The sequence below is a fragment of the Intrasporangium zincisolvens genome (assembly GCF_034724055.1).
In the GTDB taxonomy this organism is placed as follows: Bacteria; Actinomycetota; Actinomycetes; order Actinomycetales; family Dermatophilaceae; genus Monashia; species Monashia zincisolvens.
The window spans coordinates 87,505-145,175 of record NZ_JAWIIL010000009.1 but is presented as its reverse complement, the minus strand read 5'-3'; the positions used below and the strand labels follow the sequence as shown (position 1 = coordinate 145,175).

43 protein-coding genes and 1 tRNA gene (1 of these 44 running past the window's edge) are annotated in these 57,671 nt (G+C 72.2%); 35 read left to right on the top strand and 9 right to left on the bottom strand.

Going from position 1 to position 57,671, the window contains the following annotated elements:
* On the bottom strand, window positions 1–414 hold the 5' portion of the coding sequence (locus RY076_RS19450) for a CGNR zinc finger domain-containing protein (protein ID WP_323100937.1). The gene continues 141 nt to the left of window position 1, outside the view; the window shows 414 of its 555 coding nt (coding positions 1–414); the start codon lies at window positions 412–414; its stop codon lies off the left edge, out of view.
* A gap of 121 nt (window positions 415–535) precedes the next feature.
* Here RY076_RS19450 and RY076_RS19445 point away from each other — a divergent pair, with 121 nt between their 5' ends.
* Window positions 536–1,597 (top strand): EamA family transporter, encoded by a 1,062-nt coding sequence (locus tag RY076_RS19445; protein WP_323100935.1) that lies wholly within the window; start codon window positions 536–538, stop codon window positions 1,595–1,597.
* A 33-nt stretch (window positions 1,598–1,630) separates the two neighbouring features.
* On the opposite strand, the gene RY076_RS19440 is transcribed toward RY076_RS19445, so the two are convergent.
* Window positions 1,631–3,544 carry a DUF4082 domain-containing protein gene (locus RY076_RS19440; protein WP_323100988.1) on the bottom strand — a complete coding sequence of 638 codons (1,914 nt, stop codon included), beginning with the start codon at window positions 3,542–3,544 and terminating at the stop codon, window positions 1,631–1,633.
* 54 nt (window positions 3,545–3,598) lie between these two features.
* Window positions 3,599–7,084, bottom strand: a complete 3,486-nt coding sequence (locus RY076_RS19435; RefSeq protein WP_323100933.1) for a N,N-dimethylformamidase beta subunit family domain-containing protein — start codon at window positions 7,082–7,084, stop codon at window positions 3,599–3,601.
* 509 nt (window positions 7,085–7,593) lie between these two features.
* Between RY076_RS19435 and RY076_RS19430 the strand changes: the two genes are divergently transcribed.
* The 11 genes from RY076_RS19430 (at window position 7,594) to RY076_RS19380 (ending at window position 18,357) form a co-directional block, all read left to right on the top strand.
* Entirely contained in the window at window positions 7,594–8,283 is a 690-nt protein-coding gene (locus tag RY076_RS19430) for a 50S ribosomal protein L25/general stress protein Ctc (RefSeq protein WP_323100932.1), read from the top strand.
* A 136-nt stretch (window positions 8,284–8,419) separates the two neighbouring features.
* On the top strand, window positions 8,420–9,013 hold the full coding sequence (pth, locus tag RY076_RS19425; protein ID WP_323100931.1) for an aminoacyl-tRNA hydrolase: 594 nt from the start codon (window positions 8,420–8,422) through the stop codon (window positions 9,011–9,013).
* Window positions 9,014–9,163: 150 nt separating this feature from the next.
* Window positions 9,164–10,354 (top strand): DegT/DnrJ/EryC1/StrS family aminotransferase, encoded by a 1,191-nt coding sequence (locus RY076_RS19420; protein WP_323100929.1) that lies wholly within the window; start codon window positions 9,164–9,166, stop codon window positions 10,352–10,354.
* Window positions 10,355–10,359: 5 nt separating this feature from the next.
* Entirely contained in the window at window positions 10,360–11,088 is a 729-nt protein-coding gene (locus tag RY076_RS19415; protein WP_323100927.1) for an acyl-ACP--UDP-N- acetylglucosamine O-acyltransferase, read from the top strand.
* Window positions 11,085–11,828 (top strand): NeuD/PglB/VioB family sugar acetyltransferase, encoded by a 744-nt coding sequence (locus RY076_RS19410; RefSeq protein WP_323100925.1) that lies wholly within the window; start codon window positions 11,085–11,087, stop codon window positions 11,826–11,828. Before RY076_RS19415 ends, RY076_RS19410 begins: the two co-directional genes overlap by 4 nt.
* A complete protein-coding gene (locus tag RY076_RS19405; RefSeq protein WP_323100923.1) occupies window positions 11,825–12,892 on the top strand; it encodes a glycosyltransferase family 2 protein in 1,068 nt (355 codons plus the stop codon). Before RY076_RS19410 ends, RY076_RS19405 begins: the two co-directional genes overlap by 4 nt.
* Before the next feature lie 85 nt (window positions 12,893–12,977).
* Entirely contained in the window at window positions 12,978–13,967 is a 990-nt protein-coding gene (locus RY076_RS19400) for a GHMP family kinase ATP-binding protein (RefSeq protein ID WP_323100921.1), read from the top strand.
* A gap of 56 nt (window positions 13,968–14,023) precedes the next feature.
* The gene (locus RY076_RS19395; protein WP_323100919.1) at window positions 14,024–15,070 is read left to right on the top strand and encodes a Gfo/Idh/MocA family protein; all 1,047 of its coding nucleotides are present in this window, start codon (window positions 14,024–14,026) and stop codon (window positions 15,068–15,070) included.
* A complete protein-coding gene (locus RY076_RS19390) occupies window positions 15,067–16,029 on the top strand; it encodes an SDR family NAD(P)-dependent oxidoreductase (protein WP_323100918.1) in 963 nt (320 codons plus the stop codon). Before RY076_RS19395 ends, RY076_RS19390 begins: the two co-directional genes overlap by 4 nt.
* Window positions 16,030–16,037: 8 nt before the next feature.
* Window positions 16,038–17,165 carry a DegT/DnrJ/EryC1/StrS family aminotransferase gene (locus RY076_RS19385; protein WP_323100917.1) on the top strand — a complete coding sequence of 376 codons (1,128 nt, stop codon included), beginning with the start codon at window positions 16,038–16,040 and terminating at the stop codon, window positions 17,163–17,165.
* A gap of 73 nt (window positions 17,166–17,238) precedes the next feature.
* Entirely contained in the window at window positions 17,239–18,357 is a 1,119-nt protein-coding gene (locus tag RY076_RS19380) for a DegT/DnrJ/EryC1/StrS family aminotransferase (protein WP_323100915.1), read from the top strand.
* Window positions 18,358–18,360: 3 nt separating this feature from the next.
* Here the strand turns inward: RY076_RS19380 and RY076_RS19375 are convergent, their stop codons facing one another.
* On the bottom strand, window positions 18,361–19,878 hold the full coding sequence (locus RY076_RS19375; protein ID WP_323100913.1) for a lipopolysaccharide biosynthesis protein: 1,518 nt from the start codon (window positions 19,876–19,878) through the stop codon (window positions 18,361–18,363).
* 357 nt (window positions 19,879–20,235) lie between these two features.
* Between RY076_RS19375 and RY076_RS19370 the strand changes: the two genes are divergently transcribed.
* The 14 genes from RY076_RS19370 to RY076_RS19305 all read left to right on the top strand — a co-directional run bounded on the left by RY076_RS19370 (window position 20,236) and on the right by RY076_RS19305 (window position 41,041).
* The gene (locus tag RY076_RS19370; RefSeq protein ID WP_323100911.1) at window positions 20,236–21,444 is read left to right on the top strand and encodes a glycosyltransferase family 4 protein; all 1,209 of its coding nucleotides are present in this window, start codon (window positions 20,236–20,238) and stop codon (window positions 21,442–21,444) included.
* Window positions 21,445–21,680: 236 nt separating this feature from the next.
* Window positions 21,681–23,003: a nucleotide sugar dehydrogenase gene (locus tag RY076_RS19365; RefSeq protein WP_323100909.1), complete on the top strand. Its 1,323-nt coding sequence runs from the start codon at window positions 21,681–21,683 to the stop codon at window positions 23,001–23,003.
* Window positions 23,000–24,289: a glycosyltransferase family 4 protein gene (locus RY076_RS19360; protein WP_323100907.1), complete on the top strand. Its 1,290-nt coding sequence runs from the start codon at window positions 23,000–23,002 to the stop codon at window positions 24,287–24,289. Before RY076_RS19365 ends, RY076_RS19360 begins: the two co-directional genes overlap by 4 nt.
* 1 nt (window position 24,290) lies before the next feature.
* Window positions 24,291–26,204 (top strand): asparagine synthase (glutamine-hydrolyzing), encoded by a 1,914-nt coding sequence (gene asnB / locus RY076_RS19355; RefSeq protein ID WP_323100906.1) that lies wholly within the window; start codon window positions 24,291–24,293, stop codon window positions 26,202–26,204.
* Window positions 26,205–26,237: 33 nt separating this feature from the next.
* Window positions 26,238–28,520, top strand: coding sequence for a bi-domain-containing oxidoreductase (locus RY076_RS19350; RefSeq protein ID WP_323100905.1), 2,283 nt, complete (start codon window positions 26,238–26,240; stop codon window positions 28,518–28,520).
* Between the two features lie 38 nt (window positions 28,521–28,558).
* Window positions 28,559–30,667, top strand: a complete 2,109-nt coding sequence (locus RY076_RS19345) for an alginate lyase family protein (protein ID WP_323100904.1) — start codon at window positions 28,559–28,561, stop codon at window positions 30,665–30,667.
* Window positions 30,664–32,250: a Wzz/FepE/Etk N-terminal domain-containing protein gene (locus RY076_RS19340; RefSeq protein ID WP_323100903.1), complete on the top strand. Its 1,587-nt coding sequence runs from the start codon at window positions 30,664–30,666 to the stop codon at window positions 32,248–32,250. Before RY076_RS19345 ends, RY076_RS19340 begins: the two co-directional genes overlap by 4 nt.
* Window positions 32,247–34,013, top strand: a complete 1,767-nt coding sequence (locus RY076_RS19335) for a YveK family protein (protein WP_323100901.1) — start codon at window positions 32,247–32,249, stop codon at window positions 34,011–34,013. Before RY076_RS19340 ends, RY076_RS19335 begins: the two co-directional genes overlap by 4 nt.
* Before the next feature lie 266 nt (window positions 34,014–34,279).
* Window positions 34,280–35,377 carry a hypothetical protein gene (locus RY076_RS19330; RefSeq protein ID WP_323100899.1) on the top strand — a complete coding sequence of 366 codons (1,098 nt, stop codon included), beginning with the start codon at window positions 34,280–34,282 and terminating at the stop codon, window positions 35,375–35,377.
* Window positions 35,378–35,554: 177 nt separating this feature from the next.
* Window positions 35,555–36,754: an HAD-IIIA family hydrolase gene (locus RY076_RS19325; RefSeq protein ID WP_323100897.1), complete on the top strand. Its 1,200-nt coding sequence runs from the start codon at window positions 35,555–35,557 to the stop codon at window positions 36,752–36,754.
* Window positions 36,755–36,758: 4 nt separating this feature from the next.
* Entirely contained in the window at window positions 36,759–37,904 is a 1,146-nt protein-coding gene (locus RY076_RS19320; RefSeq protein ID WP_323100895.1) for a glycosyltransferase family 4 protein, read from the top strand.
* Window positions 37,901–39,025: an NAD-dependent epimerase/dehydratase family protein gene (locus RY076_RS19315; protein ID WP_323100893.1), complete on the top strand. Its 1,125-nt coding sequence runs from the start codon at window positions 37,901–37,903 to the stop codon at window positions 39,023–39,025. Before RY076_RS19320 ends, RY076_RS19315 begins: the two co-directional genes overlap by 4 nt.
* The gene (locus RY076_RS19310; protein WP_323100891.1) at window positions 39,022–39,759 is read left to right on the top strand and encodes a nucleotidyltransferase family protein; all 738 of its coding nucleotides are present in this window, start codon (window positions 39,022–39,024) and stop codon (window positions 39,757–39,759) included. The genes RY076_RS19315 and RY076_RS19310 overlap by 4 nt, the downstream gene beginning before the upstream one ends.
* A 7-nt stretch (window positions 39,760–39,766) precedes the next feature.
* Window positions 39,767–41,041 (top strand): glycosyltransferase family 4 protein, encoded by a 1,275-nt coding sequence (locus RY076_RS19305; protein WP_323100890.1) that lies wholly within the window; start codon window positions 39,767–39,769, stop codon window positions 41,039–41,041.
* Here RY076_RS19305 and RY076_RS19300 read toward each other — a convergent pair.
* Entirely contained in the window at window positions 41,028–41,741 is a 714-nt protein-coding gene (locus tag RY076_RS19300) for a phosphatase PAP2 family protein (protein WP_323100888.1), read from the bottom strand. The genes RY076_RS19305 and RY076_RS19300 overlap by 14 nt on opposite strands.
* Window positions 41,742–41,884: 143 nt before the next feature.
* Between RY076_RS19300 and mfd the strand changes: the two genes are divergently transcribed.
* The 3 genes from mfd (at window position 41,885) to RY076_RS19285 (ending at window position 47,158) form a co-directional block, all read left to right on the top strand.
* The gene (mfd, locus tag RY076_RS19295) at window positions 41,885–45,532 is read left to right on the top strand and encodes a transcription-repair coupling factor (RefSeq protein WP_323100886.1); all 3,648 of its coding nucleotides are present in this window, start codon (window positions 41,885–41,887) and stop codon (window positions 45,530–45,532) included.
* 34 nt (window positions 45,533–45,566) lie between these two features.
* The gene (locus RY076_RS19290) at window positions 45,567–46,154 is read left to right on the top strand and encodes a hypothetical protein (protein ID WP_323100884.1); all 588 of its coding nucleotides are present in this window, start codon (window positions 45,567–45,569) and stop codon (window positions 46,152–46,154) included.
* Between the two features lie 92 nt (window positions 46,155–46,246).
* Complete coding sequence (locus RY076_RS19285) at window positions 46,247–47,158, top strand: nucleoside triphosphate pyrophosphohydrolase (protein ID WP_323100882.1); 912 nt, start codon at window positions 46,247–46,249, stop codon at window positions 47,156–47,158.
* A gap of 186 nt (window positions 47,159–47,344) precedes the next feature.
* Here the strand turns inward: RY076_RS19285 and RY076_RS19280 are convergent, their stop codons facing one another.
* Entirely contained in the window at window positions 47,345–48,748 is a 1,404-nt protein-coding gene (locus RY076_RS19280; protein ID WP_323100881.1) for a sugar transferase, read from the bottom strand.
* 416 nt (window positions 48,749–49,164) lie between these two features.
* Between RY076_RS19280 and eno the strand changes: the two genes are divergently transcribed.
* The 4 genes from eno to RY076_RS19260 are packed head-to-tail and all read left to right on the top strand — an operon-like array spanning window position 49,165 to window position 52,831.
* Complete coding sequence (gene eno, locus RY076_RS19275) at window positions 49,165–50,466, top strand: phosphopyruvate hydratase (RefSeq protein ID WP_323100879.1); 1,302 nt, start codon at window positions 49,165–49,167, stop codon at window positions 50,464–50,466.
* 5 nt (window positions 50,467–50,471) lie between these two features.
* The gene (locus tag RY076_RS19270) at window positions 50,472–51,200 is read left to right on the top strand and encodes an FtsB family cell division protein (protein WP_323100878.1); all 729 of its coding nucleotides are present in this window, start codon (window positions 50,472–50,474) and stop codon (window positions 51,198–51,200) included.
* 55 nt (window positions 51,201–51,255) lie between these two features.
* Window positions 51,256–51,864 (top strand): DUF501 domain-containing protein, encoded by a 609-nt coding sequence (locus RY076_RS19265; protein WP_323100877.1) that lies wholly within the window; start codon window positions 51,256–51,258, stop codon window positions 51,862–51,864.
* Window positions 51,857–52,831: a Ppx/GppA phosphatase family protein gene (locus tag RY076_RS19260; RefSeq protein ID WP_323100875.1), complete on the top strand. Its 975-nt coding sequence runs from the start codon at window positions 51,857–51,859 to the stop codon at window positions 52,829–52,831. The genes RY076_RS19265 and RY076_RS19260 overlap by 8 nt, the downstream gene beginning before the upstream one ends.
* 21 nt (window positions 52,832–52,852) lie before the next feature.
* On the opposite strand, the gene mptB is transcribed toward RY076_RS19260, so the two are convergent.
* Window positions 52,853–54,463, bottom strand: coding sequence for a polyprenol phosphomannose-dependent alpha 1,6 mannosyltransferase MptB (mptB, locus tag RY076_RS19255; RefSeq protein ID WP_323100874.1), 1,611 nt, complete (start codon window positions 54,461–54,463; stop codon window positions 52,853–52,855).
* A gap of 181 nt (window positions 54,464–54,644) precedes the next feature.
* A tRNA-Leu gene (locus RY076_RS19250) sits at window positions 54,645–54,719 on the bottom strand.
* A gap of 157 nt (window positions 54,720–54,876) precedes the next feature.
* Here RY076_RS19250 and RY076_RS19245 point away from each other — a divergent pair.
* Together RY076_RS19245 and RY076_RS19240 are read left to right on the top strand one after the other, a co-directional pair.
* The gene (locus RY076_RS19245; RefSeq protein WP_323100873.1) at window positions 54,877–55,779 is read left to right on the top strand and encodes a Bax inhibitor-1/YccA family protein; all 903 of its coding nucleotides are present in this window, start codon (window positions 54,877–54,879) and stop codon (window positions 55,777–55,779) included.
* A gap of 20 nt (window positions 55,780–55,799) precedes the next feature.
* Window positions 55,800–56,090 carry a hypothetical protein gene (locus tag RY076_RS19240; RefSeq protein ID WP_323100872.1) on the top strand — a complete coding sequence of 97 codons (291 nt, stop codon included), beginning with the start codon at window positions 55,800–55,802 and terminating at the stop codon, window positions 56,088–56,090.
* A gap of 110 nt (window positions 56,091–56,200) precedes the next feature.
* Here RY076_RS19240 and RY076_RS19235 read toward each other — a convergent pair whose 3' ends face one another.
* A complete protein-coding gene (locus RY076_RS19235; protein ID WP_323100870.1) occupies window positions 56,201–57,424 on the bottom strand; it encodes an acetyl-CoA C-acetyltransferase in 1,224 nt (407 codons plus the stop codon).
* Window positions 57,425–57,671: the final 247 nt, after the last annotated feature.

The following is a 57,671-nucleotide window of genomic DNA, read 5'->3' as shown; positions in this document are numbered from 1 at the left end:
GTCGAGCTCGCCGGCCCGGACGACGTCGACGACGGCGAGGGCGGCCTCGACGGCCATCCGCCGGGCGAGGGGGGCGTCGGACGGGGTGGCGTGCACGTGCCAGCCCGAGTCGTCGTGCTCGACGAGCTGGGGGAGGGCCGCGCCCTCGGCGAGCAGCTCGTTGACGAGCCGGACGACGCCGGCCTCGTCGCGCTCCCAGAGCCCCCGCAGCCGCGGCCGCAGGGCACGCACCGCGTCGAGCTCGGCGGCGTCGCGGTCGAACCGGCCGGTCCAGCGCTGCTCGGCGTAGAGGGCAGTCAGATCCTCGATGGTGAGCAGGACGTCCTCGGCCGAGTCCCCGGGCAGGGTGCCGGGCATCGTGTTGACGAGGGCGGCCGCGGCGTGGAGCGCCGCCTCGGTGTCATGGGTGAACACGCTCTTGACTCCTGACGTCACGGATCGCTACCGTCAGGAGTCTAATCGCAGACGGTCCTAACAGGGTGACTCACCGCCGGGGCCGGACGCGTCACCCGAACCGCACCGCCCGGAGGTCACCGTGTCCGCGGAGCCCACCACCCCGACGCCCGGCCTCGCGCCGCCGTCGACCGCGCCCGGCCCGACCGACCCTCCCGTCCTCGAGTGGGGCCCGGAGGATGCCGTCGGGGCCGCCGGCCGCCACCCGCTGCTCGGGCTCGGCGTCGCCCTCGCGTCGGCCGCCGCCTTCGCGACCTCCGGTGCCTTCGCCAAGCCGCTGCTCCTCGCCGGCTGGGCCCCCGGTGCCGTCGTCACCCTGCGGATCACGCTGGCCGCGCTCGTCCTGCTCGTGCCGACCTTCGTTGCGCTTCGCGGCCGCTGGGGCGTGCTGCGGCGCAACGGCCGCGCCGTCGTCGGGTACGGGCTCACCGGTGTCGCGGGCTGCCAGCTGGCCTACTTCAACGCCGTGACCCACCTGTCGGTCGGCGTCGCGCTCCTGCTCGAGTACCTGGCGCCCGTCCTCATAGTCGGCTGGCTCTGGGCCCGGCACCGACGCGCCCCGCGCCGCCTCACCCTGGCCGGCATCGGACTCGCGGTCGTCGGGCTCCTCCTCGTCCTCGACGTCACCGGGGGAGCGCGGCTCGACCTCGCCGGGGTCCTCTGGGGCCTCGGGGCGGCCGTCTGCCTCGTCCTCTACTTCCTCCTCGCCGACCACGTCGACGCCGACCTGCCCCCGATGGCGCTCGCCGGCGCCGGGCTCGTCGTCGGGGCCGTCGTGCTCTGGGCCGCCGGGCTCATCGGCGTCATGGACATGACCCGTGGCGCCGACATCGTGACGCTCGGCGGCGCGGACGTGCCGTGGTGGGTGCCGGTCCTCGTCATCGCGCTCGTCGCCGCGGCGTTCGCCTACGTCACCGGGATCGCCGCCGTGCGGATGCTCGGGGCGAAGGTCGCCTCCTTCGTGGCCCTGACCGAGGTGCTCTTCGCCGTGCTCTTCGCCTGGATCGTGCTCGGCGAGCTGCCGACGGCGCTCCAGCTCGCCGGTGGCCTGCTCATCGTCGGCGGCGTCGTCGCGGTGCGCGCGGACGAGGCCCGGGCGCCCGACGCCGTTCCGGCGGCTGCGAAGCCGTCGTCGACGGACTAGCCGCCCCGCCCGAGGCGGGGCGGCCGAGAACGCTCACGGCGTGGCGCTGAAGACGACGTCGACCCAGTAGTTGCTGGACTGCCAGGTGTTGTTGGGGAAGGCGCTGGAGCCGTTGTAGACGTAGACGCCGTTGCCTCCGCTCGTGCCGTCCTGCAGGGCGTGCAGGGGCGGGTTGTCGACGCCGGTGGTGGCGAAGAAGCTGTTGTCGCCGGCGTAGTGGCCGACCGGGGCGAAGTACGAGGCGACGTAGACCGTGCCTGCGGTGATCGACACGGGCGCGGCGAAGGTGACCTGCTGCCAGCCTGTGGCGGTCTTGTTGGTGAAGGTCGCTGTGGCCATCCTTGTGCCGCTGGTCGTCCAGAGGCTGCCGGTGTGGGTGCCGGTGTTGCCGGTGCCCTTGTAGAACCGGATGCCGGTGACCTGGCCGTTGACGTCCGAGGTGAACTTCGTGCCGAGCTCGACCGCGGAGCTGTCGTTGATGCTCGGGCTGGTCGGTGTGGCGGTGCTGGCCCAGATGGTGCAGGCGGTGCACCCCGTCACCACCGCGGGCGTGACGCTGTTGGAGGCGGTGGAGTCGGGTCCGGTGCCGATGGCGTTGGTGGCCGAGACCTTGAAGGTGTAGGCGGTGCCGTTGGTCAGGCCGGTGACGGTCGTGGTGGTGGCCGGCGGGGTGCCGGTGACGGTGGTCGGGGTGCCGGCGGTGGTGCCGGCGTAGGGGGTGACGGTGTAGCCGGTGATGGCGCTGCCGCCGTTGGCGGGCGCGGTCCAGGACACGGTGGCCTGCTTGTCGCCGGCGGTCGCGGTGACGCCGGTGGGCGCGGCGGGTGCGGTGGGTCCGGTCGGGGTGACCGCGGCGGAGGCGGTGGAGTCGGGTCCGGTGCCGATGGCGTTGGTGGCCGAGACCTTGAAGGTGTAGGCGGTGCCGTTGGTCAGGCCGGTGACGGTCGTGGTGGTGGCCGGCGGGGTGCCGGTGACGGTGGTCGGGGTGCCGGCGGTGGTGCCGGCGTAGGGGGTGACGGTGTAGCTGGTGATGGCGCTGCCGTTGTTGGCGGGCGCGGTCCAGGACACGGTGGCCTGCTTGTCGCCGGCGGTCGCGGTGACGCCGGTGGGCGCCGCAGGTGCGGTCGCCGCTCCGCCGGTGGTGGAGAAGACGACGTCGACCCAGTAGTTGGCTCCCTGGAAGGTGTTGTTGGGGAAGGCGCTGGAGCCGTTGTAGACGTAGACGCCGTTGCCTCCGCTCGTGCCGTCCTGCAGGGCGTGCAGGGGCGGGTTGTCGACGCCGGTGGTGGAGAAGAAGCCGGTGTCGCCGGCGTAGTGGCCCACGGGGGCGAAGTACGAGGCGACGTAGACCGTGCCTGCGGTGATCGACACGGGCGTGGCGAAGGTGACCTGCTGCCAGCCTGTGGCGGTCTCGTTGGTGAAGGTCGCGGTGGCCAGCCTGGTGCAGCTGGTCGTCCAGAGGCTGCCGGTGTGGGTGCCGGTGTGGCCGGTGCCCTTGTAGAACCGGATGCCGGTGACCTGGCCGTTGACGTCCGACCTGAACTTCACCCCGAGCTCGACCGCGGAGCTGTCGTTGTGGTTGGGGTTGGCCGGGGTGGCGGTGCTGGCCCAGATGGTGCAGGCAGCGCAGCCGGTGGGTCCGGTCGGGGTGATCGCGGCCGAGGCGGCGGAGTCGGGTCCGGTGCCGATGGCGTTGGTGGCCGAGACCTTGAAGGGGTAGGCGGTGCCGTTGGTCAGGCCCGTGACCGTCGTGGTGGTCGCGGGCGGGGTGCCGGTGACGGTGGTCGGGGTCCCGGCGGGGGTGCCGGCGAAGGGGGTGACGGTGAAGAAGGTGATGGCGATGCCGTGGTTGGCGGGCGCGGTCAAGGACACGGTGGCCAGCTTGTCGCCGGCGGTGGCGGTGACGCCGGTGGGCGCGGCGGGTGTGGTGGGTCCGGTCGGGGTGATCGCGGCGGAGGCGGTGGAGTCGTGTCCGGAGCCGATGGCGGTCGTGGCCGAGACCTAGCACGTGTAGGCGGTGCCGTAGGTCAGGCCGGAGACGGTCGTGGTGGTCGCCGGCGGCGTGCAGCTGACGCGGGTCGGGGTGCCGGCGGTGGTGCCGGCGTAGGGGGCGCCGGTGTAGCTGGTGATGGCGCTGCCGGTGGTGGCGGGCGCGGTCCAGGACACGGTGGCCAGCTTGTCGCCGGCGGTGGCGGTGACGCCGGTGGGTGCCGCCGGTGCGGTCGGCGCCCCGCTCGTCGTGGAGAAGACGACGTCGACGTAGTAGCCCTCCGACTGGAACGTCAGGTTCGGGAAGCCGCTCGAGGTGCCGTACCGGTAGAGACCGTTGCCGCCGCCCACGCCGTCCTTGAGGGCGTGCAGGGGTGGGCTGTCGACGCCGGTGCTGAAGTAGAACGAGTCGGCGGCGTAGTGGCCGTTGGGCGCGAAGAACGAGGCGACGTAGCCGGTCCCCGCCGTGACGGACACGGGCGTGGCGAAGTTCACCTGCTGCCAGCCGGTGGCGGTCTCGTTGGTGAAGGTCGCCGAGGCGAGCTTGGTGCCCGTCGAGGTCCACAGGCTGCCGACGTGGGTGCCGGTGTTCAGTGCACCCTTGTAGAACCGGATGCCGGTGACCTGCCCGTTGACGTCCGAGGTGAACCTCGTGCCGAGCTCGGTGGAGCTGGTGTCACCCTGGTCCGGGGTGCTCGGCACCGTCGAGGCCGGCCAGATCGTGCACGGGGTGCACGAGACCGCCTGTGGGGTCACGGGGCTCGAGGCCGCGGAGTCAGGGCCGGTGCCGACCGTGTTGGTGGCCGACACCTTGAAGGTGTACGCCGTGCCGTTGGTCAGGCCGGTGATCGAGGCGGACGAGTCCGGCGGGTTGCCGGTGACCCTGACGGCGGTCTGCGCCGTCGTGCCGACGTACGGGGTGACGGTGTAGCTGGTGATCGGGCTGCCGCCGTCAGGTGGCACGCCCCAGCTCACCTGCGCCGAGCCGTTGCCCGGTGTCGCCGTGACGCTCGTGGGAGCGGCCGGAGCGGTGGCGGGGCCGGTGTTCGTGTTGAAGAGCACGTCCACCCAGTAGTTCGTCGCCTCGTCGGTCTGTGTCGGGAACGCGCTGCTCGCGGTGTTGAGGAAGATCCCGTTGGTCGTCCCGTTGGTGTTGCGCAGGGCGTGCAGGGGTGGACTGTCGACCCAGCCGCTCGCGTAGGGCCCCGGGGAGGGCGGCGGGTAGAGGTAGGACTGGTCCGCCGCCGTGTGACCTCGCGGTGCGAAGTACGACGCGACGTAGGTGACGTTGGCGTTGATCGCCACCGGGCTCGCGAAGGTGACCTGCTGCCAGCCCGACGCGGTCTCGTTGGTGAAGGTCGCACTCGCCAGCTTGGTGCCGGTCGAGCTCCACAGGTTGCCGACGTGGGTCCCGGTGTTGGCCGTGGACTTGTAGAAGCGGATGCCGGAGACGAACCCCGACGCGTCGGACCGGAACTTGATGCCGACCTCGGTCGCCGTCGCGCTGCCGGAGTCGCCCACGCCGGGCGTGGCCCCGGTGCCCCAGACCGAGCACGTGCAGCCCACGTTGACCGGCACACCCGCAGCGGGAGCCTCGAGGTTGCCGCTGTCGTCGACAGCCCGGGTCTTGATCGTCGTGCTCGGGTTGCCGTGCGCCACCCAGCTGTAGCTCCAGCTGGTCGTCCCCGTCGCGGGGTGCCACGTGACTCCCTTGTCGGTCGAGACCTCGACCCCGGCGACGATCCCGCCGGTGTCGGCGGCCGTGCCGGAGATCGTGATCCGGCCGCCGTCGCCCAGGTTGGCGCCGCTCGTCGGGGTCGTGATCGTCGACGTCGGGGCGGTCGTGTCGGTGGAGGCCGTTGCCGTGGACAAGCCGCTGATGACGGCATACGGCTGGGCACCCATGTCCGCGAAGAGGTTCACGGTCGCCTGCTGCATGTTGACGTCAGGTGTCGAGCCGGGGTCGGAGAGGCCCCACGACCACTGCACGGTGCCGGCGCCGAAGACCAGGGCGCCGCTCGCGGCGCGGTACATCGTGAGGTTGTGGGTCGCGGTCTGGCTCGACTGCGTCGTGCCCCCGTAGTCGGTGAAGACCTCGGCCGTGGTCGATGTCGTGGACGACAGGCGGAACAGGCCGGCCGGCCGGAATCCGTTGTCGGGGTCCATGTCCCACTCGTAGCCCAGCGTCCCGACGCCGGCGCCGAGGGTCGCGGTCTGGCCGTTGCCGAGTCTCGCCACCGCGGTGTTGCGCCAGAGCCGCAGCTTCGAGTACTGCGACGGCACCTTGATGTCGGTGGTCCCGGAGTTGACGAGGAACTGCTGACCCGTCAACGCGTTCTGGGGGTTGCCGCCGTCGGCGGGAGGGCTGAACCGGGGGTCCTGCCACGTACCGGTCCACGTCGGCGGGTCCTGCGGGTCCGTGGGTGCGTTGTAGTGGGTCTCCTTGTAGCAGACCAGGGTTCGGTTGGCCGTGTTCGTCCCGTCGATGCTGTTCTGGAAGCGCGTCTTCCAGAACACCTCGTTGCCGCTGAAGAAGGCGAGGTTGACTCCGGCGTCGCGGGCCGCCTCGACGTTGGTGCGCTGGTTGCCCGACCAGTACTCGTCGTGCCCCGAGGACATGAACACCTTGTGGTTGCGCAGCAGGGCCCCACCCGCGGCGGTCCCCGTGTCGACGCCGCTGCTGTAGGCCACGTCGTACCCGTTGGCCTCGAGGAAGCGGATCATCGGGTACTCGGAGTACATGAGCCAGCTGCGGCCGCCGTCGTCCAGCGCCGTGTGCCACGGCCGGTTGTAGGACACCATCGACGCGCCCTTGTAGGCGTCCGGGTTGCCGGGCGGGCAGCTGGTGGTGCACGTGTAGAGGCTGTTGCCCCCGTAGGTGTTGTAGGCCTGCCACGTCTGGTCGGAGGTCTGGACCAGCAGGTCCGAGTGGCTGGCGTCGTTGCGCACGACGAAGGGGATGAGGCTCGCACCGTTCGTGTCGGTGCGCACGAGCCTGGCGAGGTAGACGCCGGACACGGCCGTCGCCGGCACCGTCCACGACGCCGACACCGCCCAGTTGCCGCAGTCGACGAGGCCGGTGGTGTTCTGGACGATGCACGCAGGCTGCGTCTGGGGCAGGGTCGCGGAGGGCTGCACGTTGGGTGCGACCAGGCGCGCTCCGTTGCCCTGGTAGTAGCCCATCCGGTAGATGTCGATGCGGTAGGCCCGGGCCGGCGTGCTGACCTTGAACGTGACGGTCTCGCCGACGTTGACGCTCATCGACGTCGCGAAGCCCTGGATCGTCGAGTCGCCGGCGCCGCTGACCTGCCAGCTGCTCGGCGCGGTGCCCGGCTGGGTGTTCTCGCAGGCGATGACGTTCACGACGGGCGGTCCGCACGGGCCGGCTCCTGCGGCCGGCCCGGCCGGGATGCTGACGATCGCGGCGAGCGCCCCGATGAGGCAGGCCACCACGAGCGCGGCGGTGCGGCGCAGACGGCGTCGGGCGTGCCGCCCCACCTGCGCTGCCCCTACGAACAGACGAGACCGGCTGATACGACCCGATGAGAGCATTGCTACCGCCTTTACCCCCCGGCGCAGCGTGCACCGGCCCACCCTTGTCGGCGCATCGCGCGCGGCCCGGGTCCCCACCTCGTCAGCCGGCTGCGCCTGCTTGAGCGTAGAACGGCTCGAGGCGGCGGTGGCCGGGAATCCGTTATGTCTGCCGTGTGCCGTCCGTCGACCGGGCGGCCGCACCGACAGGACAGATTTCGTGCGGACGCGACTGTCCACTACGATCGAGCAGTTGCCTCGGCGAGGGACGGTGCACGGCTGCGAGAGCAGGACGTGCCGAGGTCCGTGATCGACGCGGTGGCCTGACGTGGAGCTCTCCACGGTCGGGTTCGCCTCTGCGTGCGCACCTCACCGCCCACCTGCTCCGTCACCGCCGACCCACCGCGCGTCGTCCCGCGCCGAGGCCGACCACATCATCGCTCGTCCCACGACCCCCCCGAGAACCAGGAGTCCCCGTGTCCTCCGACATCACCAAGCTCGTCGCCATCAAGCGCACGGAGTTCGGCAAGGGCGCTGCCCGCAAGATCCGCCGCTCCGGCAACATCCCCGCCGTCATCTACGGCCACGGCACCGAGCCGGTCCACATCTCGCTGCCGGGCCACGACACCATGCTCGCGCTCAAGCACGTCAACGCCCTGCTGACGATCGTCGTCGAGGGCGACGAGCAGCTCGCGCTCGCCAAGGACGTCCAGCGCGACCCGATCAAGCCCGTCATCGAGCACGTCGACCTCGTCGTCGTGCGTCGCGGCGAGAAGGTCACCGTCGACGTCCCGGTCCACCTCGAGGGCGAGGCCGCCGCGGAGACCGTCGTCACGCTCGACCACTCCACGCTGCAGCTGCTCGTGGCCGCCACCGACATCCCCGAGAACGTCGTCGTCTCGGTCGAGGGCCTCGAGGCCGGCACCCAGGTGCTCGCCGGCGCCGTCGAGCTGCCCTCGGGCGCCGAGCTCGTCACCGACGCCGAGGCGCTCGTCGTCAACGTCACGCAGGCAGTGTCCGCCGAGGCCCTCGAGGCCGAGCTCGCCGAGGCCGAGGCCGAGGCCGGCATCGAGCGCGAGGAGCACGAGGAGACCGCCGAGGGCGAGACCGCCGAGGCAGCCGAGGGCGAGTCCGCCGAGGCGAAGGCCGAGGGCGACGAGGCCTGAGCCTCTCTCCACCCGCGTCCACGGGCCTCGTCCGAGCCATCGCTCGGCGGGGCCCGTGTGCGCGTCCGGGGCAACCCAACCCGTGGGACCCTGCACGCACCCACCCGCAGCACAGACCGACAGGATCGAAGACCGCATGGACACCTGGCTCGTCGTCGGGCTCGGAAACCCTGGACCCGCCTACGCCGGCAACCGGCACAACGTCGGAGCCATGGCGCTCGACGAGCTCGCCCTCCGGGCGGTCGGCGGACGCGCGGTCCTCAAGTCGCACAAGGCTGGTCGCGCCGCCGTCGCGGAGGCGCGGTTGCGCGTCGGTGGCCCCAAGGTCGTGCTCGCCGTGCCGACGACCTACATGAACGAGTCGGGCTCCCCCGTCGCCGGTCTGTCCAAGTACTACGACGTGCCGCCCGAGCGGCTCGTCGTCCTGCACGACGAGCTCGACATCGAGGCCGGTCTGGTGCGGCTCAAGCTCGGTGGGGGAGAGGGCGGCCACAACGGCCTGCGCTCGATCTCCCGCTCGCTCGGCACCCGCGACTACCTCCGCGTCCGGCTCGGCATCGGCCGGCCCCCGGGCCGCCAGGACCCCGCCGACTTCGTCCTCAAGGACTTCTCGAAGGTGGAGCGAACCGAGGTCCTGCCCTTCCTCGTCGACGAGGGCGCCGATGCCGCCGAGGCGCTGATCGAGGTCGGCCTGCTCGACGCCCAGCAGCGCTTCCACTCACCACGCTGAGACCTCCTCCCCTCCCGGATTCGGGAATCCCCCCGCTGCCGTCGACTGCTCGTGTCAGTCTGTTGGGCGTCAGGCCGCCTTTCGGGCGGTGACGGCGCGTCGGCCAGAGGGAGGGCCGGTGCCCCTGGGGGTGGGACCGGAGGGGTGTGCATGACCACGACAGGATCAGTTCGTCGTCCGGTGTGGGAGGGGCGCGAGATCGCCATGGCCAGGCCGTGGTTCGACGAGCGCGAGGTCGTTGCGGCGGCTGCGGCGGTGCAGTCCGGCTTGGTGGATCACGGTGCCCGGGTCGCGGAGTTCGAGGAGACGGTCGCAGCCCTGGTCCAGGCGCCCTATGCCGTCGCCGTGTCGAGCTGCTCGGCAGCCCTGCACCTCGGCCTCGTCGCACGCGGTGTCGGGCCGGGTGACGACGTCGTCGTCCCGTCCCTGGCGTCCGTCGCGACGGCGCACGCGGTACGGCACGTCGGAGCGAGGCCGGTCTTCGCCGACGTCGACCCTCGCCACCACAACGTCACGGCCGGGACGGTCGAGGCCGCACTGACCCCGGCGACGACAGCCGTGATCGTGGTCGACCACTACGGCACCCCGGCAGAGCTGGAGCCGATCCGCTCACTCGTCAGCGGACGCGGGATCGCCCTGGTGGAGGACGCCGCGTGCGCCCTCGGGAGCGTCCGCGGCGGACGACCGGTGGGCGCGGGGAGCGACTTCGCCGCCTTCTCCTTCCACCGGGACTCGATCCTCGTGACCGGTGAGGGCGGGATGATCGCCACCACCGACCCCGCGCTCGCCGAGCGGCTGCGACGTCTGCGGCGGCACGGCCTGAGCGGTGCCGCGCGCGAGCACCACCCCGGGCGCCGTCGCGCGGCCGAGCACTGCGTCGAGACCGGTTACAACTACGGCCTCACCGGCATCCAGGCCGCGATCGGGATCGTGCAGGCATCCAAGCTCCAGTCCATGGTCGAGCGACGCCGGGAGCTCGCGCGGCTCTACCAGGAGCTGCTCGCGGACGTCCCGGGACTCGTCATGGCGACCGATCCGGACTGGGGACGGGCGAACCACCAGGCGTTCTGGGTGGTGCTGCCGGACGACTTCCCCGTCTCGAGGGATGACCTGCTCACGGTCCTCGAGCGCCACGGGATCAGCGCCTCGCGCGGAATCCCTTGTGCTCACGAGGAACCCGCGTTCGATGACCTCGAACCGGTGAGCCTGCCGGTTTCGGAGCGGGTCGCGCGGCAGTCGGTCCGGCTACCGATGTTCCACGCGCTGACCGAGGACGACGTGCGACGGGTCGCGGAGGTGGTCCGTGACGTGTGGTCCGACCCCCGCGGGCTCCTGGACTGACGTCCATGTCCACCGACGCGTCGACCCGAGTGTCGACGTCCGCGTTCGTCGGACCGGGCGTCGAGCTCGGCGTCGGCGTATCGGTCGGACCGTTCGCGGTGCTCGTCGGGCCGACACGCATCGGCGACCACGTTCGCATCGGGCCAGGCGCCCACGTGGGAGGCGCTCCCGAGATCGCGTCCGTGCGTCAGAACGACGCCTGGGACGGGGATCTGGACCACCACGAGGTGAGCATCGGCAGCCACACCGTCCTGCGCGACCACGTCGTCGTGCACCACGGGAGCGTCCGGCCCACGACGATCGGCGCCGGATGCCTGATCTTCAGCCGCGTGTACGTGGCCCACGACGTCCACGTCGGTGACGGCGTCACCCTCTCGGCGGGCGTCAGTCTGGGGGGCCACGTGACGGTCCGTGCGCGGGCGAACCTTGGGCTCAACGTCAGCGTCCACCAACGCCGGGTCGTCGGCGGTCTTGCGATGGTCGGCATGGGAACACCTATCGTCCGCGACGTCCCGCCCTTCGCGACGGTCTTCGGGGTACCGGCCAGGGTCCAGGGCTGCAACCGCTTCGGCATGGAACGGGCCGGTATGGCGGACAAGGAGATCGAGGCTGTCGCCGAGTTCCTCGCCACCGGAAGCCCGCCCGCCCCTGCGGCGTTGTCGGACCCCGTGCGGGAGGAGCTCACCTGGTGGCACGGTCTCGCGGAGCGGGTGGAGATGGAGCGGGCGACATGAACAGGGACGTGCCGGACGGGCAGCAGCCCCTGGTCCTCGTGGCTGCCGGCGGTCTCGCCCGTGAGGCGGCGGCCGCGGCGCGAGCCACGGGTCGGGTGGTCCGGGGCTGCCTCGACGACGACCCGGCGACCTGGGGCCGCGACGTCGGCCCGGGCCTCACGGTGCTGGGCGGGCTCGATGACGCCCGGCAGCACACCGAGGCAGCCTTCCTCGTCTGCGCCGGAAAGGGCGCCGTCCGCGAGCAGCTCGTGCGCCGGCTGGGAGCGCTCGGGATCGGTGCGAACCGCTTCGCGACGGTGGTGCACCCCGACGCCTGTCTCGCCGACGACACCGTGGTCGGTGCCGGCGCCGTGGTGCTCGCCGGTGTGGTGGCCACCTCGGACGTCGTCATCGGCGACCACGTCGTGTGCATGCCCAACGCCGTGCTGACCCACGACGACCGCCTGGCCGACTTCGTCACGATCTGCGCCGGTGTCGTGCTGGGCGGCGGCGTGTCAGTCGGCCGCGGCGCCTACCTCGGGATGGCCGCCTCCGTCAGGGAGGGCACCAGCGTGGGCGCGGGTGCGCTCGTCGGCATGGGTGCAGTCGTGCTGCACGACGTCGGCGAGGGCGAGACGTGGGTCGGGGTGCCGGCCGCCCCGCTGCACGGACGCTCCGCCGGCACGGGAGCGGGCCATGACGGTGGGTCCGAACGTGCGCCGACGTGGGCGGCCCCGCGGGGGACCGGTGGTGGCCGATGAGCTCGGTCAGCGTCGTCATCCCCTGCTACCGCTACGGCCACTTCCTCGAGGCCGCGGTCCGGAGCGTGACCGACGACCAGCCCGGGGTCGACGTGCGGGTTCTCATCGTCGACGACGCGTCGCCCGACGACAGCGCGGAGGTCGCCAGGCGCATCGCCTCCCGGCGTCCCGAGGTCGAGGTGGTCGTCCACGACACGAACCGCGGCAACATCGCCACCTTCAACGAGGGCCTGCTGGAGTGGGCGGACGGCGACTACACCCTGCTCATGTCGGCGGACGACCGTGCGACGCCGGGCGCGCTCGCCCGGGCCAGGGACCTGCTGGACGCCCACCCCGGCGTCGGCTTCGTCTACGGTCGTGCGCTGTACGTCAGGGACGGGGAGCCGCTTCCGGCAGCCAGGACGCGCGTGCGCGGCTGGTCGATCTGGTCGGGTCAGGAGTGGCTCCTGCAACGCTTCCGGCAGGCCGAGAACCCGATCACCTCGCCGGAGATCATCGTGCGGACCTCCCTGCAGCACCGGGCCGGAGGCTACGACCCCGGTCTTCCCAAGGCGGCCGACATGGAGATGTTCATGCGGCTGGCGGCCCACGCCGACGTCGGCTTCATCAGGGGCGTCGACCAGGCGTACTACCGCCTCCACGGCGAGAACATGCACACGACGGTCACCTCGCTCATGGACCTCTTGCAGCGGCGGTCGGTGTTCGAGGTGGTCCTCGAGCGGTACGGCGACGCCGTCGAGGACCCGGAGCGGCTGTCGGTGCTCGTGCACCGGCAGCTGGCCCGCGAGGCGCTCTGGGCGGCTGGGCGCGTCCACGACCTCGGCAGGTTCCGCCGGACCGAGCTGGGCCGGCGGCTGCTGGGCGGTGGTTCGCAGGGGACGGGCGAGGACGTCGGCCCGCTGCTGGAGTTCGCGCAGGACTGCTGGCCCGACATCAGGCGCGAGGCGCTGTACCGGACCCTGGCCACGCGCAGCCGACTCGGTCCGCGCGACCTGCAGTTCATGGTCAACCAGAAGGGCCAGTGGTGGCTGCGCCGCCGGTCCTGGAAGTACCGCGGGGTGTGACTCCGGTGTCTCCGTCGCGGATGCGAAGAGGTGCACGGGATCGGGGACCGCACCCGACGACGACAAGGAAGGGCCGGTCGAGGTCATGATCATCACCCAGACGCCACTACGGGTAGGGCTCGTCGGCGGCGGCACCGACCTGCCGGACTACTACCGGGAGCACGGCGGTCGCGTGCTCAACGCCGCCATCGACAAGTACGTGTACGTCGTGGTGAAGCAGCGGTTCGACGACGACATCTACGTCAACTACTCGACGAAGGAGATCGTGTCGCGGGTCGAGGACCTCCAGCACGAGCTGGTGCGAGAAGCCTTGCACATGACCGGAGTTCGCGGCGGCGTGGAGATCACCACACTGGCCGACATCCCCTCGGCCGGCTCGGGGCTGGGGTCCTCGTCGGCGGTCACGGTCGGGCTGCTCCACGCACTCTTCACCTACCAGGGGCGCCAGCTCACGGCGGACGAGCTGGCCGACCGCGCGTGCGGGATCGAGATCGACCGCTGCCGCAAGCCCATCGGCAAGCAGGACCAGTACGCGGCGGCGTTCGGCGGCATCTGCGACCTGGAGTTCGGGCCCGGCGACCGTGTGGCCGTCAACCAGCTCGCGCTCTCCGCGGACCGGCGTCGGCGCGTCCAGGACGAGCTGCTGCTCTTCTACACGGGCACGACCCGCCAGGCGAACGACATCCTCGGGGAGCAGCGGGCCAACATCGCGAACAAGCTCCCTCAGCTCGCGCAGCTGCGTGACCTCGCCGGCCAGGCCGCGGACGGGCTGCGCGAGGGAGACGTCGAGGCGCTGGGGATCGCGCTGAACAAGAGCTGGGCCGCCAAACGCGAGCTCGCGAGCGGGGTCTCGACGAGCGAGATCGAGCAGGCCGTCGACGCGGCCGTCGGGGCCGGCGCCACGGGTGCCAAGGTGACCGGCGCGGGCGGAGGTGGCTTCCTGCTCGTCGTCTGTCCGCTGGAGCGGCAGCGTTCCGTCCGCGAGGCCCTCGCCCACATGCGGGAGCTGCCCATCAAGATCGACCCCCACGGGTCGCGCGTCATCTTCAACGTGCACCACGACATCTGGAGCTGAAGGGCGTTTTCGCGAACTCGCCTGACGGCGAAGGATCCGGAGCTAGCCTGCTTGACATGACCACAGCCATGGGGATGGCGGTCGTGGGGGCAGGGTACTGGGGGCCGAACCTGGTTCGGAATGCGATGGCTACGCCTTCGCTGCATCTGCGCTGGCTCTGCGACCTCGACGAGGATCGGGCGCGACGCGTCCTGGGGCCCTACTCGACCGTCAGGACGACGAGCTCCTACGACGCTGTCCTCAGCGACCCGGACGTCCACGCGGTGGCCATCGCCACCCCGGCCGCGACCCACTTCCCGCTCGCGATGGCGGCTCTCGACGCCGGCAAGCACGTCCTGGTCGAGAAGCCGCTCACGTCGGCGCTCGCCGACGCGGAGAAGCTCGTGCAGGCTGCCGCGGACCGCGGCCTCGTGTTGATGTGCGACCACACGTACTGCTACACGCCCGCCGTGCAGGAGCTGCAGCGGCTCGTGCACAGCGGTGAGGTGGGCGACGTGCAGTTCGTCGACTCGGTGCGGATCAACCTCGGCCTCGTGCAACCCGACGTGAACGTCCTGTGGGACCTGGCGCCGCACGACATCTCCATCCTGGACTACCTTCTGCCGCCGGGTGTTTCGGTCGTTGAGGTGGCCGCCCTGGGCTCCGATCCCATCGGGCACGGCCTCGCCTGCGTCGCCTACCTGACGCTCAGGCTCTCGACCGGCGCCATGGCGCACGTGCACGTCAACTGGCTCAGCCCGGTGAAGATCCGCACGATGGTCATCGGGGGCTCGCACCGGACCGTCGTCTGGGACGACCTCAACCCGAGCCAACGGCTGTGCGTGTACGACCGGGGCGTCGAGAGGACGGCGTTCGAGGATCTCGGAGCCGACGACAGGCGACAGGTCCGTATCTCGTACCGGACCGGCGACATGGTCGCCCCGGCCCTGAGCGAGCACGAGGCGCTGCGGTCGATGGTCGCCGAGTTCGTCGCCGCCGTCACCGAGGGTCGGAGCCCGGCGACCGACGGATCGGCCGGGCTCCGGGTCATGCGCATCCTGGAGGCCGCCGAGCGCAGCTTCCGGCTGGACGGGGCGTTCGTCGACGTGGGAGGGGTCGAATGATCAGGGGAAGCGTCTGCCTGGTGACCGGCGGGGCGGGCACGATCGGCTCGACGATCGTCGACCAGCTCGTCGCCGCCGGAGCCGCGGAGGTCCGCGTGCTCGACAACTTCGTCCGGGGCCGCAAGGACAACCTCGCGCAGGCCCTGGCCTCGGGACGGGTCGAGGTCGTCGAGGGCGACATCCGTGACATGGCGACGGTGCGCGACGTGTCCGAGGGCGTCGACGTCCTGTTCCACCAGGCGGCGATCCGCATCACCCAGTGCGCGCAGGAACCGCGACTGGCGCTGGAGGTGCTCGCCGACGGGACGTTCAACGTGCTCGAGGCCGCGGTCGAGGCCAAGGTGCGCAAGGTCGTGGCCGCGTCGTCGGCCTCGGTGTACGGACTCGCGTCGGAGTTCCCCACCACAGAGGCGGCGGCTCCGTGGGACAACGACACCTTCTACGGGGCGGCCAAGGTCTTCAACGAGGGGATGCTCCGCAGCTTCCACGCGATGTACGGGCTCGACTACGTGGCACTGCGCTACTTCAACGTCTACGGCCCGCGCATGGACATCCACGGGCTCTACACCGAGGTGCTGATCCGCTGGATGGAGCGGATCGAGGCCGGTGAGCCGCCGGTCATCCTCGGGGACGGTCGGCAGACGATGGACTTCGTCTTCACCACCGACATCGCCAGGGCCAACCTGCTGGCCGCCGAGTCCGGCGTCACGGATGTGGTCCTCAACGTCGGCACCGGCGTCGAGACGAGCCTGTCGGGCCTGGCCGAGGCGCTGCTCGACGCCATGGAGGCCAGCCTCCACCTCGAGTTCGGTCCCGAGCGTGCCGTCAACGGCGTCACCCGCCGGCTCGCCTCCATCGACGCCGCGGAGCGGCAGATCGGCTGGCGGCCGAGCGTCGGGCTCGAGGAGGGTCTTCGGACGCTCGTCGACTGGTGGCGCGCGGAGCGCGGGCGCGCATGATCCCGGTGATGAGGCCCTGGCTCGGGGAGCAGGAGGCTCGCGCGGCCGCCGACGCGGTCAGCTCCGGCTGGGTCGCGCAGGGGCCGCGCGTGGCCGAGTTCGAGACACGCTTCGCAGCCCACGTGGGTGCCGCGCACGGCGTCGCCGTGTCGTCGTGCACCACGGCGCTGCACCTGGCGCTGCACCTGCTCGGCGTCGGAGCCGGCGACGAGGTCGTCGTGCCGTCCTTCTCGTTCGTCGCGACCGCCAACTGCGCCCAGTACGTCGGGGCGCGCCCGGTGTTCGCCGACGTCGAGCAGGACGACGGCAACCTCAGCGTTCGCACCGTCGAGCCGGTGCTGACCGACCGGACGAGGGCCGTCATCGTCGTGCACCAGGGCGGCGTCCCGGCCGACGTGGAGCCGCTGCGCCGGCTGTGCGACAGCCGTGGCATCGCGCTGGTCGAGGACGCCGCCTGCGCAGCGGGCTCGCGCTACCACGGCGCGCCGGTCGGTGCCGGGTCGCACCTGGCGGCCTGGTCGTTCCACCCGCGCAAGCTCCTCACGACGGGCGAGGGAGGCATGCTCACGACCACCGACGCCTCGGTCGCCGAGCGCGCCCGACGCCTTCGCGAGCACGGCATGAACATGAGCGCCGCTGCGCGCCATGCCAGCAGCCAGCCCGTCATCGAGAGCTACCTCGAGGTCGGCTTCAACTACCGCATGACCGACATCCAGGCCGCCGTGGGGCTGGTGCAGCTGGGCAAGCTGGACGCCATGGTGGACCGGCGGCGGGAGCTCGCCGCGCGCTACACCGCGATGCTCGCCGACGTCCCGGGTGTTCGCCCCGTGCGCGACCCTGCGTGGGGCGAGACGAACTTCCAGTCCTTCTGGGTCGAGCTCGACGACGACTACCCGCTGACGCGCAACGAGCTGCTCGCCGCCCTGGCCGCCGCCGGTGTCTCGGCACGGGCGGGCATCATGGCCGCGCACCGGCAGCCCGCCTACGCCGGCCACCCGCACGTCGCCCTCCCTGCGACCGAGCGCCTGACGGACAGCACCCTGATCCTGCCGCTCTTCCACACGATGCAGGAGCGCGAGCAAGAGGTCGTGGTCGGGGCCGTCCGGCGGGCCGCGGGACTGGCGCAGAGCGCATGACTGCGAGCGACCGCCGACCGGAGCGCCTGACCGTCCCGACCGCCGTCACGGTGTCCCGCTGAGGAGGTACCCGATGCAGACCATCCCGCTCGTCGACCTGTCGCTGCAGCACGCACGCATCGCCGAGGAGGTGACTGCCGGGTTCGAGGAGGTCCTCGACACCGGGGACTACGTCGGCGGCAAGGCGGTGGCCGCCTTCGAGCAGGAGTACGCCGACTTCGTCGGCGCCCGCGCCTGCATCGGCGTCGCCAACGGCACCGACGCGCTGGAGATGGCGCTGCGCGCCGTCGGCGTCTCGGTGGACGACGAGGTCCTCGTGCCGGCCAACTCCTTCATCGCGACGGCCGAGGCCGTCGTTCGGCTCGGGGCGCGGCCCGTCTTCGTCGACGTGGACGACGACGCCCTGCTGATGGACCCCGCGGCCGTCGAGAAGGCGCTCACGGATCGGACGCGGGCGATCGTCCCGGTGGACCTCTTCGGACAGGTCGCGCCGTTCGAGCAGCTCCCGTCGTGCCTGGCCGACCGGCACGTCTCCGTGGTCGAGGACGCCGCGCAGGCGCAGGGCGCGACGCGTCACGGGAAGCGCGCGGGCACGTTCGGCTCGGCTGCCGGCACGAGCTTCTATCCCGGGAAGAACCTCGGTGCCTACGGTGACGCCGGGGCCGTCACCACCGACGACGACGAGCTGGCCGGGCAGGTGCGGCTCATGGGTGCCCACGGCAGCGCGGTGAAGTACGAGCACACGCACCTGGGCTTCAACTCCCGGCTCGACACGCTGCAGGCCGTGGTGCTCCGGGCCAAGCTCCGACGGCTGCACGAGTGGAACGCCGAGCGCCGGCAGGCGGCCGCCGTGTATGACGGCCTCCTGGCCGACGTCCCCGGCCTGCGGCTGCCGAGCACCCTCGGGGGCAACGAGCACGTCTGGCACCTGTACGTCGTCCGGGTCCCGGAACGGGACGTCGTGCTGCAGCACCTGCGGGACCGCGGCGTGGGTGCCGGCGTGCACTACCCGGTGCCGCTGCACCTGACCCCGGCCATGGCGCCCTTCGGACAGGGGCCCGGAAGCCTGCCGGTCAGCGAGGCTGCCGCCGGGCGAATCCTGTCGCTGCCGCTCTTCCCGGGCATCACGGGGGAGCAGCAGGAGCGTGTCGCCGCGACGCTTCGCGAGGCGTTGGACGGCCTCGCGGGCTGACGGTCAGCGGGTGCTCGCGGGAGCGAGCCGCAGCAGCCTCTCCACCCTCTCGGCGTACCTCGCCGGCACGGGCATGACTCCCAGCGCGTCACCGATGACCGTGGCCGCCACCACGCGCAGGAGCACCAGGTACGTGACGACGGTGGCCGTGCCGGCGATCGCCAGGGCGGGCAGCGGCGCGGCCAGACCCGATACGGCCCTGAGCACGAGCACGCCGAGCAGCATGGTCACTGTCGCAGGGAGCGCGAGGACGAGGAAGGGGCGCGCCACGGCCCGCGGGGACAGGTCGAGCTGCCTGGCCACGAGGAGCCAGCGGCCGACCGTGGCGAGCGTGGCGACGACGACGAAACCGACCGCGACGCCCGTCGGGCCCCAGCGCACCGCGACGGCCGTGGTTCCCACGGTCGCACCGTCGACCAGGAGGGCGTAGCCGAGCCAGGTGCCCGGCCGGCCGAGCCCGTAGAACAGGCCCTGGTCGAGCATCGCCCCCAAGGTGATGATGCCGGCGACCGCCAGCGCCTGCGTGGGCTGGACGCTCGCGGTCCACTGCTCCCCGAAGAGCAGGGGCACCGACAGCGGGGCGGTGACGACGATGAGGATCATCAGGGGTGACACCACGGCATAGGCGACGCCCAGCGCCTTGAGGTACTTCACCCGCAGGGCGCCGGCGGACTCGCGCAACCGGGCGAAGACCACGGTCGAGACGGGGATCAGGGGCGCCGCGCTGAGGTCGAGGGCGACGCCCACGAGACGCTGGCCGACGTTGAGCAGGCCCAGGGCCGTGGGTCCCAGGGTCACGGTGATGATCCAGCTCTCGGCCCACATCCGCCCTGTGGCCGCGAGGTCGACGCTCGACACGCGGAGGCCGAACACCGACATCTCGCGGAAAAGGCTGGGGGACAGCGTCATCGAGGGAACCCAGCGGGTGCTTCGCCACGACATCAGGGCTATCACCCACTGCGTGACGACCACCTGGGCCACCAGCGCCCAGACGCCGGCGCCCAGGAGTGCCATGGCGATGGCGACGACCTGGGCCAGCATCGCCGCGACCGCGGCCTGGATCGCGACGACGCGGAACGCCATGGCCCGCTTGAGCAGCGCCAGCGGAACCGCGCCGAGCACGGTGGGCACGATGGCGAGCACCAGCATCCGCAGGACCGGGGTGAGCTCGGGGGTCCGGAACATCATGGCGACGAGGGGTGCCCCCGCCAGCAGCCCGAAGCAGAGCACCGCCCCGGCCGCCACCGACGACCAGAACGCGGTGCTCAGGCTGCGCGGGTCGATCTCGTCCGCCTGCAGCAGGTAGGTCGAGAAGCCCATGTCCGCGAGCAGGTAGACCATGGGGATGACGGCCATGGCGGCGGCGACGACCCCGAAGCCCTGGGGTGAGACGGCGCGCGTCAGCACCACCAGGGTGACGAAACCGGTGAGCCGGGCCACCCACTTCTGGGCGGCCATCCACAGGACGCCCGACGCCACTCCGCCACCCAGTGCGGCGTCATCCCGTTGGCTGTCGCTCATGACCTCGGACTCTCCGGCTCTCGTCGCACTCTCGAATTGCGGGCCTGCTCGGAATGGCCGTGTCGCGCCTGTTCGAGGCCCGAACAGGGCCACGCCCGAAATCGACGCTGCGGCGACTCCAACGTTAGGTCATCGGCGGTTCGCGGTGGTGTTGTTCGAGATAAGCAGAGAATGTCCCCAATGGTCCCCGGGGCGTGGCCTTCCTTTTGCCTCCCGCACGTTTCGCCGGCCGCTACGCTGGCCCCATCGTGGGGTGGGTCGGCCTTGACCGAGGCCGCGTCGGGGCCGCCCCGTGCGTGGCAAGGCGCGCGTTCCGGCGCCCTCGTCACGGTCGGACCTGTGGCCAGGGGGCGCTCCATGAGAATCCTTCTGTCGTCGTACCAGTGCCTCCCCGACCAGGGGAGCGAGCTCGGCAACGGCTGGCACTGGGCTCGGGCGCTCGCAGACTGCGGGCACGAGGTGACGGTTCTCACCCAGCCGAGCCACATCATCGAGGCGGCGGCTCATCCGGACATCGAGTTCCTCCACGTGGGTGCCCCGATGCCCGTCGTGCACCGGCTGTCCTCGACGCTGGGGAACACCCAGCACTACCTGCGCTGGCAGGACGCCGCCCTCCGCTACCTCGAGACCAGGCCACTGCGGTACGACGTGGCCCACCACGTCTCCTGGGGGTCGCTCCATCTCGGCAGCAGGCTGTGGCAGCTGCCGACCCCGCTCGTCTACGGCCCCATCGGTGGCGGACAGACCGCGCCCAGCGCGTACCGCGGCTACTTCGCCGGTGGCTGGTCCTCGGAGCTGCTGAGGACCGCCCTGACGGGTCCCCTCCTCGCGGCGAACGGGCGGAGCCGCACCACGGTTCGCAACGCGGCGCTCACGCTCGTCACCAACTCCGCCACCGCAGACGCCTGCCTTCGCCTCGGGGCGGGGGACGTCCGGTACATGCTGGCCGAAGGGCTGCCCGGCGACTGGCTCGGGGTGCCGCGGTCCCGACCGAACGGCACGCCCACCGTCCTGTGGGTCGGCAGGATGATGCCGCGCAAGGCACCGCTGCTCGCCCTCCAGGCCTTCGCGGCGTTGCGCCGGTCCGTTCCCGCGCGACTGGTCATGGCCGGCGACGGCCCGCTGCTCGACCGGCTGAGGGCCTGCGTGGAGGAGTGGGGACTGGGCGAGGAGGTCAGTCTGCCCGGGCGCGTGCCCTGGGCCGACATCAAGGGTCTCTACGACTCGGCCAGCGTGTTCCTGTTCACCTCGCTGCGCGACTCCTCGGGTTCGCAGTTCCTCGAGTCGCTGGGCCGGGGGCTGCCCGCGGTCGCGCTGGACCACCACGGGATCGGAGACCTCGACGTCGGCTCGGCGGCGGTCAAGGTGGCCCTGCCCCCCGTGCCGCACGAGCTGCCCGGGCAGCTGGCCGACGCCCTGCGGACGGTCCTGACCGGCCCGGACTGGGACGAGCGCAGCGTCGCCGGGGTGCGCTGGGCGGCCGGTCACGTGTGGCCGGCGAAAGCCGCAGCGGCCAGCCGGCTCTACGAGCACGTCCTGCGCACCGCACCGCGCCAGCGAGCGTGAACCGGGCATTCGTCGCGACTCGCGCAAAGGTCGCGGAACAGCCGTATGAATAAATTGGGGATACCTATTCATATTCGATGACAATTGCGTGCGAAGTATTTTCACCCCGTCGGCATCACGGCGATTTCCACGACACGTACCTCGGCCATTTCCGCACCTTCGACGCCATTCCCGACTAACACTAGGACCACGATCCGGGGGGATCGCTTTTCAAGCCGGATGGAGGGCTGGCGCCAATGCGAATCATTGTGCTCGGACTCGGCTACGTCGGGACCATCACTGCCGCTGGACTTGCCTCGAAGGGGCACGACGTCGTCGGGATCGACGTGGACGAGTCGAAGGTCGAAGGCATCCGCCGCGGCCTGAGCCCGGTGGTCGAACCCGGCATCGGCGACCTCGTCGCCGCCGGCGTGGCGAGCGGTCGGCTGCAGGCGGCCACCGAGATCGCAGCGGTGCTGGACGGAGCCGACGTCACGCTCGTCTGCGTCGGCACCCCGTCCACGACGCGGGGAGGCACCGACCTGACCTTCCTGACGCGTGCCCTGGCCGACCTGCGCGAGGCGATGACGACGGCCCGCCCACCTGCGTCCGGGCACCACAGCGTCGTGATCCGCTCGACGGTGCCGCCCGGGACCGGCCACTCGGTGGTGGCCCCGCTGTTCGCCCCGGAGCAGCTGCCCGCCGGCTGGTCGGTCGGGACGGCGATGTGCCCGGAGTTCCTCCGGGAGGGCTCGGGGGTCGCCGACTTCTACGACCCGCCGTTCGTCGTCGTGGGCACCGAGGACGCCCGCACGCGAGACGAGCTCACGGACCTCTTCGCCTTCCTGGACCGGCAGATCCACCAGGTCGACGTACCCACCGCCGAGGCCCTCAAGTACGCGTGCAACGCCTTCCACGCGGTGAAGATCACCTTCGCCAACGAGGTCGGCCGGCTCTTCTGCGAGTTCGGGGTCGACTCCCGCCAGGTCATGCAGATCTTCTGCGAGGACGAGAAGCTCAACCTGTCGGCCGCCTACCTGCGCCCCGGCTTCGCGTTCGGGGGCTCCTGCCTGCCCAAGGACCTGCGCGCCCTGCAGGACCTTGCTCGCGTGGCGGCCGTCGACATCCCGATGATCAGCGCGACCACCGCGAGCAACGAGCTGGTGATCCGGCACGTCGTGGACCGGGTGCTCGCGACGGGCCTCCGGCACGTCTGTCTGCTCGGGCTCAGCTTCAAGTCCGACACCGACGACGTCCGCGAGAGTCCCAGCCTCGAGCTCGCAGAACGCTTCGTGGGCAAGGGACTCGAGGTGCGGATCTTCGACCCGATCGTCAATCCCGACCTGCTCGTGGGAGCGAACCTGCGACACCTGCAGAGCCGGCTCACGCACGTCAACCGGTTGCTCGCGGCCTCGCCCGACGACGCGCTCAGCACGGCCGAGATCGCCATCGTGACCTCGACCGACCCCGGCACGCTGACGGCCCTGCTGGCGCACCCGCCGCAGGTCGTCCTCGACATGAGCGGCCGGCTCGGCGACCAGGTCGAGCATCTGCCGGGGTACGAGGGAGTCAGCTGGTGAGGAGCCGTCCGTCGGAGGCGCGACGCCGTCCTCGCGTCCTCGTCATCGTGCAGAACCTCCCGGTGCCGTTCGACCGGCGGGTGTGGCTGGAGTGCCGGACGCTCACCAGGGCGGGCTACGACGTCACCGTCGTGTGTCCGACGGGCGAGGGCACGGTGGCCGAGCAGGTGGTGGACGGCGTGCGGATCGTCGCCTACCCGGCCTACGCCCCCGGCGGGTCATCCCTCAGCTACCTCCTCGAGTACGGCCACTCCTTCCAGGCGACGGCGCGCCTGGCGCTCCGGGAGCGGCGGAACGGCCGCTTCGACGTCGTGCAGGCGTGCAACCCGCCGGACATCTTCTGGCCCCTGGCCCGGTGGCTCAGGCTGCGCGACGGCACCCGGTTCGTCTTCGACCACCACGACCTGTGCCCGGAGCTGTTCCGGTCGCGGTTCCCCGACGGGCCGGGCCTGCTCCACCGTGGGCTGCTCTTCCTCGAGCGGCAGACGTTCCGGGCCGCCGACCGTGTCACCTCGACGAACTCCTCGTACGCGGAGGTCGCGCTCACCCGCGGAGGCAAGTCCCCGGACGAGGTCACCGTCGTGCGCACCGGGCCGGACCCCGAGCGGCTCAAGCGCCGGGAGCCGCGCCCCGAGCTGCGCCGAGGTCGTCGACACCTCGTGGCCTACCTCGGCGTCATGGGGCCGCAGGACGGCGTCGACATCGCCCTGCGGGCAGCCGACGTCGTCGTGAACGGCCTGGGTCGACGCGATGTCACCTTCTGCCTCATGGGCTCGGGCGACATGCGCCCCAGCCTCCTGGCCGAACGCGACCGGCTCGGTCTCGGCGAGTACGTCGACATGCCCGGTCGCGTCTCCGACGAGGTCATGGCCGAGGTCCTGTCCACGGCCGACCTCGGCCTGTGCCCCGACCCGCTCAACCCGTTGAACGACGTCAGCACGATGAACAAGACGATGGAGTACATGGCCTTCGAGCTCCCGGTCGTGGCCTTCGACCTCCGCGAGACGAAGGTGTCGGCGGGAGAGGCGGCGCGCTACGCGACGCCCAACTCGGTGGAGGACTTCGCCCGCACGGTCGTCGAGCTGCTCGACGACCCCGAAGCGCGGGCGCGGATGGGGCAGCTGGGCCGCCGCCGCGTCGAGGAGCACCTCGCCTGGTCGCACCAGCAGGTCGGCTACCGGGCCGTCTTCGACGCGCTGGTCGGGCGGACGCGCGTGGAGCCCGCCGTCGTGGACCGCACTGTGCAGCCGGACGCCGTCGCGCGTCCATCGGCCACGGGAGCCTGACGTGTGTGGCATCGCCGGCGCCTTCCAGCAGTCCGACGGCAAGGCCGTCGTCACGACGATGGTCGAGCGTCTGGGCCACCGGGGCCCGGATGCGGGTGGCGTGCTGGAGCTCGTCACCCCGGACACGGCAGTCGTACTGGGACACCGGCGGCTCTCGATCATCGACCTCTCCGAGGCCGCGGACCAGCCGTTCACCAAGGACGGGCTGACGCTGGCCTACAACGGCGAGATCTACAACCACGAGGACCTGCGTCGCGAGCTGCAGGGCCGCGGCGTCCGCTTCGTCACTCGGTCCGACACCGAGGTCGTCCTCGAGGCGTGGCGGGCCTGGGGCCCTGCCTCCCTGCCGCGGCTCCGAGGCATGTTCGCCTTCGCGATCCACGACGAGCGCGTGGGGTCCCTTGCGCTGGCGCGTGATCCGCTCGGGATCAAACCGCTCTACGTCATGCGCAGGGGCGAAGGCGTTCTCTTCGCCTCCGAGCTCAAGGCGATCATGACGGCGGTCGGCGCAGAGCTGTCGGTCAACCCCGCCGCGATGGTCGCCTCCGCCCTCTACTACTGGCTGCCGCAGGAGTACGACGCGCTGCGGGAGGTGCGCAAGCTGCCGCCCGGCTCGTGGCTGAGCTACGACCGGGACGGCACGGTCGCCTCGGGCACCTACTGGAGTGCGCGGGACGAGGCCGCCCGGGCCGCGAACGGACCTCGGGCCGACCTGCGGCAGGTGCTCACCGAGTCGGTCGAGGCGCATCTCGTGTCCGACGTGCCCGTCGCGTGCTTCCTCAGCGGCGGACTCGACTCCAGCCTGATCGCGGCACTGGCCCACCGCCGGGACCCGTCCATCGAGGCCTACACCATCGCCGTCCGGCCCGAGGACCAGCGGCTCGAGGCCATGCCGGACGACGCTCCCTACGCCCGCCTGCTGGCCAGGCGACTCGGGATGCGGCTGCACGAGATCGAGCTGCACCCCGACGTGGCGCAGATGCTCCCGCGGATGGTCGACGTGCTCGACGAGCCGATCGGCGACCCGGCCGCGATCAACACCGTGCTCATGTGCGAGGCGGCACGCAGCCAGGGCGTCAAGGTGCTCCTGTCGGGGATGGGCGCGGACGAGCTGTTCGGGGGCTACCGCAAGCACTACGCGATGCTCCTGGCGGCTCGCTACCGACGCCTGCCGGACCTGCTGCGCTCCCGTGTCGTGGCCCCCGCGGTGGAGGCGTTGCCGGTGTCCGTCGGCGGGCGCGGGCTGCGCACGGTGCGGTGGGCCCAGCGGTTCGTGACCTTCGCCGGGCTGCCCGAGCAGGAGGCCTTCCGGCGCAGCTACACCCTCTACGACGGCGACGAGCTCGCGGGGCTGCTCGACCCGGGACTTGCGGGCGACGTGGCCGACGTCCTCGAGCGACACCGTGCCGTCTACGAGGACAACGAGCTGGACGACATGGTGAGCCGGATGTGCCTGGCCGACTCCCGGCTCTTCATGGCCGGCCTCAACCTCACTTACACCGACCGGGCGAGCATGGCGGCCTCGACGGAGGTGCGCGTCCCCTTCGTGGATCCCGTCGTCTTCGGCGCTGCGTTCTCGCTGCCGGCCTCGGACCGGATCCGCGGGCGCGTGCAGAAGGCGGCGCTGCGGGACGTCGCCCGGGAGTGGCTCCCCCGGGAGATCGTCGACCGGCCGAAGGCCAGCTTCGGTGCGCCGCTGCGGGCCTGGGTGGCCAAGGACCTGCGTGAGCTCGTCGACGACGTGCTGGTCGGGGGAGAGCTGGTCGGGTCGGGGTTCCTCCGCCGTGAACCCCTGCGCCGGCTCGTCGAGGACCAGCGGACGGGGCGTCGCGACGAGGCCAAGCAGGTGTGGCAGCTGCTGACGCTCGAGCTGTGGTACCGCAACGCCCGCGCCTCCGGGGTGGGCGCCGAATGACAGCAGTACCAGACGATTTCGTGGGGGAATGAGATGAAGCAGGTTGCCCAGAACTACCGCTCGGGTGAGCTCGTCGTGCTCGACGCGCCCGTGCCCGCCTGCAAGCCGGGTGGGGTGCTCGTGCGCACGCTGTACTCCCTCATCTCGACGGGGACCGAGCTGATGAAGGTGACCGAGGCGCGCCTGTCGCTGGTCGGCAAGGCACGAGCCCGTCCCGACCAGGTCAGGAAGGTGCTCGACTCCGTCGCCCAGCAGGGCCCGGTCGCCACGTACAAGAAGGTGACCTCGACCCTCGACAGCTACACGCCGCTCGGCTACTCCCTCTGCGGCGTCGTCGTCGAGGTGGGCGCCGGGGCGGAGGAGTTCGCCGTCGGCGACCTCGTCGCGGCCGCGGGCAACGAGTTCGCCCTTCACGCGGAGCTGAACTGGGTGCCGACCAACCTGTGCGTACCCGTGCCGCAGGGCGTTGCCGGCGAGCACGCAGCCTTCGCGACGGTCGGGGCGATCGCGATGCAGGGCGTGCGTCGTGGGGAGCCGCAGCTGGGGGAGACCGCGTGCGTCATCGGCCTCGGCCTCGTGGGGCAGCTCGTGGTGCGGCTCCTGCTGGCCGCCGGCCTGCGCGTGGTCGGCATCGACACCGTGCCGGAGCGCTGCCGTCTCGCCGAGCAGGCCGGTGCCCTGGCCTGCGGGGGCCCGGACGCCGACGGCACGGACTACGTCGAGCAGGTGCTGCGGACCACCACGAACGGGCTCGGGGCCGACCAGGTCTACCTGGCCGCCGGGGGCGACACCAACGGACCGGTCGAGCTCGCGGTCCGTCTGTCGAGGGACCGGGGCCGCGTCGTCGACATCGGCAAGACGCGGCTCGACCTGCCCTGGAACGCCTTCTACGAGAAGGAGATCGATGTCCGCTTCTCGCGGTCCTACGGTCCCGGGCGCTACGACGACCGCTACGAGCTGGACGGCGTCGACTACCCGCCCGCCTACGTGAGATGGACCGAACGGCGCAACCTCGGCAGCTTCCTCGATCTCGTCGCCAGGGGGGCGGTCGACGTCGGCCCGCTGGTGTCCGGCGTCCACCCGATCGGCGAGGCGGCGCACGTCTACACCGGCCTGCGGGACGGCTCGCTGCGGGGCATCGGCTTCCTCTTCGAGTACCCGGACCCGGAGGACGTGACGTCCGTGGAGGTCCCTGCGGCCACCGGGTCGACCGGGGGCCACGAGCAGCCGACGGCGCACGAGCCGACCCGCAACGGGTCCTCGAACGGTCGGCCCCACACGGCGACGCCGGTCCGGTCGGTCAGGGCCGTCCCCCGGGTCCCGGCTCGCCCAGCGGCCGACGGCACCGGCTCGCCCGCCCGCGTCCGGCTCGGCTTCATCGGTGCCGGAAGCTACGCCACCTCGATGCTGCTGCCCCACCTGGTCAAGGACCCCGGTGTCACCCTGGCGAGGGTCGCGACGACGCGCTCGCTCTCGGCCGTCAACGCCCAGCGCAAGTTCGGGTTCCAGGACCTGGCGACCGACGCTGACGCAGTGCTCGGCGACCCCGCCGTCGACGCCGTGTTCGTCGTGACGCGCCACCACTCCCACGCAGCCTTCGTGTGCCGGGCCCTCGAGGCCGGCAAGGCCGTCTTCGTCGAGAAACCACTCGCCCTGACGGAGTCGGAGGTCGACCGCGTGCTCGACGTGGTGGCCAGGACCGGCAACGACCGTGTGATGGTCGGCTTCAACCGCCGCTTCGCCCCGCTGTTCTGCGACATGCGACGCCGGTTCGGCACCCCCAGGGGGCCGATGAGCATCCGCTACCTCGTCAACGCCGGTCGTCTCGATGCCTCGAGCTGGTACCTCGACGAACAGCTCGAAGGGTCACGCTTCCTCGGCGAGGGCGGCCACTTCATCGACACGCTCAGCGCCTGGATCGGTGGCTCGCCCGTCGAGGTCGTGGCTCACCAGACCTCCGACGGCCTCAACCTCGAGGCCCTGCTGCGCTACGACGACGGGTCCCTCGCGACGATCGCCTACGACACCGACGGCGACAGCCGCTTCCCCAAGGAGACGCTGGACGTCACCGGGAGCGGACGCAACGCCCGGCTCGACAACTTCACGCGGGCCACCGTGTGGAGCCGTTCCGGCAGGTCCGTGAAGCGGTCGCTGGCGGGACAGGACAAGGGGCAGCGGGCCGAGCTGGCCGCCTTCGTGGAGGCCGTCCGCACCGGAGGGCCGATGCCCATCGGCCTCGACTCCCTCGTCGCGACGACCCGGGCGACCATGGCCGTCGACAGAAGCCTTGCTCTGAAGGGGCCGGTCGTCCTGTGAGCCGGCCTCTGGAGTGGTACCTCCACCGGCTGAGGGGCATGCCGCCGAGTGAGATCGCCTCGCGGGTGGGCGATCACGCCCGCCACCTGGTGTGGAGCCGCCGCCAGGTGACGCCCGCTGACCTCTCGGACCTCCACGGCCCGGTACGAGGGCTCCTGCACGAGCGCCGGTTCGCCTCGGTCCTGCCCGACGGCGTCGCCGAGGCGGTCCCCACTGAGGCGAGGGACGCGCTGGTCGCGGCCGCCGACCGGCTGCTGGCCGGGGACTGGACCGTCCTCGGTTCCCCGCGCCCCGACATCGTCGACCCCGACTGGTTCCTCGACCCCGTCACCGGTCGCCGCGCCCCGCAGACGCCGCTCGCCTTCGCGGTCGACCACCGCGACGAGCGGGTGACCGGCAACGTCAAGGCGGTGTGGGAGCTCTCCCGGCACCACCACCTCACCCTCCTCGCGGGTGCCTGGTGGCTGACGGGCGACGAGCGTTACGCCGCAGTGGTGGACGCGCAGCTGCGCTCCTGGTGGAGCGCCAACCCGTACCTCTCCGGGGTGCACTGGACGAGCGGCATCGAGCTCGGCGTCAGGCTGGTCAGCTGGGTCTGGGTCCGTCGCCTCCTCGACGGCTGGGCGGGCGTCTCCGACCTGTTCGACGACAACGAGCTGGCGTTGCGGCAGATCGCCTGGCACCAGGAGTACCTCGCGGCGTTCCGCAGCCGCGGCTCCTCTGCCAACAACCACGTCGTCGCCGAGGCCTGCGGCCGGTTCTCCGCCGCCTGCGCCTTCCCCTGGTACGCGTCGAGCGACCGTTGGCGTGCGCAGGCCACCCGTGAGCTGGTGACGGCGCTGAGCCGCAACACCTTCGCCAGTGGGGTCAACCGCGAGCTGGCGACCGACTACCACCGCTTCGTCACCGAGCTCGGCCTGGTCGCGCTGGCAGAGGGCGACCGGGCCGGTCACCCCCTGCCGGACCCGACGCGTCGGCTGCTCGTCGCCTCGCTCGACGCCGCGGCGGCCCTCCTCGACGACGCCGGTCGCGCACCGCGGCAGGGCGACGGGGACGAGGGACGTGGCCTGGTGGTCGAGGCGCCGGACGTCGACCCGTGGATGACCCTGCTCGACGCCGGCGCAGCCGTCTTCGGCCCGCTCGCGTGGTGGCCGCAGGTCGGCGCCGGAGTCACCGGCCACCTCGTCGCGGCGGTGACCAGGCCGGCCGCGACGCCCGACCGTCCTGCGACGGCGCCCGCCGCCTTCACGGACGCGGGCATCCGGATCCTGCGGACGCAGCGCCGTCCCGGCGAGCCCTCGCTGTGGTGCCGGTGCGACGGCGGTCCGCACGGCTTCCTGTCGATCGCCGCCCATGCGCACGCCGATGCCCTCTCGCTGGAGGTGCGGCACGGCTCGGTCGACCTCTTCGCCGATCCCGGAACCTACTGCTACCACGGCGAACCCGAGTGGCGGAGCTACTTCCGGTCGACGCGGGCGCACAACACCGTCGAGATCGACGGGGCGAGCCAGTCCATCGAGGGCGGGCCGTTCCTCTGGCGCACGCACACCGACGCGGTGGCGGAGCCGGTCCCCGGGGCGGTCCACGGGGGTGCGGGCGTGTCCCAGGGGGAGCGTCGACGATCCGACGGCGCGACTCGACAGACGTGGGCCGCCCACCACACCGGTTACGCGCGTCTGGACCCGGTTCTTCGGCACACGAGACGCGTCACCCTCGACCCCGACACCGGCGACCTGCAGGTCGTCGACACCCTCGTCGGGTCGTCACGTCACACCGCACGGCTGTTCTGGCACCTCGGTCCGGAGGTGTCTGCGACGCTCGACGGCTGCTCGGCGCACCTGTCGTGGGCCGGCGACCACGGCCCACGAGAGGCCGTCGTCGAGCTCCCGCCCCAGCTGCGCTGGACCGCGCACCGCGGTGAGACCGACCCGATCCTCGGCTGGTACTCGCCGCGGTTCGGAGAGCGTGAGCCCAGCACGGCGCTCGTCGGCGGTGCGGAGTGGACCGGCAGCCTCACCCTCTGCACGACCCTGCGGCTGCAGGCACTGTCGAAGCACCCCGGCCCGAAACCGCAAACCGCGGTGGTGCCCGAGGTCCCGGAGATAACTTTGACGCAGGTTCTCGAGCTTCCGGGGGGAAGGCAGTGAGCGAGCAGATCGTCGACCTCCGGTCGGTGTGGGCCATCCTGCGACGGCACACCGGCCTGCTGGTTGCCGCGTCCGCCCTCGGTGGCCTGGCCGGCGGCGCGGCGTTCCAGACCCTTCCGCCGGTCTACAGCAGCACCACCATGGTGCTGTTCCCGGCCACGTCGGCGAGCACGGCGGCTCAGGCGACCGCCCACGCGATCGAGACGCAGGCCGAGATCGCTTCCAGCGAGACGGTGTTCGCGCGGGCGGGGAAGCTGACGCGGAGCCGTCCCACCGCGTCACAGGTCGCCGACCTGGTCACGGTCGAGGCTCCCACCGACGACGTCCTCACGATCACGGCACGCGGGGCCACGGCCGCGGAGGCCGAGCAGCTCGCGACGGCGGTGGCCAACGCGGACGTCGACTACCTCCAGGAGATCGCGACCCCTCCCGCCAAGGACGAACGCGCATCGATCGACAAGCGCAGGTCCACGCTGGCCGGAAGTCTCGCCGCCGTGCAGGACCAGCTGGCCCGGACGACGAGCCGTCTGCGTGCCGAAGGGGCCTCCTCGGCCCCGGGCAAGACCGATGCCGTCGCACTCGCCCAGCTGACTGCGCGCCAGGCCGACCTCGTGCTCCAGATCGACGCGATCGACAGGCAGCTGGCAAGCCAGACCACGACCGACACCGCTCCGGCGACCGGGCCCCGTCTGGTCGGCCCCGCGTCACCGGCCCGGACCCTGTCGCCCATCGCCCGTGGGGCCACGTTCGTCGGCGCCGGCGCCGCCCTGGCCTTCGCCGTGGTGGCGGCTCTGATGATCCTGCGCGGACGCAGGGAGAAGGCCTTGCGCTCGAGGGACCAGATCGCGGACAGCATCGGGGTCCCCGTCGTCGCCTCGCTCGCGAGCCGGCCGCCTCGCTCCGTCGCGGGATGGGTCAGCCTCCTGCGCGGCTACGACCCCGAGAGCACGGAGGCCTGGGCGCTGCGCCAGGTGATGCGGCGCTTCGCCTCAGGCGTCCCCGAGCCGCTGCCCGGCGCCGCGACGCGGACGCGGCGGATCGTCGTGCTGACGCTCTCCGGCGACCAGGCCGCGCTGACGTTCGCGGCCCAGCTGGCCTCGTTCGCGGCGGCGACCGGCGTCCGCACCCAGCTGGTCGTCGGGTCGAAGTCACAGGAGTCCACGAGCTCGCTCCGGGCGGCGTGCTCCCGGGTCGGCGGCGACGACGAGCTGCGGCCCGGCCTCTTCGTGGACAGTGGCTCCGATGCACCGACGCGAGGGGACCTCGTGGTGCAGACCCTGACCGTGAGCCGCCAGCAGCCCGGGATCCAGCTCGCGCCGGGCGAGCACGCCGTCGCCCTGCTCGCGGTGTCCTCCGGAGCCGCCACCGGCGAGGACCTCGCCAGGGTGGCCCTCGCCGCCGACGACGCGGGGGTGCCGCTGCGCGGGATCGTCGTCGCGAACCCCGACCCGCTCGACCGCACCACCGGACGCCTGCTGCCCACCCAGCGAGCCCTGCTGGCCCCGTTGCCCTCGCTCATGACCGGACCCGTCGACCACGACGACGACCCGCCGGGGTCGGCCGCGCGTCGGAGGCAGGGATGATCGACCTCTCGTGGACCATCGGTGAGGAGCGCGAGGTCGAGCTGACCGAGGCGCCCCGGCCGGTGCTCAGCACCTGGAACTACCTGCGCACGGCGATGCGGCGGCGGTGGCGGGTCTGGGTCGGGCTCACCGCCCTGGGGGCCGTGCTCGGCCTCGCTGCCGTCGTGCTGGTGCCTCCGGGCAGCACGGCGAAGGTCACCCTCCTCATGGCACACCCGGCCAGCATCGACGGGCCCCAGGGCATCGCGATGGACGTGAGCCTGCTGAACACCCGAGAGGTGTCGCAGCGCGCAGTGCAAGCCCTCGGCATCGGCATGACACCAGAGGCCTTCCGCGCCGGGATCAGCGCCGAAGCGGTCACCAACGAGGTGCTCACCATCGCCGTGGCGGGGCCGGATGATGCCTCCGCGGCGGCGCGGGCCGACGCGTTGGTGCGTCAGTACCTCGACTTCCGGACCACGCAGCTCAGGTCCCTGACGAGCGGGATGCGCGCGCAGTACGCGACCCGTGTCGCCGCGGCGCAGCGCGAGGTCACGGCGCTGACGAAGCAGTTCGAGCAGCTGACCGCCCAGGGCCCCTCCGCCCAGAGCAGCGCCTTCGACGCGCTCGCCCGACGCACCGACCTCAACAAGCAGATCGCCGACTGGCAGGCGGCGAGCGACAGCGCCACGCTGGACACCGACGCGGCCGTCGAGTCGACGCACGTCATCGACCCGGTGCACGCGGACGCGTCGTCGACGAAGCGTGCGGTGGTGCTGGCCGTGGCCTCCGGCATGACGGTGGGTGCCGCGCTGGGGGCGGTCTTCGTCATCTTCCGGGCCCTCGTCACGGAACGGCTCCGTCGGCGGCAGGACGTGGGGGTCGCCCTCGGGTCGCCCGTGCGCTTCAGCGTGCGGTCGACCGGACCGAGACGCGGCGGACCCGGCCCGCTGGGTCGGGTGCTCCCGATCCGTGGACGGTGGCGGGGCAACGACCTCGGCACCCTGGCTCACGGCCTGCAGTCGGCCCTCGAACCCGCGCTCGCCGTCCCGACGCCGACCGCGCCCGTGCCGGCCACGGCTTCGGAGGCGACCGGCACCAACGGCCGACGGGCGGGTGCCGTGGCCTCCGAGCCGAACGGCTCGCGGGTGCTGGCCATGACGTCGGCACGAGCCGAGACGCTGGTCGGGCCCGGGCCGGTCTCGGGCCCCTGCGACGGTGTCGCGCTCGCCGCGATCGGCAATGTCCGGGCCGCCGCCGACGTCGTCGACGCCGCCGCCACCCGCCTGCGCGAGCGGGGTACCGCGGTCCTGGTCGTCGACCTCAGCAAGGAGGGTGTGCTGGCCGGCCGTGCAGGCGAGCGGACGGGCGGGTCAGCGATGGCGGAGGGGGACGGTCCGGGTGGCAGCATGTCGGTCGTCCTGAGGCCCGGCGGCATCCCGGAGCTCGCGACCGGACCCGGGGGAGGGACGTCGGCCGGTCTGGTCGACGTGCACGGCAGCTCGTGGCAGACCGCCTGGGAGTCGGCGCACACCGTGCTCGTCCTGCTCGAGGTCGACCCGGGCATCGACGTGGACCACCTCGGCACCTGGGTCGACCAGGTGGTCCCGCTCGTGTCGGCCGGGGCCTCGACCGCCGAGCTGCTGAGCACCACGGGCGACCTGGTCCGCGAAGCCGGTCTCGCCCTGCCCTTCGCCATGATGGTCGGGTGTGACGCGACAGATGAGAGCCTCGGGAGGGTGCGCCCGGCCGAGGACGGCGTCGAGGCGGTGAGCCAACCGTGAACGTCGCGGCTCCGGGGACGCGCTGGCTCACGGGTGGCACGGTCGCGCCGGGTGAGCTGCGCACCAGTGCCGCTCGTCTGCCGAGGCTCGTGCTGCTGGCGTGGGCAGCCCTGTTCTTCAACGTCCTGACACCGGGGGGCAGCGCCACCGTCCTGCCGATTCCCTACTCCGTGGGGCAGGCGTTGGCGCAGGGCTCGCTGTTCGTGTCCCTCCTGTTCGCGCTGCTCGCGAACCCCCGGCTCGTGGTCCGCCCGACGCTCTTCCTCATGCTGCTGTCGACGATGGCGGTCGCGGCGCTCGCCGTGAGTCTGCACAGTGAGTTCTTCGTCGGGTCGACCTACCGCGCCGTCCGCCTGGTCGGGTTCGTGACGTGTCTGTGGCTGCTCACGCCGTGGTGGGGGCGGTCCGACCTCGTGCTGCTCCGGTGCCACCGCGTCTGTCTCGGCGCCATCGTCGCCTCCGTCGTGGTGGGACTCGCGCTGTCGCCCGGCAAGGCGTTCAGCACCAACGGACGGCTCGGCGGGGCGCTGTGGCCGATCCCGCCGACGCAGGTCGCGCACTACAGCGCCGTGCTGCTCGGTACGTCGGTGATCCTCTGGATGTGCCGAGTCATCACCGGCCGACATGCGGTGGTGCTCATCCTCGTCGCGGCAGCAGTCATCGTGGGGACCCACACGCGGACGGCCCTGCTGGGTCTTCTGATCGGGTTGGTCGTTGCCACCGGCAGCCTCTTCCTCGGCCACGCCAGGGTACGCAGAACGGCGGTGTGGACGCTCGTGGCGGGGCTGGCGGCGGGTGCACTGTTCGCCGGCCCGGCCATCGACTGGCTCTCCCGTGGCCAGTCCGCCGAGGACGCCGCCCAGCTCACGGGGCGGACGAAGGTGTGGGACTCGGTGAGCCAGACGGGCCGTCCCCTGGTGCGGGAGATCTTCGGCAACGGACTGTCCAACAAGTCCTTCGAGGGGCTGCCCGTGGACAGCGGCTGGGTGGCGACCTTCGTGGACCTGGGGTGGCTGGGCATCGCGATCCAGACCAGCATGATGCTGCTGCTCCTGCTCATGGCGATCACGCGCGTCCGCGGCCCCCGTCGGGCGCTGGCCCTCTTCCTCATCCTCTACTGCATCGTCGCGTCGATCACCGAGACCGGTCTCGGCGACGCCTCGCCGTACCTGCTGGACCTTGTCGTTGCGGCGTCGCTTCTCGTGAGCGAACCGCGCCGGCTGGGCTGGCGGCCGGTCACCGCGCAAGGTGCGAATACCGAGTTGCACCAGCGCCATTCGCTGAAGACCACGAGCCGACCTGGCGTCGGTTCGGCATCGGCCGACTTCACAGGAACGCCGACGCGCACGCCACGCCGTATCTAACATTGGAATGTCGGTCCGAGGAGACGCTGAGGTCTCCGCCACTGGGGAGTGGGTGGGCCGACGATGGTGGGAGGGGACCAGGATGAGATGTCGTCACACGGGGTGGGAAGCGCTGCGCCAGCGAGCCGGCGCCGGCGGTCGAGCCCGCAGGGCGAGGCCGATGCGAGGTGGTCGCTGATGGGCCGGCGGGGGGTGCTGCTCGATCGCGACGGCACCATCAACATCGACCACGGGTACGTCGGCGCCGTCGAGGACGTCCACTTCGTCGAGGGCGCGATCGAGGCCATCGCGCGTCTCAACGCGGCCGGGATCCCCGTCGCCGTGGTGTCGAACCAGGCAGGCGTGGCGCGCGGGATGTACGAGCTCGCGGACGTGGACCTGGTGCACAAGCACATGTCGGCGGAGATGGCCCAGCTCGGTGCCCATGTCGACGCGTGGCTCTTCTGTCCGTACCACCCCGACGGGATCGTCGCGTCGTTCGCCCGGGTCAGCCAGGACCGCAAGCCGGCCCCCGGGATGGCGCTGGCCGCGGCCACGGCCCTCGACCTCGACCTCTCCGATTCCTGGGTCGTGGGCGACCGCCAGTGCGACGTGGGGCTCGCGCGGGCCGTCGGGGCCAGGCCGTTCCTCATCGACCCGGACGGGGGCGCGACGGGCGACGCCGACGTGACCGTCGTGACCGACCTGGCGTCGGCCGTCGAACAGATCCTGACCGACCACTCGCGCTCGGCCACCCCGGCGAGTGCATCGGAGCGGCCCACCTTCCCCGAGAGCCGCTACGCCGACGCCGGAGCCTTCGCGAGCGCCTACGCCGACGAGCTGTCCCGCGCCATGGCGTCGGTCGACCGCGCGCAGGTGCGCGCGGCCGCGCGGCTGCTCGACGCCGCATACGACCGCGGTGCCACGGTGTTCTCGTGCGGCAACGGGGGATCGGCCTCGATCGCCAACCACTTCCAGTGCGACCACGTGAAGGGCGTGCGCATCGGGACCGACCTCCTCACGAGGGTCTACAGCCTGAGCACCAACATGGAGATCCTCAGCGCCATCGCCAACGACAACGGCTACGAGAACGTCTTCGACTTCCAGCTTCAGTCGCAGGCCCGGCCCGGTGACGTGCTCGTCGCGGTGTCGTCGTCGGGCCGCTCGCCCAACATCGTGCGGGCCCTCGAGTGGTGTGCCGGCCACGGCGTGGAGACCGTCGCGTTGACGGGCTTCACGGGTGGTCCGGCGAGAGACCTGGCCACGGTCTCGATCCACGTCGACTCGCTCAACTACGGCGTCATCGAGGACTCGCACCAGGCCTGCATGCACCTGCTCGCCCAGTACGTCCGCCAGTCGAGGATGTCGGCGAATGACGTTGCGGCGACAGTCTTCTGAGCACATGCGGGTCGCGATCAACCTGCTGACCGACGACCCGCACAACCCCTCGGGGGCGCACTGGTTCTGGACCCGTGTCATCCGCGAGATGGGCGGCATGCTCGCCGAGGGCGAGGAGCTCACGCTGCTCGTCGGGCGGCGGTCGAAGGGCATGCACCAGGGCTACGGGCGCGGGGTTCGCTACATGACCTTCCCGTGGTCCAACGAGCGTCGCAACCTGCGCACGTTGAGCGAGCAGCTGTACGCGCCGGTGCGGCTGCCGCTCGGTCGTGTCGACGTGTTCAGCACGCTCATCGCCCCGCTGGTCCGCCCGGCCCCCGGCGTGGTCGCGCACATCAAGACGATGCACGCGTTCACGACGCCGGAGGCGCTGAACCCTGCCGTCAGGCTCTACCGCTCGATCGGCTACCCGCACACGGTCAAGGTGGCCGACGCGGTCATCCTCAACTCGGAGAGCCTGCGGGCCGAGGTGATGAGGTACCTCGACGTCGACCCGGGCAAGCTGCGCATGATCCCCGAGGCCGTCGACCACGAGGTGTTCAGGCCGGGCGACCCGGACGAGGCCGCCGAGCGCCTGCGCGAGAAGTACGGGATCGCCGGGCCGTTCGTCCTCTTCGTGTCCTCCCTGTGGCCGTACAAGAACTGCGAGGGCCTGATCCGCGCCTTTGCGGTCGCCCGCCCGCACCTCGCCGGGCACGGCCTCGTCGTGGTGGGTCCCGGCCGCGACAGCGCGTACGCCGCCCGGCTGCGCTCGCTCGCGGATTCGCTCGGCGTCGCCGATGCCATCACCTGGGTCGGCGGGGTGACGCTCGAGGAGACCGTCGACTTCTACCGGGCCGCAGACGTCTTCGTGTACCCGTCGCACAACGAGACCTTCGGCCTGCCGATCCTCGAGGCCATGGCGTGCGGCTGTCCGGTGGTCACCTCCGACCGCACGGCGATGCCCGAGACCGCCGGCGGGGCCGCCGTGCTCGCCGACCCCGACGACCCGGACTCCATCGCGTCGGCGATCCTGACGGCCCTCGCGGAGGGCGGGTCCCTGCGCACTCGGGGCCTTCAGCGCGCCGGGGAGTTCACGTGGCGGCACACGGCGAAGAGGACGCTCGAGGTGTACCGCGAGGTGCACGCGAACCGGAGGGGGCAGCGATGAGGATCCTCGTCACGGGCGGAGCCGGGTTCATCGGCTCGCACACGTGCGACCGCCTGGTCGAGCTGGGGCACGAGGTGACCGTGCTCGACGCCCTGACGGCGCCGGTGCACCGCGACGGCGTGCCCAACCACGTCACGCCCGGCGTCCGCCTCTGGGTCGGCGACGTGCGCAACCGCGACCTGCTCGCCGGTCTGCTGCGCGACGCCGACGCCGTCTACCACTTCGCCGCCTACCAGGACTACCTCACCGACTTCGCGCGGTTCACGTCGGTCAACGTCGTGTCCACCGCCCTCATCTACGAGATCGCCGTGGCCGAGGGGCTCGACCTCCAGCGGGTCGTCGTCGCCTCGTCGCAGTCGGCGATGGGCGAGGGGCTCTACCGGTGCGCCGACCACGGTGACCAGACCCCCGACATGCGCCCGGAGACCGCACTCGAGCGGCAGGAGTGGGACCACACGTGCCCCGAGTGCGGGCGACCGCTGGAGATGCAGCGCACGCCGGAGCGGGTCTCCAACCCGCAGAACGCCTACGGGATGTCGAAGTACGGCGAGGAGATGGTCGCGGTCAACCTCGGCCGTCGCTACGGCATACCGACGGTGGCGCTGCGCTACAGCATCGTGCAGGGACCCCGGCAGTCCATCTACAACGCGTACTCGGGGGCGTGTCGCATCTTCTGCCTCCACTACCTCCTCGGCGGCGCCCCGACGCTCTACGAGGACGGCCTGATGGTCCGCGACTACGTGAACATCCACGACGTCGTCGCGGCCAACGAGCTCGTCCTCACCGACGAGCGGGCCGTGGGCCGGGTGTTCAACGTGGGCGGCGGGGTCGGGTACACGACCGAGCAGTTCGCCGAGGTCGTCCGGGCCCACTACGGAAGCGACCGGCCGGCGCACGCCTCGGGGGAGTACCGCTTCGGCGACACCCGGCACATCCACTCCGACGTCACCGCGCTGCAAGGCCTGGGGTGGCGGCCGCGGCGCACGCCCGCAGACTCGGTGGCCGAGTACGCCGCCTGGCTCCAGGGCATGCCGGGCCTGGACGACGTCCTCGCCGACGCCGACGCGAAGATGCGCCGGCTCGGGGTCGTGCGCCGGGCGCGGGGGCGGGTGGAGGCATGAAGGCGTTCCTGCTCGCCGCCGGGCTTGGCACCCGGCTGAGGCCGCTCACCGACTCGGTGCCCAAGTGCCTCGTCCAGGTCGACGGGACCCCGCTGCTCGACCTCTGGATGGAGGCGCTGGCTGCAGCCGGGGTCACGGAGGTGCTGGTCAACCTGCACCACCTGCCCGAGCAGGTGGAGCGGCACCTGGCGCGGCGGCCGCAGCCGCTCGCCGTCCGGACCGTCTTCGAGCCGACGCTCCTCGGTAGCGCCGGGACGCTGCTGCACAACCGGGAGTTCGTCGCCGGGGAGGAGCTCTTCCTGGCCGTCAACGCCGACAACCTCACCGACTTCGACCTCCGGCTGCTCGTCGAGGCCCAGCGCTCCGGGTCGGCGCTCGCGACACTGGCCCTGTTCCGCGCTCCCGACCCCACACGGTGCGGTGTCGTCGAGGTGCGCGACGGTGTCGTCGCATCCTTCGAGGAGAAGCCGCAGCACCCGAGGGGCGACCTCGCCAACGCCGGGCTGTACGCGTTCAGCCCCGACGTCATCGACCTCGTGCGGCAGCCGCTGCCACGCGACCTCGGCGGTGACCTGCTGCCGCTGCTCGTCGGGCGTGCGCACGCCCTGAGCATCGGGGACGCGTACTTCATCGACATCGGCACGCCCGACGCGCTGGCGCGGGCCGAGCGGGAGTGGGCGCGGCTCCGACGCGGCACCCTGACGGACGCCGGTGGCCGCCGGGCCCGGGGGTGAGGACCCGATGAGCGCGGACGTCACCGACCCCGCCGACCCCGCCGCCCCCGAGCAGCCACGCCCGCCCGACTCCGAGCACGGCCCGCTCCTCATCACCACGATCGCCCGTGGAGAGGGCATCACCGGTGTCCACACGCACGTGCGCCAGCTACGGCGCTACCTGGAACGCGCAGGTGACCCGGCCGAGCTGCTGACGCCGCACAGCTGGGCCCACGGGCCGGGCGGCTCCCGCCTGCGGGGTCTCGCCCTGGTGCCGCTGTTCGGCGCACGCGTCGTCCTCGAGCGGGTCTGGGGCCCGGCCAACGTGTGGTGGTACCGCACGTCGCACGAGGTCTTCCTCCGGCGCGTCCTCCGCCGTCGTCTCGCACGCGAGGGCGCCTGCACCGTGTACGCCCAGTGCCCCGTCTCGGCGCGGGCGGCCCTCGCGGCCCGGTCGGGTCCGCACCAGCGCGTCGTGCTGGCGGTGCACTTCCGGATCTCCCAGGCCGACGAGTGGGCCGACAAGGGCCAGATCCGACGCGACGGACGCGTGTACCGCTGGATCCGCCAGACCGAGCGCGAGGTCCTGCCGGCGGTCGACGGAGTCGTTTTCGTGTCCGCGTGGGCCGCCGCAGCCGTCCGGTCCTGGCTGCCGGAGGCCGACCGCGCCCCGAGCAGCGTCATCGGCAACTTCGTGCAGGACCCGGGGGCCCAGGCCGGCGCGTCCGCTGACTCCCGCTCCGGCGACCTCGTCTCGGTCGGCAACCTCGAGCCCGTCAAGAACCACCGCTACCTGGTGCGGGTCCTCGCGGCCGCGCGACGGACCGGTCACGCGTACACGCTGGACGTCTTCGGCGAGGGCGTGGAGCGGACGCGCCTGCTCGCGCTGGCCGACGAGCTGGGCGTCGCCGACCTCGTGCGCCTGCACGGCTTCCGCCGCGACGTTCAGGACCGTCTGCCGGGCTACCGGGCCTACGTCCACGCGTCCTACTCGGAGTCGTCGTCGCTCGCGATCATGGAGGCCATGGCTGCCGGGCTGCCGGTGCTGTCCGGCGGCGCCGGGGCGCTCGTCGAGATCTTCGAGGACCCGAGCGAGGGCCGGTTCTGGCCCCTCGATGACCCTGAGGCGGCGGCCGGTGTCCTCATCGACGTGATGGAGGCGCCGTCCGAGCTGGCCCGGGCCGGCCGCGCCGCGCGTCGGAGGTTCCTCAGGGACTACGACGCGGGTGTCGTCGCCCCGCGGCTTCTCGAGTTCCTCACCGCGCCAACGGTGCCGAACCGGTCACGGGTCAGAGATCGTTGACGGCGCCCACCCCGCGTCGCGCGTCCCGGCCCGTGACCGGGTGCGGATGATGGGCCCTGCGGCGCAGGGCCGTGCGGCTGCCGACCGCGAGGAGGGCGACCCCGACGAGGGCACCTCCGAGGACGTCGGTGGCCCAGTGCGCTCCGGACACGAGGAGGCTGGTCGTGAGCAGCGCGCCGGCGACCACCACGGGAATCCACATCCACCAGCGCACGCGCGGCGAGACGACGAGCAGGCACCCGCCCAGGCACACGACGAGGGCGATGGTGTGCCCCGACGGGAACGCTCCGCCGGTGTCGGTGACGAACCCGTGCGGGTCCGGCCGGTGCAGCGCCGCCTTCGTGCCGAGGGCGAGGGCTCCCGACACCACGGCCAGCACGAGCGCGAGCACCGCCGGCCACCAGGACCGTCGCCACAGCGACACCACGAGCGACGTGGCGCCCAGGACCAGGTACATGCGCTCGGGACGCAGACGGGTCATCCACGGGCTCCAGCGGACCTGGGGCTCGTTCCAGGCGTCGCCCGGCCGCAGCCGGTGAAAGACCGACTCGTCGACGGCCTGGGTCGCACGGGTGAGGACCAGGACGGTCACGACGACGAACAGCAGGCAGCAGGCGATCGCCAGCCACACCGCGAAGCCACCACCCCGCCCTGGCCGGCCCGCGCCGACGCGTGGCCCCTCACCTGCCACGGCGCTCACGCAGCTCTCCTCCGCGTCATCGCCAGCGTCATCGCCATCGACTCATGCTCCACCGGCACGACCCCCGGGGGACGGCTTTCGCCGAACTCCCCGGGTGACGCGTCGTCGGAGGACCGGCCCGGCGCCAATAGACTGTCCGCCTGATGCCGCACCCTCTCCTCTCCGCCTTCACGGCGCTGCCCGACGTCCGCCACGTGACAGAGCAGGTGGGCCGGGCCCGCCTCGTCGACGTGTCCGCGAGCGACGGCACCCGCCCGTTCCTCGTCTCCGCCCTCGCCGTGCGGGCCGACGCCGTCCACGGCGGTCCTGGCGCGGCCCCGGTCGTCGTCGTCACGGCGACGACGCGCGAGGCCGAGGACCTCGCCTCGGCGCTCGGCTCGTTCCTGCCGGCCGACCGCGTCGCCGTCTTCCCGTCGTGGGAGACCCTCCCGCACGAGCGGCTCTCGCCGCGCAGCGACACCGTCGGGCGGCGCCTGGCCGTGCTGCGCCGCATCGCCCACCCCGACTCCGACGACGCGACGTACGGCCCGCTGTCGGTCGTCGTCGCCCCGGTCCGCGCCGTTCTGCAGCCGATCACCCGCGGCCTCGGCGAGCTCGAGCCGGTCGCCCTGAGGAGCGGCGACGAGCGCCCGCTCGAGGACGTCGTCGACGCCCTCGTCGCCGCGGCCTACACCCGCACCGACCTCGTCGAGCGACGCGGCGAGTTCGCGGTGCGCGGCGGCATCCTCGACGTCTTCCCGCCCACCGAGGAGCACCCGGTCCGCGTCGAGTTCTGGGGCGACACCGTCGAGGAGGTGCGCTGGTTCAAGGTCGCCGACCAGCGCTCGCTCGAGGTGGCCGAGCACGGCCTCTGGGCGCCGCCCTGCCGCGAGCTGCTCCTGACCGACGCCGTCCGCGAGCGCGCCCGGGCCCTGGCCGACCAGCTGCCCGGCGTCGCCGACATGCTCGCCAAGCTCGCCGAGGGCATCGCCGTCGAGGGCATGGAGTCCCTCGCCCCGGCGCTCGTCGACGGCATGGAGTCGGTGCTCGACGTCCTGCCGAAGGCCGCCACCGTCCTGCTCGCCGACCCCGAGCGCATCCGCCGCCGCGCCCACGACCTCGTCGCCACGAGCGAGGAGTTCCTCGAGGCGAGCTGGGCCAACGCCGCCGCCGGCAACGACGTGCCCGTCGACCTCCAGTCGCTGCTCGGCAGCGCGTCGTACTGGACCCTCGCCCAGGTGCGGGCGCACGCCAGCGCCCACGACCGCCCGTGGTGGACCCTCACCCCGTTCGCCGCCGACGACGAGCTCGTCATCGAGGACGACGACGTCGACGAGCGCCTCGCGGTGCGCACGACCGACGCCGAGGCCTTCCGCGGCGACACCGAGCGGGCCGTCGCGCACCTGCGTGAGCGGGCCCGCGAGGGCTGGGTCGTCGCGGTCGTCACCGAGGGCCCGGGCCTGGCCAAGCGCGTCGGGGAGGTGCTGCGCGAGCACGACGTGCCGGTGCGCTCGCTCGACCGCTCCCTCGAGGCAGGCGCGGCCGACCCGCTCGAGGCCGGCCTCGTCACCGTCACCTGCATGCCGCTCGGGCGCGGGTTCGTCCACGAGGGCGCTCGCCTCGAGGTCGTCACCGAGACCGACCTCACCGGGCAGGCCGGCTCGACCTCGACCAAGGACATGCGCCGGATGCCCTCGCGCCGCCGCAACCAGGTCGACCCGCTCCAGCTGCGTCCCGGCGACCACGTCGTCCACGAGCAGCACGGCGTCGGCCGCTTCGTCGAGATGATGCAGCGCACCGTCGCCGGTGCCACGCGCGAGTACCTCGTCATCGAGTACGCCCCGAGCAAGCGCGGCCAGCCCGGCGACCGCCTCTACGTGCCCACCGACCAGCTCGACCAGGTGACGAAGTACGTCGGCGGCGAGCAGCCCACCCTCAACAAGATGGGCGGCTCGGACTGGACCAAGACCAAGTCGCGGGCCAAGCGCTACGTCAAGCAGATCGCCGCCGACCTCATCCGGCTCTACAGCGCCCGGCAGGCCACCAAGGGCCACGCGTTCGGTCCCGACACCCCGTGGCAGCGCGAGCTCGAGGAGGCCTTCGCCTACGTCGAGACCCCCGACCAGCTCAGCAGCATCGACGAGGTCAAGGCCGACATGGAGAAGCAGGTCCCGATGGACCGGCTCATCTGCGGCGACGTCGGCTACGGCAAGACCGAGATCGCGGTCCGTGCGGCTTTCAAGGCGATCCAGGACGGCAAGCAGGCCGCTGTCCTCGTGCCGACGACCCTCCTCGTCAGCCAACACCTGCAGACCTTCTCGGACCGGTACGCGCAGTTCCCGGTCGTCGTCAAGGCGCTGTCGCGGTTCCAGACCGACAAGGAGGCGCGCGAGGTCGTCGACGGTCTCGCCGACGGCAGCATCGACCTCGTCATCGGCACGCACCGGCTGCTGTCCAAGGAGATCCGGTTCAAGGACCTCGGCCTCGTCATCGTCGACGAGGAGCAGCGCTTCGGCGTCGAGCACAAGGAGCTGCTCAAGACGATGCGCACCGCCGTCGACGTGCTGTCGATGTCGGCCACCCCGATCCCGCGAACGCTCGAGATGGCCGTCACCGGTATCCGCGAGATGTCCACTCTCGCAACGCCGCCCGAGGAGCGCCACCCGGTCCTGACCTTCGTCGGCGCCTACGACGAGAAGCAGATCACGGCGGCCCTGCGCCGCGAGCTGCTCCGCGAGGGCCAGGTCTTCTTCGTCCACAACAAGGTCAGCACCATCGAGAAGGCCGCGAGCCGGCTGCGCGAGCTCGTGCCCGAGGCGCGCATCGCCACGGCGCACGGCCAGATGGGCGAGCACCGCCTCGAGCAGGTCGTCGAGGACTTCTGGCAGAAGCGCTTCGACGTCCTCGTCTGCACGACGATCGTCGAGACCGGCCTCGACATCAGCAACGCCAACACCCTCATCGTCGAGCGCGCCGACGCCTTCGGCCTGAGCCAGCTGCACCAGCTGCGCGGACGCGTCGGGCGAGGCCGCGAGCGGGCGTACGCCTACTTCCTCTACCCGCCCGAGAAGCCGCTCACCGAGACCGCCCACGACCGGCTGCGCACCATCGCCAGCCACACCGACCTCGGCGCCGGCATGCAGGTCGCGATGAAGGACCTCGAGATCCGCGGCGCCGGCAACCTGCTCGGCGGCGAGCAGTCCGGACACATCGAGGGCGTCGGGTTCGACCTCTACGTGCGGCTCATCGGCGAGGCCGTCGCCGACTTCAAGGGCGAGACCACCGACGTGCCGGCCGAGATCAAGATCGAGCTGCCGGTCGACGCCCACCTGCCGCACGACTACGTGCCGGGGGAGCGGCTGCGCCTCGAGGCCTACCGCAAGCTCGCGACCGTCGAGACGTTCGAGGCCGTCGACGAGATCGAGGCCGAGCTGCGCGACCGCTACGGCGCCCCGCCCAAGCCGGTCGAGAACCTCCTCGAGGTGGCGCGGTTGCGGGTCGTGGCGCGGCAGGCCCGCATCGGCGACATCGGCGCGCAGGGCCGCACGGTGCGGTTCGGCCCGGTCACCGACCTGCGCGAGAGCCAGCAGCTGCGGCTCATGCGCCTCTACCCCGGCACCATCGTCAAGGAGGCCCTCGGCACGATCCTCGTGCCGGCCCCGATGACCGCTCGCGTCGGGGGCAAGCCGCTGCGCGACGTCGAGGTCCTGACGTGGGCGCGCCAGCTCGTCACGGCCGTGCTGCTCGACGACATCGCCGCGGGCCACGCGGTGGCGAGCGCCGGTGCCGGCACGCGTACGGGTGCCCCGTAAGATGTCTGACGCATCCGCCCGAGGAGGAAACCCAGTGAAGTCTCTGCCAGCACGGCCCACCATCACGGGTCGGCGTGTCGCCGCGGCACTCGTCGCGGGCGCGAGCGCCGTCACGCTCCTCGGTGGGTGCGGCTTCGCGACGCGCCAGCAGGCCGCGGCCGTCGTCAACGGTCACGTCATCACGGAGGCCGACGTGCAGGCCTCCCACGACCAGCTGCAGGCGGCCAAGCTCGACTTCAGCGAGGACGCCATCGTCATGGGCCTCATCGCCGGCCCGCTGCTCGACGAGGCGATGCAGGCCTCGGGCGGCTGGAAGCCCGACCAGACCTACGCCGCGGTCCTCGCGACGATCCCGAACCCGACCCAGACGACGAAGGACTTCGTCGCCGCGGCCGCGCTCGTCAACTCCCAGACGATGACGCCCGCCGAGGTCACCGCCTACCGCAAGGCCCTCCAGAACGCCGACATCTCCCTCAACCCGAAGTTCGGGACGGTCAAGAAGGTCGACCAGGGGCCGGTGTACTTCACCTTCGGCACCGCCGACCCCGACTGGATCAAGCCGCAGACCAACGCGGCCGCTTCGGGCACCAACCCGGCCCCGGTCGAGACGACCGCGCCCTGACCGGCCGCCTGGTCCTGCTCGTCTCGACGCCGCGCATCGCGCCGGGGCTGCTGACGCGCGAGGCCTGGGCCACGCTCGAGGGCGCCACGACCGTGTGGGGCCTGCCGGACGAGCCGCAGGTCGCGGCGATCGTCGACGCCGGCGTCGAGGTGGGCCTGCCCGCGCTCGACGCGTCGGGCGAGCGTGAGGACGCCGGCGTCCTCGCCGCCCCCGACCTCGCGCGCGCCCTCGTCGCGGCGACGGCCGACGGCGACGCCGTGTGGGTCGGTTCCGCCGACGGCGACCCCGGTCTCAGCGACGCTGTCGCCGTCGAGGTGAGCCGCCTGCAGGAGGCACCCGACGTCGAGCTGCTCATCGCCTCCTTCGACGTGCCGGGCTCGCGGCTGCTCGACGTCGTGGCCGTCATGGACCGGCTCCGCTCGCCCGGCGGCTGCCCGTGGGACGCCGAGCAGACCCCCCAGACGCTCGTGCCCTACCTGCTCGAGGAGGCCCACGAGGCCATCGAGGCCATCGAGTCGGGCGACCCGGGGCACGTGCGTGAGGAGCTCGGCGACCTCCTGCTCCAGGTGGCCTTCCAGGCGCGCGTCGCCGAGGAGCACCCGACCGAGCCCTTCGGCATCGACGACGTCGCCGGCGAGCTCGTCGACAAGCTGGTGCGCCGCCACCCCCACGTCTTCGCCGACGTCGAGGCCGACACCCCCGACGCCGTCGCCGCCAACTGGGACCGGATCAAGGCGGGGGAGAAGCAGCACCGCACCCACCCCGTCGAGGGCGTGCCGACCTCCCTGCCGGCGCTGGCCCGGGCCGAGAAGTACGTCGGCCGGCTCGAGAAGGCCGGCCGCGCAGACCTCGTCGACGCCTCCGCCGCGGGCGAGGACGTCGGGGCGCGCCTGCTCGCACTGGTGCGCGAGGCTCGGGCGGCGGGCGTCGACGCCGAGGGCGCGCTGCGGGAGACGCTGCGACGCCTCGCCGACGCGAGCGCCGACGGCGCCGACGCGTCCTGAGCGACGCGTCGGCAGAGACGCGTCGTGACCGACGCGTCGTGACCGACGCGTCCGCGGGTGTCACGGGGCCACGCCGCCCGGATGTGGTGGCGTGGCCCCGTCCCCACCCCACGGCGGTCAGGGATGCACCGCGGGAGAGTCCCGCCGGACGCGGTCAGGACGCGACCGGCGGGAGCCGGTGTGCCGTCAGTACGCGCCCCGCGAACGGAACACGGCCTGGACGGTCCTGGTGAGGATCGAGAGGTCCTGGACGACGGACCAGTTGTCGACGTAGTAGAGGTCGAGGCGCACCGTGTCGTCCCACGAGAGGTCGCTGCGTCCGGAGACCTGCCAGAGGCCGGTGACGCCGGGGCGCACGTGGAGGCGGCGCTGGACGTCGGGCGCGTAGCGGCGCACCTCCGCCGGCAGGGCGGGCCGTGGGCCGACGAGGCTCATGTCGCCGTTGACGACGTTGATGAGCTGGGGCAGCTCGTCGATCGAGTAGCGCCGCATGAACGCGCCGACCCGGGTGATGCGGGGGTCCTGCTGCACCTTGAAGAGGACCCCGTCGGCGTTCTGGTTCAGGTGCGTGATGCCGGCGAGGCGGGCCTCGGCGTCGACGACCATGCTGCGGAACTTCAGGCACTCGAAGAGCTCGCCGTCGCGCCCGACGCGGGTCTGGCGGAACAGGACGGGGCCGCCGTCCTGCAGCTTGGTGGCGATGGCGAAGACGAGCATGACCGGCGCGGCGAGCATCAGCAGCAGCGTGCCGCCGACGAAGTCGAAGGCGCGCTTGGACCACCGGGCCGCGCCGAGGCTCTGTGGCGGCTCGACGTGCACGAGCGGCAGTCCGCCGACCGGGCGCATGGACATCCGACCGGAGGAGATGTCGCTGAGGCTGGGCACGACGGCGAGCTGCACGTCGTGCCCCTCCAGCTCCCACGCGATGCGGCGGAAGTCGATGGGCGCCGGGAAGGCTCCCTCGGTGAAGACGATGAGGTCGGCCTTGGCGTCGAGGGCGGACCGTGCGACGCGGGTCGTCGTCCCGACCACGGACACACCACCCGGCGTCTCGGGGACCGGGTTGGACGAGGGGACCAGCGCGCCGACGATCTCGTAGCCGAGCCAGCTCTCCCGGCGGAGGACCGACGCGACGTCGTCGACGTGCGAGGGCGAGCCCGCGAGGACCACGCGGGTGAGCAGGTGTCCGTGGTGGTGCGCCCGCCGAGCGATGCGCCGCGCGGTCCAGCGCCAGGTCAGCTGCACCGGGACGCCGATGACGAACAGCAGCACGAAGAAGCCACGGGACAGGTTCAGCTGGGTCAGGTAGCTGACGATGCCGATGCCGCCCGCCACGAGACCGCCCGCGACGAGGACCTTCGCGTACTCGGTGGTGCCCACCCCGAGGTTGCTGCGCGCGTAGCTGCCCACGAAGGCCAGGCACAGCATCCAGCCGACGACGATCCACGGGCCGGCGGCCTGGGCGATGGCCTGGACGTCGTTGGTGACGACGAAGATCGGCAGCCGGTCGCGGCTCATCGCCGCCAGCGCCGTCGCCGCCACGATGACCACGAGGTCACCGCCGGCCATGACGAGCTGGAGCAGTCGCACTCCGCGAGATCGGTTCGACAGCGGTTGCGCTGTCGGACGAGCGCTCACGTCGACGGCAAATCCGCCGACTTCGCGCATGGGTACAGCCATAGAACACCCCACCCCCTGGACGCCCCCTCGGCGTCACGCACCTCGGTATTCCCACCCCCCCGGATGGATGTCCCGAGTATGTCGAAGATTGGTCAAGCGAAGGTAAGGAAACGGTAAAACGAGCGGGGATCCTGCACTGATCTTGCGGATGCGGTGGGACAGAACCGCCCAAACCAGACATCGCCCGGCGCGACCGGCCCCCGAGCCGGCGGGTGACCGCATGCCGGGTCGGTCCGACGGCCCGCAGCCCCCACGGGCTACGCTCGGTGGCGACAGCGGCCGGGCACCGGCCGTACCCCCTTCCGAGCACCACCACAGGAGAGTCAGTGGCCACCATTGAGGAGATCGGAGCCCGGGAGATCCTGGACTCGCGCGGCAACCCCACCGTGGAGGTCGAGATCCGTCTCGACGACGGCACCTTCGCCCGCGCAGCCGTCCCGTCGGGCGCCTCCACCGGCGCCTTCGAGGCGTCCGAGCGTCGTGACGGCGACAAGGGCCGCTACCTCGGCAAGGGTGTCGAGCAGGCCGTCGACGCCGTCATCGAGGAGATCAACCCGCGCCTCGTCGGCTTCGACGCGAGCGAGCAGCGGCTCATCGACGCCGAGATGCTCGCGCTCGACGGCTCGGCCAACAAGGAGACCCTCGGCGCCAACGCCATCCTCGGCGTCTCGCTCGCCGTCGCCCACGCCGCCGCCGAGTCGGCCGGCCTGCCGCTGTTCCGCTACGTCGGCGGCCCCAACGCGCACGTCCTGCCCGTGCCGATGATGAACATCCTCAACGGTGGGTCGCACGCCGACTCCAACGTCGACATCCAGGAGTTCATGATCGCCCCGATCGGCGCGCCGAGCTTCCGCGAGGCCCTGCGCTGGGGCGCCGAGGTCTACCACGCGCTGAAGAAGGTGCTGAGTGAGCGGGGCCTGGCCACCGGCCTCGGCGACGAGGGCGGCTTCGCCCCGAACCTCGAGTCCAACCGCGCCGCGCTCGACCTCATCCTCGAGGCGATCAAGGCCGCGGGCTACGAGCCGGGCCGCGACATCGCCCTCGCGCTCGACGTGGCGGCGTCCGAGTTCTTCGAGGACGGCTCCTACGCGTTCGAGGGTGCGAGCAAGTCGGCCGACGAGATGGTCGCCTACTACGCCGAGCTCGTCGACGCCTACCCGCTCGTGTCCATCGAGGACCCGCTCAACGAGGACGACTGGGACGGCTGGAAGTCCATGACCGACCTGCTCGGCTCCAAGGTGCAGATCGTCGGCGACGACCTCTTCGTCACCAACCCCGAGCGCCTGGCCCGTGGCATCGGCTCGGGCACGGCCAACGCGCTGCTCGTCAAGGTCAACCAGATCGGCACGCTGACCGAGACCCTCGACGCCGTGACCCTCGCGCAGACCAACGGCTACCGCTGCATGATGAGCCACCGCTCCGGCGAGACCGAGGACGTCACGATCGCCGACCTCGCCGTCGCGACGAACTGCGGCCAGATCAAGACCGGTGCCCCGGCCCGCTCCGAGCGCGTCGCGAAGTACAACCAGCTGCTGCGCATCGAGGAGGAGCTCGACGACGCCGCGGTCTACGCCGGCACCGGCGCGTTCCCGCGCTTCGACGCCGCCCGCTTCGGCAGCGAGGGCTGAGTCCCGTGGCCGACCGCACGCCGCCCCGCCCGGGTCGCTCGTCGTCGCCCTCGGCGTCGGGCCGCCCCGGTGGTGGCGGTGCGCGGTCGGCCTCCTCACGCGCCACGAGCCCGCGACCGTCCGGGTCGGGCGCCCGGTCCACAGGGGCCGGCACGCGCTCGACGGGCACCGCGGCGCGTTCGACGGGCTCGCGGCCCGCGTCGGCGGGCACGCGGCCCGGCACCTCGCGCGGCTCGGCCCGGCCCAGCCGGCCCGGCCAGGGCAAGGAGCGCCCGGCGCGCGCCGCGCGGGCCCGCACCACCCCGCCCGTCGCGCCGTCCGCGTCGACGGCGTGGGTCCGCGGCGCGATCCTGCTCGGCATCCTCGTCATGCTCGCCGTGACGATCGTGCCCACCCTCCGCTCGCTCATCCAGCAACGCGGCGACACCGCGGCCAAGCAGGCGCAGGTCCAGCAGCAGCGCCAGGACGTCCAGGACCTCCAGCGTGAGGCCGCGCTGTGGAAGGACCCCGCCTACGTCGAGCTGCAGGCCCGCGAGCGGCTCAAGTTCGTCCGCGTCGGCGACCGGGCCTACACCGTCATCGACCCGGGTGGCACCGACACGAGCGCCGCGACCGCCGCCAAGCCGGTCGTCGCCGCCCCGATGGCCAACGACGCCTCACCCTGGTACGGCAAGGTCTGGCAGTCGGTCCAGATCGCCGACCGCCCCACCGCCGGGCTCGCTCGCGGCCGGTGAGGCCCGTGTGGGATCCTCGTGCGGCCACCCGCCCCCGACCGGAGCACCCGCACCCGTGAGCCAGACCCCGCGCCAGCCCGACGCCTCCCAGCCCGACGCCTCCCAGCGCGCCACCGACCCCGCCGACCTCGACGCCGTCGAGCGTCAGCTCGGCCGCCGACCTCGCGGCGTCGCCGAGGTGGCGCACCGTTGCCCGTGCGGCGAGCCCGACGTCCTGCGCACCGAGCCGCGGCTGCCCGACGGCACGCCGTTCCCGACGACGTACTACGCGACGTGTCCGCGCCTCACCGGAGCCGTCAGCACGCTCGAGACCGGTGGCCTCATGAAGGAGATGACGGCCCGCCTCGGTGCGGACGCCGAGCTCGCAGCCGCGTACGCCTCGGCCCACGAGCACTACCTCGCCCGCCGCGGTGAGCTGGGCGACGTGCCCGAGATCGACGGCATCTCCGCCGGCGGCATGCCGACGCGCGTCAAGTGCCTCCACGTGCTCGTGGCCCACTCGCTCGCGGCCGGCCCCGGGGTCAACCCGCTCGGCGACGAGGCCCTCGAGGCGCTCGGCGACTGGTGGTCACCGACCTCGTGCGCGGCCGTGCACGCCGCCGAGGACGCCGCGAGCGCGGGTACCACGGAGCACCGGGCCGCCGGGGAGGGCACCGATGGCTGAGGGCCGGGTCCGGGTGGGCGCCGTCGACTGCGGCACCAACTCGATCCGTCTCCTGGTCGCCGACGTCGACCCGGCCACCGGTGCCCTCGAGGACGTCCTGCGCCGGATGGAGATCGTGCGCCTCGGCCACGGCGTCGATCGCACCGGCGTCATCGCCCCCGAGTCGATGGAGCGCACCCTACGGGTCACCCGCGAGTACGCTGCGCAGTGCCATGACCTCGGCGCCGAGCGCATCCGGTTCGTGGCCACGTCCGCCTCCCGCGACGCCCGCAACGCGGGCGAGTTCATCGAGGGCGTCCACGAGGCCTTCCGCGCGCACGTCGGCGTGGGCGTGTCGCCCGAGGTCGTCTCGGGCGACGAGGAGGCCGCCCTGTCGTTCTCCGGCGCCACCGGGGGTCTCGCGGCGCGCGGCATCGCCGGCCCCTACCTCGTCGTCGACCTCGGCGGCGGCTCCACCGAGCTCGTCCGCGGCACCGACCACGTCGAGGCCGCACGGTCGGTCGACATCGGCTGCGTCCGGATGACCGAGCGCCACCTCGCGAGCGACCCGCCGACCGCCGAGGAGATCGCCGCGGCGACCCGCGACGTCGACGCCGCCCTCGACCTCGCCGAGTCGACCGTGCCGCTCGAGGGCATCGGGGCCCTCGTCGGCCTGGCCGGCAGCGTCACGACGATCACGGCGCACGCGCTGCGCCTGCCCGCCTACGACGCGAGCCGGATCCACCTGTCCCGCAACCCGGTCGACGCCGTGCTCGCGGCCTGCGACGACCTCCTCGCCATGACCCGCGCCGAGCGGGCGGCCCTGCCGTACCTGCACCCCGGACGCGTCGACGTCATCGGTGCCGGGGCCCTCGTGTGGCGACGCGTCGTGCAGCGCCTCGTCGAGAGGTCGGGCATCACCGAGGTCGTGACCTCCGAGCACGACATCCTCGACGGCATCGCCCTCAGCGCTGCCCGTCGGGGCTGACGCGCTCAGCGAGGCGAGGCGTCAGGGCGTCACGGCCACCGGGAGGGGTTCCTGCTCCATCGCCCGCCGGCGGTGCGCGCGCAGCCGCGCGATCATCCACAGCGCGGCTGAGACCCCGAGGGCCCACGTGCCGTTGGACACCGTGGCGTCGACGACCCCGTAGGTGACGAAGAAGAGCGTCACGACGACGATGCCGCGCACCCACCGCTCGGACAGCCGCGTGGCCGCGAGCACGACGCCGCCCCAGAGCAGGTACCACGGGTGGATGACGGGGCCGGAGACGCAGAGGATCAGCAGCACGCTGGCCGTGGCGAGCACGGGGTTGCGCACGACGAGGCGCCAGCCGACCCATGCCATCGCGAGGAGCCCGACGCCGAGCCCGATCGCCTGCGCGACCGGCACGGGCACCTCGACCCAGCCGGCCGGCGAGCCGCCCATGCGCATGAGCCACTCGACCGCGCTCCCGACGAACGTCGACGGGGCGAGCAGTGAGCGGAGCGACACCGGCACCGACAGGTTGGGCACCCAGCCGAAGCCGAGGCCCGAGAAGGCCGTGATCGCCCAGAACGTCGCGACGAACACCGCCCCCAGGGCGAGCCCGTGCCGCAGCAGCGCCAGCAGCTTGTGACGGACGCCGGGGGCGAGGTCGCCGGCCTGCACGGCCATCCCGACGACACCGACGAGGGCGAGGACCGCCGTCTGCTTGTAGGCGGACGCGGCGGCGACGGTGGCCGCCGCGACGAGGAGATGGCCGCGGCTGGCCAGCAGCAGGGCGAGCACGACGAGGGCGACCATGACGGCATCGCCGTGGGCGCCGCCGACGAAGTGCATGATGACGAGCGGGTTGAGCACGCCGAGCCACAGCGCGTGCCGGCCGCTCGAGCCGTAGCGCTCCGCCAGGCGGGGGAGCGCGTAGGCGAGCAGCGCCACCGCGGCGAGCGTCGGCACCCGCATGAGCACGGCGGACGCGTAGGCGTTGTCGGGTGCGAGGGCCACGACGAGGTGCTGCACCTGGAGAGCGAGCGGACCGTACGGCGCCGGCGTCTGCGCCCACATCGGGTCGACCTGGTCGGAGTACGGCCCGGGGATCGAGAACGGCGTCAGGACGTACGGGTCCAGGCCGCGGGAGACGATCTCGCCCTGCGCGGCGTAGCTGTAGGCGTCGCGGCTGAACAGCGGCGGGGCGAGCAGGATCGGCAGGCTCCAGAGCAGCCAGGCCAGCGACGGCGGCCGGCGCCCGTGCACCGGGCGCATCCGCAGCCAGGCGTCGACGAGCAGCGCCATGCCGACGGCCATGAGCACCGTGGTGATGACGCGGCCGACCCCGCTGTCGAGCCACTGCAGGTGCAGCGTCGTGATGACCGGTGACGCGCCGGGGGCGAACGCCCCGATCGGCAGGAACGCCGGCGAGACCGACCCCGCGGCCACGAGCGCCATGCCGAGCATGCCGCGTCGCACCATCGGGTCGAGCCAGCTGCGCAGCAGCGCGTCGCGCAGGCGGTCGGCGAACTCGAGCAGCTGGGTGGCACCGGGGCGGCCGACAGTGTGGCGACCGACGCCGGCCCGGGCACCGTTCGGCCGTCGGGCAGGGGAGGACACGGCCCCCGAGCCCGCGACGCGCTGGTCCAGCACTCGTCCTCCTGTGAAGGGTCGCCGCAGCCCCCGTGGCGCGGCGTCCGGGTCGCGCCGGGGACATGGCGGACCATCCCCTGGGACCCGATTGCATCCCAGTGTAGGAGGACTCCGGCCCCGGGCGTCGGCACGCACCGCCGTCGTGGACACAAGCGTGACCGAACCGTGGCCGTCGCAGCCGTACCCCCGGAGGGACTCGAACCCTCACCGTTGGCGATTTTAAGTCGCCTGCCTCTGCCGATTGGGCCACGGGGGCGCGCCGGCCGGGCCGGCGGCCCCAGTATGCCGTCGCGTCACGAACGGGTTGCGGGGCACGCCGTCGGCCGTCGGGAACCTGCGGGGTGGTCCCGGACGCTTAGTCTGGTGACAGTCGCCACCGACCGGTGGCACCAGTGCCCAAGGAGCACACTCACATGGCAGGTGGAAACCCGGTCTTCGACCGGCTCAACAAGCAGATCGAGAAGGAGCGATACGCCGGCTTCGGCACACCGCAGCAGGGCCAGCAGGCGCAGCAGGGCCAGTTCGGTCAGGGCCAGCAGGCCACGCAGGCGGCGACCACCGGCTACGCGGCGCAGGACGCCATGACCGCCCAGCAGCTCGACGAGATGTACGCACGCCAGAGCGCCGGTCCCGCCGACACCGGTCGCGTCACGGTCGACGACGTCGTCATCAAGAGCCTCACCCTGTTCGTCGTCACGGTCGCCGTCGCCATGGTCTCGTGGTTCTGGACCGAGGCCAACACCGACATGACGCTGCCGTTCTGGCTCGGCGGCATGTTCGGCACGCTGATCCTCGGCTTCGCCATCGCCTTCATGAAGAAGGTGTCGGTGCCGCTGCTCATGGTGTACGCCGTGCTGCAGGGCGCCTTCCTCGGCGCCTTCAGCCAGTACATCGCCTCGATCCCGAAGTACGACGGCGTCGTGCAGATGGCCGTGCTCGCCACCCTCTGCGTCTTCGTCGCGATGTACATCGGCTACGCGACGGGCTTCGTCAAGGTCAACGCCAAGACGCGCCGGATGTTCTTCTTCGCGATAGTGGGCTACGGCATCTTCTCGCTGCTGCAGGTCGTCCTGCTCATGACGGGCGTCATCAGCGGCTGGGGCTTCGGCGGCAGCGGCGGCCTCGGCCTGGTCCTGTCGGTCGTGGGTGTCGGCCTCGCGTCCTACTCCCTGGCCATCGACTTCGACTCGATCGACCACGCCGTCCAGGTGGGCGCCCCGAAGAAGTACTCGTGGCTGCTGGCCCACGGCCTCATCGTGACGCTCGTCTGGCTCTACATCGAGTTCGTCCGCCTCTTCGCGCGCCTGCGCGACTGACGCGGGTGGCACCTTCGCGCGTGGGTTCGCCGACCCCGCAGGAGGTGTCGGACGAGCTCCGGCGCGTGGCCGAGCGGTGGCAGCAGCTGCCGCTCGGCCACGCGCTTTCGCGTGCGGGCCTGGTCCGCGACCTCGTCCAGGACCTCGCCGACCGCGTCGCGGTGTCGCGGGGACGGGGGTCCGTGCCGGTGCCCGACCTCGGCCCGGCCGTCGTCATGGACCAGCTGGCCGTCATGGTGTGGGACGCGTCCGCCGCCGGCGTCGGAGCTGACCTGCCCGAGCGCCTGGCCACCCTCCGCCGCGCCCTCTGACGTCGGGCGCCCTTCCCCGGCAATCGAAAGAGCACTCCGTCACGTGCCCCGCCGATCGAAAGAGCACTCCGTACACGTACGGAGTGCTCTTTCGATCAGAGTGGGTGGCGTCAGCTGAGGCGCTCGAAGATGACGGCCATGCCCTGACCGCCGCCGACGCACATCGTCTCGAGACCGAACTGCTCGTCGCGCTCGCGCAGCGCGTTGATGAGCGTGCCGGTGATGCGGGCCCCGGTCGCACCGAACGGGTGGCCGATCGCGATGGCGCCGCCGTTGACGTTGAGCTTGTCGTAGTCCATGCCGATCTGGTCGGCCGAGCCGATGACCTGCGCGGCGAAGGCCTCGTTGATCTCGTAGAGGTCGATGTCGCCGATCGACAGACCCGCCCGCTTGAGCGCGAGGTTCGTCGCGTCCACCGGGCCGAGGCCCATGATCTCCGGCGACAGCCCGGTCGCCGCCGTCGAGACGACGCGGGCGAGGGGCGTGAGGCCGAGCTCCTTGGCCTTGGTGTCGCTCATGATGACGAGCGCCGCGGCGCCGTCGTTGAGCGGGCAGCAGTTGCCGGCCGTGACGGTGCCCTGCTCCCGGAACACGGGGTTCAGGCCCTGGACGGCCTCGAGGGTGACGCCGGCGCGGGGGCCGTCGTCCTTGGTGACGACCGTGCCGTCGGGGGTCGTGACGGGCGTGATCTCCCAGTCGAAGAAGCCACGGCCGATGGCGGCCTCGGCGCGGTTCTGGCTGGTGACGCCCCACTCGTCCTGGCGCTCGCGGGAGATGCCGTAGGCCGTCGCGACGTTCTCGGCGGTCTGGCCCATCGAGATGTAGATGTCCGGCAGGTTGCCGTCGGCGCGGGGGTCGGTCCAGGTCTCGTTCGTCTCGGCGATCCGCTTCGTGCGCTCCTGCGCCGCGGCGAAGAGCGGGTTCTGCGCGTCGGCCTTCGCGCCGCCCGCGCCGGCCCAGTCGGTGTACTGCGAGACGCACTCGACGCCGGCCGACACGAAGATGTCGCCCTCGCCGGCCTTGATGGCGTGGAAGGCCATCCGCGTCGTCTGCGCCGAGGAGGCGCAGAAGCGGTTGATCGTCGCCGCGGGCGTGCCGTCGAGGCCGAGGAGGGTGGCGACGACCTTGGCCATGTTGGACCCGTGCTTGCCCGACGGCTCGGCGCAGCCGAGGTAGAGGTCCTCGACGAGCGCCTTGTCGAGGGCGGGCACCTTGTCGAGCGCCGCCTGGATGACGCTGGCGGCGAGGTCGTCCGGACGCACCTCCTTGAGCGAGCCCTTGAAGGCCCGGCCGAACGGCGAACGGGCGGTCGAGACGATGACGGCTTCGGTCACGGGGGAACTCCTGGACTTCGTCGGCGGCCCCGGGCGACGGCGCACGGGTCGACTAAGCGCTTGCTCAGTCCCTCGATGGTAGGACGTCCGCTCGGGCACGGACACCCTCGGCGCCATGACCTGCGTCTCCTCGCCCGCCGTCCGTCCCGGGCCCCGTCCGGGTACGTCCGGGTAGGCGGTTCGGGCTAGGGTGTGCGGGTTTGCGGCCACAGCCGGCCGCCGGTCGCCCGGCCTCTGCCGGGCGACG

Excerpts from the sequence above, each read along its gene's own strand:
- pth (WP_323100931.1), top strand. The coding sequence starts at position 8,420 with ATGGACACCTGGCTCGTCGTCGGGCTCGGAAACCCTGGACCCGCCTAC.
- RY076_RS19420 (WP_323100929.1), top strand. The coding sequence starts at position 9,164 with ATGACCACGACAGGATCAGTTCGTCGTCCGGTGTGGGAGGGGCGCGAG.
- RY076_RS19415 (WP_323100927.1), top strand. The coding sequence starts at position 10,360 with ATGTCCACCGACGCGTCGACCCGAGTGTCGACGTCCGCGTTCGTCGGA.
- RY076_RS19410 (WP_323100925.1), top strand. The coding sequence starts at position 11,085 with ATGAACAGGGACGTGCCGGACGGGCAGCAGCCCCTGGTCCTCGTGGCT.
- RY076_RS19405 (WP_323100923.1), top strand. The coding sequence starts at position 11,825 with ATGAGCTCGGTCAGCGTCGTCATCCCCTGCTACCGCTACGGCCACTTC.
- RY076_RS19400 (WP_323100921.1), top strand. The coding sequence starts at position 12,978 with ATGATCATCACCCAGACGCCACTACGGGTAGGGCTCGTCGGCGGCGGC.
- RY076_RS19395 (WP_323100919.1), top strand. The coding sequence starts at position 14,024 with ATGACCACAGCCATGGGGATGGCGGTCGTGGGGGCAGGGTACTGGGGG.
- RY076_RS19390 (WP_323100918.1), top strand. The coding sequence starts at position 15,067 with ATGATCAGGGGAAGCGTCTGCCTGGTGACCGGCGGGGCGGGCACGATC.
- RY076_RS19385 (WP_323100917.1), top strand. The coding sequence starts at position 16,038 with ATGAGGCCCTGGCTCGGGGAGCAGGAGGCTCGCGCGGCCGCCGACGCG.
- RY076_RS19380 (WP_323100915.1), top strand. The coding sequence starts at position 17,239 with ATGCAGACCATCCCGCTCGTCGACCTGTCGCTGCAGCACGCACGCATC.
- RY076_RS19375 (WP_323100913.1), bottom strand. The coding sequence starts at position 19,878 with ATGAGCGACAGCCAACGGGATGACGCCGCACTGGGTGGCGGAGTGGCG.
- RY076_RS19370 (WP_323100911.1), top strand. The coding sequence starts at position 20,236 with ATGAGAATCCTTCTGTCGTCGTACCAGTGCCTCCCCGACCAGGGGAGC.
- RY076_RS19365 (WP_323100909.1), top strand. The coding sequence starts at position 21,681 with ATGCGAATCATTGTGCTCGGACTCGGCTACGTCGGGACCATCACTGCC.
- RY076_RS19350 (WP_323100905.1), top strand. The coding sequence starts at position 26,238 with ATGAAGCAGGTTGCCCAGAACTACCGCTCGGGTGAGCTCGTCGTGCTC.
- RY076_RS19345 (WP_323100904.1), top strand. The coding sequence starts at position 28,559 with ATGCCGCCGAGTGAGATCGCCTCGCGGGTGGGCGATCACGCCCGCCAC.
- RY076_RS19335 (WP_323100901.1), top strand. The coding sequence starts at position 32,247 with ATGATCGACCTCTCGTGGACCATCGGTGAGGAGCGCGAGGTCGAGCTG.
- RY076_RS19330 (WP_323100899.1), top strand. The coding sequence starts at position 34,280 with ATGCTGCTGTCGACGATGGCGGTCGCGGCGCTCGCCGTGAGTCTGCAC.
- RY076_RS19325 (WP_323100897.1), top strand. The coding sequence starts at position 35,555 with ATGGGCCGGCGGGGGGTGCTGCTCGATCGCGACGGCACCATCAACATC.
- RY076_RS19320 (WP_323100895.1), top strand. The coding sequence starts at position 36,759 with ATGCGGGTCGCGATCAACCTGCTGACCGACGACCCGCACAACCCCTCG.
- RY076_RS19315 (WP_323100893.1), top strand. The coding sequence starts at position 37,901 with ATGAGGATCCTCGTCACGGGCGGAGCCGGGTTCATCGGCTCGCACACG.
- RY076_RS19310 (WP_323100891.1), top strand. The coding sequence starts at position 39,022 with ATGAAGGCGTTCCTGCTCGCCGCCGGGCTTGGCACCCGGCTGAGGCCG.
- RY076_RS19305 (WP_323100890.1), top strand. The coding sequence starts at position 39,767 with ATGAGCGCGGACGTCACCGACCCCGCCGACCCCGCCGCCCCCGAGCAG.
- mfd (WP_323100886.1), top strand. The coding sequence starts at position 41,885 with ATGCCGCACCCTCTCCTCTCCGCCTTCACGGCGCTGCCCGACGTCCGC.
- RY076_RS19260 (WP_323100875.1), top strand. The coding sequence starts at position 51,857 with ATGGCTGAGGGCCGGGTCCGGGTGGGCGCCGTCGACTGCGGCACCAAC.
- RY076_RS19245 (WP_323100873.1), top strand. The coding sequence starts at position 54,877 with ATGGCAGGTGGAAACCCGGTCTTCGACCGGCTCAACAAGCAGATCGAG.